Consider the following 52678-nt stretch of genomic DNA (forward strand, 5'->3'; position numbering starts at 1 on the left):
GTGGAGTGAAACGGGGACGATTGTTAATTTTTGTTTTGGCATAAGAAAAAGCACCTCCTTTAGTTGATACATGTATCGTACCAAGAGGAGCTGCGGGTTTATATGCGTTGTTTGATTGGGGGCTTACGAATTACCAAAGGGTTTAAGAATATAACTTAAATGTATCGATAGGGTAAACCCTAAAGGCACAATTTTACACAACGTAGCATCAAGGGTTTGGCGTGTGTCAAAAGTTTGTGCCATAATATTTTGTAATTTTGAGAGGGGATTTTGTGTAAGTGACAATATATGGGTATGGTCGCGTGTCTTCCAAACTTCAGTCGGAGATCAGGCAAATAAAATCATTAATTGAATATGGAGTACAAGAAGAAAATATTTTTATTGATAAATTGTCAGGTAAAAATTTCGATAGACCTGAATATCAAAAATTGAAATCTATATTAAAAGAATCAGATTGCGTCGTGTTCCACGAGCTTGATAGAATGGGCCGCAGCTATGATGCTGGTATGCAGGAACTATATTGGTTCCAAAAAAATAAAATCAAACTAATCTTTCTTGATTATCTTTGGATGAACCAAATGACAGAAAGTGACGATGTTATCGTAAGGGCAAATGGCTACAATATGCTTGCTATGTATTTAGCAATTGCGGAAACAGAGCGTTTAAAGCTGCTTAAACGCCAAAAAGAGGGAATTGCCATTTCCAAAGCAAATAACCCCCAAAAATACAATGGTAGAAAAAGAGCATATAACAAGGATCAAGTTCAGGATGCCATTGAGAAATATCACACAGGTAAATTTACGGTTAAACAAGCACTTGCTGCTTCTAAAATGAGTAGATCTACCTTTTATAGAAGGTTAAGGGAGTACCAAGCCAAGCAAGATGGGTTAGGTGCAGCTGAATGAAATGGTACACATTAAAACAGGTACAGCATTCAGGAAAGCCATATGCTACCGAAGAGTAATTTCCTAAGTTGAATAATTCTTATCATTTTTATGTTCCGGATTTTCTATGTTCTCAATTTGGATTGGAGGACCTAGAGCCGGCCGCCTTTATTTTTGAATACCATAATGGAAAAAAGAGATATTTCGCCCTTTATAATATGAAAGGGAAAATTCCCTACTTCGATTATAAAGAAGCCAAGAAGAATGGTTTTTGGACCAGAGAAGATGCTGAGTACATAGATGTTTATTGGGAATCAGTAGATTCTTTTCCGAAAATAGGACACTTTATTATTTCGATGAAGGAACAAATTAAGAATATTTTCAAATCCTCTATGATATTTCACAAACTCAGGAATACAAATCTTATATCTTACAAGAAGCTTTCTTTCTGAAAGAGGAAAGGCTATATGGAGGAGCTTTAAATGTCAAATTCTACTTTTTCAATTGGTAAGGGTGTATATATTTCACACGAAATACCTAAACCTAATCTTTCATACAAACAAATTTTTGATGATGTTGAAAAAACTATATATGCTTGGGAATTCCAAGTAACCGAACAACATATCTATGTACGTGCCGTGCTTGATCACGATAATGCAACAACCAAAGAAATGGAAAATAGTATTGGATGTTTCATTCAAATCGACAAGGCTTCTTTTCGAATTTTGAAATGTGCCTGGACTACAGATGTTTTTATAGAAGTCTTTAATCCTCAAAAAAGTGATTTAATTGTGGTAGAAGGAGTTGTAAATGAACTGCAAAAAAACGAATCATTACAGCTACAACTTCTATTTGGGAACACAAATGAAAAATTAAAGAAAGCATTTGAAATAGTGACAGTTTTTCCAGATGCTAATTTGTCATTTTTATGAGTAAACCCAGAGAATCAAATTTAGCTTTGCAAAGGTATCAAGCTACCCGGGGAAGACATTATATAAAAAACAACGAAAGCGATCAGCAGCAATGCTAATCGCTTTTCTCTAAAAAAATATAATGAATTTTTTCAAGGGAAAATCTTTTTATCGATAAAAATATAGAATGAAAAGTTGACTTTTCACTATTAAAAATTAGTATGTCAAAAAAGAGAGGTGAGTAATCAATTTGGAAGAGAAGAAAAAAATTGGCCGCCCCAAAAAAGACCAGATGCGTGGGCATCAAATTAGATTTGGACGTTTATCGGATGAGGTAACAGTGATTTTGAAACAATTTGAGAGCGAGAAAGACAAACAATTGGTTATTGTTTTGTTAGAATCTTTGAAGCCGAAAAAATAATGTAAATATTAAAAAAGAAGACGCAAAAAAATCACTAGCTGGGAGCCGGTGAGTAATTGCACGCTGAAGTGTATCCACACCCTTTTTCCCTGACAACGAAAAAGTGAGGTTTACTTATTAATTTTATTTTATATTAAATGTATTTAAGAATTAATTAAGCAACCCATTATAAAAAAAAGAAATTATATTTACGGAAATTCGAGAAACTGGATGATTTTTAGGATAAGACTTCACTCTTCTTCTATTAGCAACAACTTTTAAATAGAAATGAGTGAATTAAGTTGGAAAAACAAGAAAAAAGTTTATCAGACTGGAGAATGCTTAATGTAGTAACAGGAGAAACCAAAGAAATACGTGAAGGAGATAGGTTAGTCCGAGGAACCAGTGCGAAAGCTTACAAGGATTTGTTAGAAAAAGAGAAACAAAAGAAAAAAGACCGTAAAACAAGTCGTCTAACTCAAGGTACATTTGTGAGAGTTGTTCATAACAAATATAGGGAAATTGAAAGAGAATTAAGTTTACCTCAATGCAGTGTATTACTTGACCTTTTCTTTTGTGTCACACTAAAAAGCAAGAATTATCTTGTTCATACCAGTGGTGATAAAGAAGGAGAGAAGATGAACCTAAAAGACATATCATTGTATTTAAATAAAAGCGAAAGTAATACAAAAAAACTTTTGGGCGAATTAGTAAAATTAGAAGCTTTAATCCGGGAGAAAAATCCGAAAAATAAAAAAGAAAATTTTTATTTGTTGAACAGTGACTTTTTCACTGCTGCTAAAGGAAATGGCCAAAAAATAAAATTCACAAAAATGTTCCATAATAAATTAAACGAAGTTCGCTCTAAACTTAACGATAAACAATATGGTGCTTTATTAAAGTTTATAAGGAACTTTCACTATCAAACTTATTATTTAGTAGCTAATCCGGATCATAATGTCTTAATTGAACCAAATCTAAGTGTTGCTGATAATTTACTTTTAGAAGAAAATGAATTCGTTTTACACCATTTGAATCAAACTCAACTAGCTGAAATTATTGGGATAAAAGATGATACTACTATAAAAGGATATGTAGATGCATATGAAAAAGCCGGTGCATTTATGGTACATAAGCAACATAAAAGCTATCGTTTTATTGTTCATCCTGATTTGATGTTTAGAAAGGATGAGAATGGCGAAGACGAATACACCAAAGCAATAAGAGTTCAATTCAAGCAATTAGAATCAAAGAAAAAAAAAGCAAAGAAGCGTAAATAATCCTTCTTTATATACCAAAAATACCCCGGATTTTTAATACCTATTCGCAAAAATACCTCTGATTTTTAATACCTATTATGTTGATTTAAGCCCGTCATATCAACCTTTTTCAAATCCCCCTCTTAGAATTATCTTATAGTAATCTATTTAACGAAGTTAATTGATTTTTTACTAATGAATATAGATGAATTATTATTTGATTCCTATCCCTCACGCATTACCGTTTGTGTTTTGGTTTTCTAACAAAATCGCGAAATTAGAAACCATTTTTATTATATTAAAAGTTTTATTCTTTTGAACTTGAAAGTTCATTTTTAAACAAGAGGAGTTATCATCTCGTACAATAATTTTCTGTCGATGGAAGAATCAGCTCGAGAAAAATAAACTTACGTTCTGTGAAAACCATTCCTTTTTAAAAACAAAACCATTGGTGAGTTACGCTGCCGCATAACCCAAGGGCGGCTTCGCCTTCAAAAATCTTTTAGAACAGCATTTGTTGTTGTAGCAATACATAAAGGATTGCTTCAACCATAAGGAAGGCGTTTTTCAGCCTTCCTCACAGGAAAGAGCACCGTAGGGAGTCTTTCTAATTTATAAAAAGGAAATGTTTTTCACGGAACACTTGAATATGGTTTTACATTACATTTAGAGAAAAAACCTAATTAATGAATAAATAACTCCGTGGAATAAATTCTACCCACTTAAATAAATCAGCTGGCCGTAATGCCGGCTCTTTTGTTTTTTAGCAGTGAAACTGTCCTTTTAAAAATAAAAAACAGGCTAGCGGTTGAAAGGCCACCCCTAGCTAAATACATTCCACTGAAAGCTTTAATAATTATTTTATTTATTTAGAGGGTTATTTAATCATTCATCTAAACAAGATATTGAAAGTAAATTTGCTATCAATTTACTAGTAACTTTACTTTCAATTTTATTAGTAAAAGGGGAAAACCTATGGCAAAAGTTTATTCAGTTGTTTCAAATAAAGGCGGAATTTTGAAAACAACGTTGTGTGTCAACATTTCAGCGGAAATATCAAAAAAGAAACGAACATTAGTAATTGACACTGACGGACAATCAAACGTTGTAGTTTCTTTTCCAACCAGAAACTTAGATATTAAATATACCTTATTTGATTGCTTGGCAAATGGCATAGACATAAAGGAAACGATCATTAATATAAGTGAGAAGTTAGACATAATACCAGCAGGTAAAGGTATGAATAGTTTTATGAAAAAAGATGATAGGTCAGCTTTGGATTTAAAAGCTGCAATCGATTCAATAAAAGCGAATTATGAATATATTTTCATTGATACTGCACCATCATTAAACTTCGCTGCATTACAAGCATTGGTCGCCAGCGATCAAATTGTTATCCCTTATCAAGCGGAAGGATATGGAATGCTATCAATTTTAAATACAATTAAAGCAATTCAAGAAGTGAAAAATAGCGTGAACCCGGCACTAAAAATCAACAGTATTGTTGTTACAAAATACGATGCAAGATCTAAAGTTCATAAAAATTTTTTAAAAGATATACGAACTGTATCAGAACGTCTAGGAATTAGGTTAGCCTCTACTAAAATCCCTCAAACTTTTACAGGTGCAAACTCTATTTTTGAAGAACAAACACCTACTGTTCTGTCTAAGAAGTGGAATAAATTAAAAGGTATTTATTCGAATTTAACAAGGGAGATTTTAAATTAATGAATAAAGAAAATGGGCCTTGGGATGGTATTTTAAATGAAGAAATAGAATTCATAAGATCAACAATGGTAGATGAAGGAGATTGTAACATTAAAAAAGATAGTAAAAATGAAAATAAAGGTACTAGCATAAATCAAGGCGAAAATACTAGCAAAATTGAAAATAAAACAAATCAAAATAATGTTCTGGACGCAATGCCTGTAGGGAAAAAAGAGCATAAAAAATATTATAAAGGTGTATATTTGGAAGAAGATATTTATAAAGTCATAACCACGCTCGTTAAGAAAAAAGGTGGGGGAAGACAAAACTTACTATCTAAAATTGTTAACGATTGTGTGAGAGAATCATTTGAAAAAAGAGGTTTAGTATAATCAGCAATGCAAAGCATTGTTAGTTAATATAATTTAATACATTGTTATATTTAAGTATAAAGATTAATAGAAAGTTTAAACCATAAGAGAAAATAAATTGATAAAATCATTTAAGTTTCTAATTGAAAAGGACGAGTATTCAGTCATTTGAAGTCGCTATATGCGGCTTTTATTTTGTTCAATTTTTGCAGATGTTGACTAAACCTAATTCCTGTATAATGAAAATATATTTAAAAAAACACGGAAAAATAGAGGGGAATAAAGTGAGTCAAAAATTCATATTTAACCGTAAATATTTAGCAAACCAATTAAAAACTTTAAATGTTAAAGATATTTCTCACTTTGAAGAGAAATGGGAAGCAATTAAAAAGTGGAATTATAGCCTTCAATACAGTAATTTAGCAAGAACTAAGGAGGAAAGCATACAAGGTGATTTTCTAAGCAAAATTTTTACTACTGTATTGGATTATAAAGATCGTATAGGAAGAAATTTATGGCATATACAACAAGAGCAGAAAACCAAAATGGATGGGACCAAGGCGGATGGCAGTTTAGGTTTTTTTACTGAAACAATCCAAGACGTAAGGGTGGTCATTGAATTAAAAGATGCTCAAACTGATTTAGATAAGAAGCAAAAAAGAGAAAATAACCAAACTCCGGTTGAACAAGCATTTAGCTACCAATACAAAATGAAAAACTGTAGATGGGTTATTGTGTCAAACTTTAAAGAAATTCGTCTTTACCATTCTCAAACAATGACGGAATACGAAGAATTTTTAATGGAAGATTTAGCAACTGATGAGGAAGCATTTAAGAAATTTTATTTTTTGCTAAATAGAGACTTCTTGATTAATCGAGATGGACTAGCTCAAGTAGATGAATTGTATGTAAGAAATGAAGCAGAAGAGGAAAAGATTTCAGAAACTTTTTATGAGGATTATAAAAAGGTTAGAAAACAGCTTTATTCTCACCTTGTTGAAAATAATCCAATAATTGATGAAATTACCTTATTTGAAAAGACGCAAAAAATTCTAGACCGATTTATTTTTGTTTGCTTTTGTGAAGATACGAAATTGTTACCGGAGAATGTATTTCGTCAAGTTATTCAAGCAGCAAAGAGTTCTTTTGATATTAGTGAAACTAAAATCTGGAATCAATTAAAGGGATTGTTTAGGTCCATAGATAAAGGTAATCCTCCTATGAATATCAACCGATTTAATGGAGGTCTATTTAAGGAAGATGAAATATTAGACACCTTAATTATTAAAGACGATATATTTCCTTTATTTGAGAGAATTACGGAATATGATTTCCATTCGGAACTTGACGTTAATTTATTAGGACATATTTTTGAACAATCTATTTCTGATATTGAAGAATTTAAATCAGAAATACGCGGAGAAGAATTTGATAAAAATAAGAGTAAGAGAAAAAAAGATGGAATCTTTTACACGCCAACATTTGTTACTCAATTTATTGTTGAAAATACAATAGGGGAATGGATAGAGGAAAAAAGAAGAAAATTAGGCGAAAAAGATTTACCTGAATTAACTGAAGATGATTTTATAGAGTATCGTAAGAAAAAAAATAGCAAAAGGATAAAAAAAATAACAAAAGTTGAAGTTCATATTGATTTCTATACAAAACTTCAACAAGTAATTAGAGATATTAAGATACTTGATCCCGCTTGTGGTTCGGGAGCATTTCTAAATGCTGCTTTTGATTATCTATTTAAAATAGGAACAGAAATTAATAATCATCTTTCAGAATTAGAACAAGGACAGGTACGATTATTTGATCTTGATAAACATATTTTAAAAAATAATCTTTATGGAGTGGATCTAAATAAAGAAAGCGTTGAAATTACCAAACTTTCTTTATGGCTTAAAACGGCGAATAAAAGAGACCCATTAACTTCATTAGATGAAAATATTAGATGGGGAAATTCGCTTGTAAGCGATGAAGATATTACAAACAATGTTCCTTTTAATTGGAAAAAAGAGTTTGCTCATATTATTGCAGCAGGAGGATTCGACATTATTGTAGGTAATCCGCCTTATGTCAGAGTTCAAAATTTAGAAAGTAAAATTGTTGATTATTTTTTTAAGAAGTATAGAACTCCAATTGGTAAATTGGATATTTCAATCTTATTTTTTGAGAAAGGATTACAGCTCCTTAAGTCAGATGGAAACCTTTGTTATATTTCTTCTTCCCAATGGATGCAAACGGATTACGGTAAAAAACTAAGGGGAATCTTATCAGAAGGGTATATACAAAAAATTATAGATTTTGGATCATTACCTGTTTTTGGTGATGCTGACACTTATCCTGCAATATTCTTAATTAGAAAAAACAAGGCTGAAGAATTACTTTATAAAAAAATAAATGAATTAAGTCCAACTTCAATACAAGAAACCGAATTTAGAACTATTGAAATAAACTCATTGAACGAAAGTGCCTGGAATTTTAACTCATTTGACCTTGTTAAGCATTTAAAGAAAAATAAAATTACTTTCAAAGATATGGAGTATTATGCAAAAGCCCTCTATGGTTGTACTACTGGAATGGATAAAGTTTTTGTTGTGGCGGAAGAAACCATTAATAAATACAAATTAGAGAAGGAACTACTGTATCCTTATGCATACCGTGGAGAAGAAATAGAACAATTTGGATACGTAAATCCAAAGACTTATATTATTTATCCATATAAAGAAACAGATGAAAAGAGTTCTATTTTTATTGAAGAAGAAGAATTAAGAGAAAAATACGTTAATATATATAATTATTTACTTAACTTTAAAGAAGAATTACAACAGAGAAAAGACAGTCGTAAATTATATGCGAAAGATAAATGGTATGTTCTTGTAAGACCAAGTTCAATGGAATATATCAAAGTTGAGAAAATTCTTTTTAAAGGGATTGATACGATAGCAAAAGCAGGACTCTTGGAAAAAGACTCTATCTTTAATGGTGCTAACGTTCCAGGTATTATTCCTATAAACAATGAAGTACCTTTACTTTATTTATTAGGAATATTGAATTCAATATTAATTACAGAGCATCTAAATTCAATTTGTCCTAAAAAATTAGGGGGTTATTACCGTTACAATACTTCAAATCTAAATAAAATCCCTATTGTAAAAGGAAATGAAGAAGAAATTAAAGAATTAGTATATATAGTTGAACAATTGATAACTTTTACAAATGAAAATACGAAATTAATTGGAAAATTCCATAAGAGAATTAATGAAAATTTAGGGATAAAGAAAGTGACTAAGAAACTCGAGAGCTTTTCTTTAATGACATTCATAGAATTTTTACAGGAACTGAAAAAACAAAATGTAAAATTATCATTAGCTGATCAAGATGAATGGGAAGATTACTTCTATAACTATGTTTCAAAAATTCAAGAAAAGAATACGACTATTGAAATATTGAAACAGAGATTAAATTATATTGTAAATCAAATTTATAATGTCCAGCTGAGCTATACGCTCTAATTTTAATTCAAAAGGCCGTTAAAATGGCCTTTTTTTTGTTAGATAACTTTACCTCACTTTCCAACCTTTTATGAACTTCTATAAGTATATATCCTGATAAAATACTCAAGAGGTGAAATAGATGTTTGTTCAAAAGTCCATATTTTTATAAGAAAACCACAATTAGAACCTTATTAAAAAAATAAAGCAATTAGTCTTTATGCCCAAATTAATTCTAAAGTTGATATTTTCTTATCTATTGAACCCCTTCGTCCTTGATTTATCACTTCTAAACTAAATCTACCCCGATAAAAAACCGAAGATGTGGTGTTTTCAATGGGTTTATGCCATTGAATTAATAGAGATTCAACATCTGATAACTTTTTATCAGTAAACCTTTCTTAAATTGGAAATGTTAGAATTTCAATTCTAATCCTAATTTGTCCTCTTACAGCAAAAAGCCAATCATTATAATGTTCATTGATCCTCTGTAAGAAACTTCTCGTAGTTTTGCCAATATAAATAAAAGTTTCTTTGCTACCATAAATTCTATAAATTGCATAAATACCATTGTTTTGAGAGATATCTACAAGATAAAAACTTTTAGGTTATATGGACCAAACCACTTTATATAAACAGTAGTCATTTTTTCACCAATCTTTTTTAGGATAATTATACCATTAACGCTTTCCCTATAATTTAGTGAGAATTAATAAAACTAGGTTTTTTACCTGTATAATCTAAAAAATGCCAAGGAGGAAAAAAAATATGCTGGTAAAAAATGACTTTGTGGGAATTAATAAAATTTCACGAAAAATGGTGGGAGTTTATGTTTTATGGGGAAAAAATGATGAATGCCTCTATGTAGGTAGGGGACAGATAATTAATCGTTTTTCTTTCCATTTAGGTTCGAGTGAATTTTGGAATCGCATATTTTCAATTACTGTTTACCTTGGGAATAGTAAAAGGGAGAACAGTTTATTAGAATATGCTTTAATTCAGAGATATAAACCAATTTTCAATAAAGAACGCAGGTGGAATAATATAGTAGGGCTAAAATATAAAGATTGGGGAGAACGTTTTTATTTAAAAAAGAAGTAAGTTTAATAAATACAAAAAAAAGGCTAACTAACTTAGCCTTTTAATACCGATTTTTTTATTGCTTTCCGATTATTGGAGTCAATTGTAATCTTAACTGTTTTTCAAATAATGTAACTACCCAATAGGTATTATCGTCCTCGTATCCGGCTAATTCACTATAAGTTACCCTGAATTACTTGTTCCAAAAATATGTTCTAATACTCTTCCATTAATTCCTCTTGGAACATCCTCGTTGGCATCGCTATTATTTATTTTTCCTATATACAGCGGAACCCAACCATTTTTAAATGAATTAAGATTTCTCCTCAGATTGAAGAAGTTCTTTGCTTTTTTTATTGAAAATGAAGGAGTATTACCTTTTTTATATTTTTGCCATATATCCTCTAGTCCTGATAGAAAATTATCTCTTATCTTAGAATCTATTTTCGTCATACTGTCAATTCTAGAGTCATAAAACTTGCTCATATCTGCCTCAAAAAAATATATTCCTGCGGAACTGCTTATCCTTGATAAATTTTGTTTTAAATCTGGATCATCCAAATTAAACTCAATCATATTTAATTTAAAATCAGATTGGATTTGTTTACATTTTAGAGAAACCAGCTCCTCAACATTTGAAATTATTTTTTTCTTAAGTTCTATCTCTAAGTTCATATCTCTCACCTTTTTTGAGTACCTTTTAACGTTCTTATAATCAGTATACATTTAAAAAAGATTAAGGGAATATTTGTCCACTTTTCCATTTCTTTTTTGGAATGAAGTATTTGCTTACCAAGTCAAAAAAGGGTACGAATAAAAAAAGGCTAAACATTAGCCTTTTAAAATCTAAATTAAAAACTATAGAAGATTTTGGATTTTTATTAGTCTTTAAGTACAAAAGAACAAAATATAGGGACTTAATGTATTTGGTGCCATTTCAGGTGCCGTGCTTGGTGCCCAAATTTTAAAAATTAGAAAACACAAGAAAATACAAGAAGGCAGAAAAGCTTGATTTAAAGGCATTTTTGGTAACTGAAAGATACCAGAAAAACAGGTGACAGCAAACTTCAAAACTGCCGTGGGTTGCGTGCCAACCCAGCTGGGTTCGATTCCCAGGCAGTCCCGCCAAAAACGTTGATTTAACAAGGTTTTTGTAGATTTACTCTGAATAAAGTAAATGGATAGGATGAATTACTCGGAGACCCAGTAAGTTTGAACCAAATTACAACTTGACATAATTTTTCATTAATAGTAAAATTCATTTCATAAATAAATTGATTAAATGTTTCCCTAACTAAATAGATTACTTTAGCATAAGGTTAATAACTATCTATTGATTCAATGAAAAAGTAAATCTATAACAAAAGGGTAATCTGTAAATATACCTCTTTAGGTATGAATACTATATTACATAATTAGGTAGACTATTAAAAGGCCTGAATGGCCAGTTAAAAGTAAACCGACAATTTTCAAAGTCTAATGGTTTTGACCATTATGCTTAAAAATTGTCGGTTTTTTTGTTTTTTATAAAACAGAAAGGAATGCAGCGTAATGAAGGAAATCGGTCAAAGTCATATTTTCATAATGTTGGTTTATTCTATCCACCGATGGAGGGAAGTAAAATGTTAAATTCCCTGCCAGAAATATTTTTTGTATTACTTGCGATATCGGTGCTTAGTGCACTGTTCCTGTTATATCCAAGGGTTCCACTGTCTTTTGTTCGGCTTCACATCGGTATCACATTGTTGCCTCCACTGGCTGCCCTAATGGTCCTTGTTACTACCAAGGAGACCATAATTTATGGGCCCTGGTGGCTTGATTCCTTATCATGGATGCTGGTATTGTTTGTCCTTACCATCGGTTTTATCGTGCAGTGCTATTCTGTTCGTTACTTCCTTGGTGATCGTTCCTATCGAAAATATTTTGCCTTGCTGACTATTACTACTACTGCTGATTCAGTTGTTTGGCTAAGTAATGATCTTCGCCTGTTGCTGATTTGCTGGGGGGTTACACTCCTGGGGCTAACACTACTGATAAGATTAAAAAAGGAGTGGAGTGTTGCTAGAAACGCAGCTAAACAATCAGGACGACTATTTGCAATAAGCTGGCTTATACTGTTTGGAGTTGTCATCTGGGTTACCCAATCCACTGGGCATTGGCAGTTGTCGTTTGTCCTCACAAAAAACAGTCTTACACAGCTTGATTTATGGGAAAGGACTTGTATTAGTCTGATGCTAATCTTGGCTGTCGTAATTCCGGCAGCACAGTGGCCTTTCCAACGCTGGCTATTGAATTCAGTAGTAGCTCCCACTCCTGTATCCGCGGTAATGCATGCGGGATTAGTGAATGCTGGCGGAATTATCTTGACTCGGTTCTCTCCGCTTTTTAGTGGAGATATTCCCCAAATCGTTTTACTTTTAGTGTCTAGTGTTTCAGTCATGACAGGTACCGGAATTATGCTGGTCCAGGTTGATTATAAACGACAGCTTGTTGGGTCTACGATTGCACAGATGGGGTTTATGTTAATCCAATGTGCATTAGGTGCTTTTTTGGCTGCGATTATCCACGCTGTCTTACATGGTCTATTTAAGTCAACTCTTTTCTTACAGGCTGGCTCTACGCTTCAACATCACAAGAAGCCAACATCAGGGTCAAACCAGCCATTGTCATTATTATGGACAATCACAGGAGGGATTTTAGGCCTCCTGGTGGCAATTGGTCTTTGGCTATCTTCATCTGGAGAGAATTATCAAATCATAAGCGCTCTTACCTTAGGGTGGTCAGTTTCATTAGCCTGGACCCAGCTCGTGGCTTCTGGTTCTGGACATATCGCGCGGATTGCAGGATTTTCTTTATTTGCAGTAGCGGCAATTGTATATCATTTCGTACATGATGCTTTTTATGGTGTATTACAAAATTCAATCCCGAAGGGAATGCAACCACCGGAACCGGCGGCAATTTTCCTTCTGATTATTTTATTGGCCGGAAGTGCTGTAGGTGTATGGCTTGCTCGTAATCGTTCATCAGCTGCCTATTTTGTTATTTATCTTTGGCTTGTACGATTGGGTGAGCCTCAAAATAATTTGATAGAAAGTCATCCTAAGTATTTGACACAATCATTCTTTAGAGGAGGTCATTTACGATGAATACAACATTAGCAAAAACATTACATTGGGAAAAGCTGCCTGGTAGTCTTGATATTAATCTTATTGACTTAGTGAAATCCGCCAGCAGGGTTATTGTACCGCTCGGGCCAATTAACACATTTGCAGCACGTAACCCCTGGGTAGGCTTGGAGGGACAAACGTTTGAAAAAACGGCTTACTGGCTCAAAGATACTTGTGATATAGATATCTATCCCAATGACTCCGTATTTCAATCTGCTTGGGAACGAGGCGAGATTCATCAGGATTTTTTAGAAAATGGACTTCAACATTGGCTAAACACACAATCTTTGGAGTTGCCGTATGAGGTCGCAGAGCGGTTCTGCCGAGCTGCACTAATGCAAAAGCAACTACCTTCCAGCACTATGGAAGAACCTAAGTTAAAAAGTATGGCAAGAAAACTAAACCGTTTTACATCCCAAATGACCGAAAAACATTCGGTCAAAACCTATAGTCAACGCTTGGAACAGCTGGGAAGGGTAAATGCAGCTCACGATCTTAACTGCAATATTATCAAGTGGTGTAAATTGTTTCTTGATGAGTCTCAAGCTGTCTGGTCGATGCCAAATCGTGAAGAAGGTTTCTATCGTGCGTGGCGGAAATTAGTCCAGCACGACCCGGCACTTAGCCGTAAGGTCCGTAAACAATTAAGTGATTTGCCGGAAGAAGCTGATGCTGCATTAATGGAAGTTTTGTTCGCACTAGAAATTCGATTTTCAGAAATTCAAGAATATTTTGAAGGCCATTTCCTTGCATTACCGGGCTGGAGTGGCATGATGCTTTGGCGTTCGCAGCAATCGACCGAAGAAAGTTCGCTACTACTTGAGTATCTAGCCGTCCGAATATCGATGGAATGGGCTTTAGTTAAACCCTTTCTTCCCTTGCCTGAAAAAAGAAATAATAAAGTACATTTAGAACCATTGATTACGGCCTGGGCCGAATGGGGGAACCTGTCAATCAATGCTTGGTCTCAGTTATCGTCTACAGAAATAAAGGCATGTTTGACCTTTGCATATCGTTTTGATAAGATTCAACGCAATCGACTATGGCTTGAAGCATGGGAAAAAACATATGAGGACCAATTAAAGAAGATGCTTATATCCCAACAGACGGCAGAAGAGGGTGAAAACATAAAGCCAGCACTGGCTCAGTTTGTATTTTGTATTGATGTTCGTTCAGAGCCTTTTCGCCGCAAACTTGAAAAAGGAGGAGAATTTAAGACTTTTGGAACAGCAGGCTTTTTCGGATTACCGATAGAAACCTACGAGCTTGGCAGTAACCATACGCATAACTCTTTGCCTGTAATGTTTAAACCACAATACAAAATACAAGAGTTTTCACCGGAGTCTGAATCCTATCAACAACGGCATCATGCAGTCAATTCAATAGGTTATACATTTAATGCGATGAAACATAATCTGATTTCCAGTATGGTATTGCCGGAAATTAGCGGTCCTTGGCTCAGCTTGCAATCTCTCGCTCGCAGCTTTGTACCTAGGAGTGCAGGCCGGACATTAAGGAAATTGCACGAAAGATGGCTACATAAACCATCTACGGAACTCTTGCTTGACCATACGCAAACATTTGAAAAAGCTATGCCAACTGGCTTTTCGGTGAAAGAAAAAGTACACTACGTAAGGCAGGCACTAATAATGATGGGGCTCACCGATCATTTTGCACCACTAGTGGTTATTTGCGGCCATGGAAGTCACAGCACGAACAATCCATATAGTTCCGCACTCGACTGCGGTGCATGTGGAGGAGCCTCAAGCGGATTCAATGCAAGAGTGCTGGCAGCATTGTGCAATCTGCCAAACGTAAGGAAGAGCCTCGAAACAGAGGGAATAATTATTCCTAAAGATACTGTTTTTGCAGCTGCTGAGCATATTACCACACTTGATGAATTGCGTTGGATTTACATTCCAGAACTATCAGATGAAGCTAAGAAAGCATTTAATCGTGTCCAGGCCGAGTTGCCAAAGGTGAGTGAGGAAGCCAATTCTGAGAGGATTCCGCAATTGCCAAATATCGGACCCCATCTTAAAAGTCCAACGGCTGAGGCTCAACGACTTTCAGAAGATTGGAGTGAGGTGCGTCCGGAATGGGGTTTAGCGCGCAACGCTGCGTTTATCATCGGGGAACGTTGGCTGACCCAAGGTTGCAATCTGGGTGGAAGAGTTTTCCTCAATAATTATAACTGGAAGAAGGATAAAAACGGTCATATTCTAGCAAACATTATTTCCGGACCTGCAACGGTAGCTCAATGGATTAACCTGCAATATTATGCATCTACTGTTGCCCCTCATTATTATGGAAGCGGGAATAAAACAACCCAAACCTTGACAGCTGGGCTCGGGGTCATGCAAGGGAACGCTAGTGACTTACTATCCGGACTTCCCTGGCAATCTGTGATGAAATCAGATGAAGAGGCATATCATGAGCCACTACGTTTGCTGGTGGTCATCCAAGCGCCAAAGGAATATGTAAAAAGGATGCTCGATCACGATCATGCCTTTCAGCAAAAAGTGAAAAACGGATGGATTCGGCTTGCATCCATTGACCCGGAAGGACACTGGGAGAGTTGGTCTTAACAATTCCTGGTTTTTATATAATGTGCTTGATTGGGCTGCTTTTCTTTTCAGTTCTTAAAGCAATGGTAAATAGCTTTCTAAAAGATAGTGTTACGTTGATAAAATAGATTGTTTTTTGAATATTATAGGCAATGTTTGGCCATCTATGAATGTAACTTTGAATAAAGGAAAAGGAATCGGTATGGAAAAATCAAAAGGAATTCTTGAAGCTGAAATAAGCAAAGCTTTAACACATTGGGAGAAAAATTATCTTGGACGAGGCTCCGTATCAGTTAAATCAGATATATTACGGGATATGGTGATTGTGATTCTTGGAGCTATTTTAACTCCTGCAGAATATGAAGTATGTCGGGATAAAGAAGGATTGTTATCAGTAAAAGAATATCGCAACAGTTTAGTGGAATCCGGTCTGGCTGATTTAAAGGAAATTATCTTAACGATAACAGGCGAAGAAGTAATTAGTTTTCACACCGATATTAGTACGCATACTGGAGAACGATCAATGGTCTTTAAGCTTTCCAGCAATCTGCAAAGCAAATTATGTTAGAAATAAAAGGATATATTCAAGGCTTAAATATCTTTTTCTAAAGGAAAGCATCAGAATCTTATTTAGAGTACAATACAAATTAATAATGAGGTGAATTTGATGTCTAGAGATGAAAAGAAAAAAGTACTATATGTGATTGGTATGGATCATAAATTAGAACGTTTTATTAAAGAAGAAACCAACAATCAGGAAAATATGATTATCTTGCAAAGAAATCAACTGGTCATTTCACACCCCTTCGACGAATTAGTGAGGGACATAATCATTACGGTCTTTCAGGAAAATGTTGAAGAAATCGTTGTTGCCTTCACAGATGATTATCAAAAGAACACTGAGGATATACTGATCAAAATTAATAAAAACAAAAAATTAAAGGATAAGATTCAAACACTGGATTATCTTTTTAGTAATACCAAGCCGGAATTTCCTAGGGGTACGGTAAGTGAATGGTTACAGGGAGGAAAAACTTTAATGGATGGTGTCCAAAAAACAGTCCACATCATTCGCCATCATCCGCTGCTTCCGTCGCATGTAAAGGTCAATGAATTATTTATTAAAATGGAGAATGAAAAGCTATCTGGAATTGTCTAAGAAACTATTTACCTAAATATTAATGAAATCAGAGTCTTAATTCCTCAAATTAAAAGAAAATGGACATTTTATTTTTTATTTTAATATCTAAAGAGGCATTCAATGATAGATTTTTTATACATATCTTACTTGCCAAAAAAGTTGATAAATTAAGTGTTCGCTCATTAAGCAGTCACCTTAAACGGTGGCTGTATTCCTTTTTTTATGTTATTTTTATTTAATATTGCTTACAAAAAAAAAGACTTCCCGAAGGAAGCCCTATGTACAAGTTTATTTCCCTTTTCTACGAGAAGATACAACAATAAATTGTTTAATATTGTAAAAGACTACTTATATTCAGGATATTTACTAACTATTTCTTCATAAGTTCTTTTACCTTTAATAAATTAGGGTTTGTACATACGCAAGACCTCGAAGGAATTGTTCTAAAACGCAAAGATTCACGTTACGAAGTCGGCAAGAGATCGCACTCCTGGCTGAAGGTTATCAATTACCAGTACGCTGATATAATCGTTGTTGGCTACCGTAAGCAACCGAAGGATTTCGGCTGGCAATTAGCTGACACTGATTGAAAATACATGGGCGTGATGGAACTCGGTGTGCTAACGCGTGAAAAAGCGAAAGTGTATCGCGCTCCAATCATAAAGGAAACAGATGATTTTGCGTATATTGCTCCGATTGGTTTACGTGTGAAATACCGAAATCTAACTAAAGCTGGCTTATTACGGCTGCCTAGTTTTGTAGAGTGGGTTTAACGACCTACTCTTTTTTAAAGATCTGTTATACAATAACCTTGATAATTTACCAAAAGAAAAAGGAATTTTTTGATGACATCTTATTTAACAAAGCACTCGTTAGCTGAATAAGAAAACTCGAGAAAATTATTGGTATCAAAGGAGAAAACCTCCTTTATGTCGAAAATTATAGATAAAGGGGATGACCCAATGAATAAAGTTGGTTTATTAAAAAATCTACACAAAGCAAGTCGAGGTAATTTCTTTTCAACAGAGATTCCTAAGGCTACAAAAGAAGATGAAAAAAAGATTGAAGAATGGGTTGGAGAATTAGAAAGTGAAGGAAAAATCAAGTTAAGAGAGTGTATACAGCGAGAATACTCGGTTTATTTACATGGAATAATTAAGTACGCATCCGAATAATCGGGTGTTTTTTATTGGGGTGAAACGAAATAGGATATTTCAAACCAAGAAAACCGAGAGTAACTATTTCAGCTAAAAAAGCCACGGCAGGTACGCCAATACGATTCATTTTTCCGTTCTTTCGCGTCGTATGTGTAGTCGGTGAATTTCTTTTCGACTGCTCGAGGCAGCGACCGACATTAGACCGGTTGGCATTGTGACTGCGAGGACTAGGGAAGCGTATAGCCAGCGATAAGGGTGCGGTGATTGATAGTCAATTGCGTTTATGTCGATTACCTTTAACGAAGTAATAAGGTAAATGGCGATGATGATTCCGGTAATAATGGCGAAATAGCCCGCCCATTTTAATGCGTTTGACATGCGAATCCCCTCCAACACTCTTTTGGTTAATTTTACAATTTTATACTTTTTGTGTAAATGCAAACTAGCGAATTCAAAATTTTTATATTTGCGGACATCGTTGGCGTACGGTTTTCGAATCTTGACATTTTCGCTACCTTTCAACTATTATAAGACCGTAAAGGACGAACGAAAACTGTAACGGTGATTGACCGAAAACTGTGTAAAGCGTTGATTGAACGTTGAGGTTAACGCTGATTGAACGGAATGATTAAGCGGATTGTATTACGTGGTCTTCAAAACTGCTTGAGACCTGCGTGCCAGGTCTGGTGGGTTCGATTCCCACGCAGTCCCGCCAACTAAACCCAGATATATCAAGGGTTTCGACTGTTTTTCATCTTTGTTTTACCGACTGTTTGAAAAATGAGTTAAAGTTAAAAAGTCACCAGTATTTTTTCTAAAAATTACATAGTACAAGTGCGACTGATTTTGTGTGTACCAGTGTGTCAAATCCACCAAATTCTTGTAAGAAGGGTGGATTTTTTTATGCAACCCGTAAGGAAAACTCAGCGAAAAGGTTCAAGAAGTAATCAGAATATTAAACGGTTCAAACAAACTGAGCAAAAGATGACTCTGTTTGAAATGTTTGAGCGATTTATGGCCTTCAAACAAACTGAGGGTTTGGCAAAACCTACAATTCAAGGATAATTTAAAGGTCACAGCAAAATAATTATAGGAACCAACTTGGTTATGAAACTGGGAATGTAATGCTTTTTGATGAGGTGAGTTTAGTTGAGTAATGTAGAGCAGAGTATAAAGTTCGGTTTAGAAAGAATTGTTTTTATTGGGAGAACATTCGAAGAGTATTTTGATATGTTTTCTCTTTCAGAGGAAGAACTAAAAGGAAAGAAAATATTTGATTGTCCAGCAGGAGCTTGTTCATATACTGCTGTTGGTAACAAATCAGATTTAGATGTAACAGCGTGCGATATTGCTTATTATCACTCAGGTGAAGACCTAAAAAATAAAGGTCTTCAGGATATTGAACACGCGATGGAGCATATGGAAAAAGCCCATAACAATTATAAATGGGATTATTTCAAGGATATAGAAGGACTTAGAAATAATCGTTTAAGTGCCTTACAAGATTGTACCAACCATATGATAGAATCCAGAGAAAGATACATTCCCGTTCCTCTACCTATTTTACCGTTTAAGGATGAACAATTTGATATTCTTCTATCTGCACATTTTCTATTTATGTATGCGGATCGTTTAGATTATCAATTCACATCGAACCGTTAACTGAGTTCTTAAGGATAACGAAAGAGGAAGTTCGAATTTTTCCTTTAGTTGATTTACAGGGAAACAGATACGAGAAATTAGATGAAATAATAGGTTATTTGACTGACAATGGCTGTATGGTTGAAGAAGTCAAAGTACCATATGAATTTCAGAAAAATGCTAACTCGATGTTAAAAATAAAAAAAGCTTAGAAAAGAAAGGGGTAACGTGTAAGCGTTGCCCATTTTTAAAAACACATCTTACTAAAAATATGGGAGTTAAAGTCAAGATCGCTACGGCGGTCTTTTACTTATTTGGGGCAGTATTACTTGTATAACCACAAGACCTTGGGAAATAGGAAATACAATCTTTTATGGAATGACTGTTTTACAGAAGAGCGTATTATGCATTAAAGCATTTCATTCATCAAGTGTATGTATTTGAACCCCAAGAAACCTAAGTTTATTCAAAGCCTTCAAATTACATAGTTTGGAGGCTTTTTCTTATGTAAAATTTTATGTTTTTTACAATTCCTACTAGAAACGAATAAAAAAAGGAGTTTTTTATCTCTATTAAATTTAATAAAAAACACTAAATCCTTTTTATGGGAAAACGAGGTAGAGATGTTCGTAATATAAGACACCTTCTCTATGATGGAAACGGTTTCCTGAATGGGGTTTTAGAATCATAATTAACTTATAAATACATAGTAAGGGGGAACCGAATGATAAAGTTAAATCCATTACATTTGTACTAGTGTTATTTTTATGAAGCTTTGTAAGCGGTACATTATTGGACTAAGTTGAATACCGCAAATTTTTTCTATTAGATTTAAGGGAAGATTCTCTAAAAAGCTAGCAGTTTAGTTAACTGATTTGAAACAATGAGTTGGAGGAAACAATCATGAAAAAAGTTTTTTCAATTGCTGCAGTAACCATGATGTCATTTGGAATTTTGGCAGGATGCTCGGTTGGCTCAAGTTCTTCTAGAGATACAGATACAAAACCAATAGCCACCAAAGAAGAATTAAAACCATTCGGGAAATATAAAGAAACAGTCAATTATACGGTAGGGAAGTCCACACCTGGTATTGCAAAATTACCTCCAGGACAAACATACGAAGACAATGCTTATACAAAATACTTAAAGGAAACGCTTAATATTCAAAGTAAAAATAAGTTTGAGGCACAAGATGGAGATGCCTACAAACAGAAAGTTTCCATGGCTGTTGCATCAGGTGATATACCTGACATTATGGCTGTTGATGCTGCAACATTACGTCAGTTGGTCGATAATGAATTAATTGCCGATCTAACAGATGTGTATGAATCAAGTACTTCTGACTTAGTAAAAGATATGTATGATTCATACGATGGTCGTGCATTGGAAGCTGCTACATTCGATGGTAAACTAATGGCCCTGCCATCAACACAAAATGCAAACATCCCAACTATGCTTTGGCTCCGCCAAGATTGGTTGGATAAGCTTGGCTTAAAAGGACCAAAGACGTTGGATGACGTAGAGAAAATCTTAACTGAATTTACCCAAAAAGATCCAGGTGGTAATGGGAAAGGAATTACAGTAGGTTTAGCGCTATCCCCAAGTATTGGTGGAATGTACGGATCACTGTTCCAAGCGGACAATATCCTTCAAACTTATGATTCATTCCCGCGTCAATGGATTGAACAAGATGGCAAGGTAGTTTATGGATCAATTACAGAAGAAACAAAACAAGGGTTAGGCAAACTGGCTGATTGGTACAAAAAAGGTCTAATCGATCCTCAAATAGCAGTACGTAAAAGTATTGAAGATTTGATCATTGGAGGTCAGACAGGTGCGTACTTTGGACCATGGTGGACCCCAGATTATCCTTTGAATTCTGCCAAACAGAAAAATCCAAATGCTGAATGGGCACCATTTATCATTTCAAAAGATGGTAGTGGCACCATCACAGCTTATACACAAAACCCGGCATCTGAATTCTATGTTGTAAGAAAAGGTTTTAAACATCCAGAAGTACTTCCTAAATTAGTTAGTGCATTAGATGATAAGCTGCGTCAAGAAGACCGTAATTACCAGCCTGTAGTAGATTTCATTAAATTTGGCGGAGACCGTGGGGCACCAGTAAATATCATGGTTAACTTTAATGATGCAACAGCACAAATGTATGAAAATATTAATGCTGCCATTGAAGGTAAAAAAGATCCTAAAACATTATCACTAGATGATCTATCATCCTATCAAAAGATCACAGATTATTTAAAAGACCCAGCGAAGGCAGACGCTAATCAATGGAGTGCTTATAATTCCAGAGTGGTAGCGGGTAAGTTAATGGCTGAAACAAAAATAAATGAGGTAAATCCAGTTTTCTTTGGCCAGACCAAAAGCATGAAGTTAAAATGGGCTAATTTAACAAAGTTAGAAGATGAGGCGTTCTTAAAGATTGTAACAGGTGAGAAAGACTTAGATTACTTTGATAAGTTTGTTGAAAACTGGAAGAAAACAGGCGGTACTGAAATTACGAAAGAAGTTTCGGAAGCCATTAAAGAAAAGTAATCTACAAATGGGTACAAATCTTGATTTGTACCCATTTAAAATCATTATTCTAAGAAGAGGGTGCGATGGACATGAAAAAACGTGGTGGGCAGCTGGAGTATCATCTAATGTTGGCACCAGGCATGATTTTTTTGATTATTTTTAGTTTTATACCAATGTTTGGAATCATTATGGCATTTGAAGATTATGTTCCTGCTAAAGGTGTTTTTGGATCCGAATGGGTCGGTTTTGAAAACTTTAAATATATGCTTGAAATTCCAGATAGTATGAAGATACTAAGGAATACTCTTGTGATAGCAGTTGGTAAGATTATTCTAGGAACGCTGGTACCCATTATATTTGCCTTACTATTAAACGAAATTAGATTGAAATGGGCAAAGAAATCGATTCAAACGATTGTTTATTTACCAAACTTTTTATCGTGGGCCGTTTTAGCAGCCGTTTTTATAAACATTTTTGACTATCATGGACCAGTAAATAATTTCTTACAGGCGTTTGGACATAAGCCAATTTTATTCCTAGGGAGCAACGAGTGGTTTAGAAGTATCATTGTTTCAACCGATGTATGGAAAGGTTTTGGCTATGGTGCCATTGTTTATTTGGCCGCGTTAACGGGGATTGACCCAGGGCTTTATGAGGCATCTTCAATGGATGGTGCGAATCGTTTTAAGCAATTATTACATGTTACCTTACCAGGTATTTTACCAACCATTATGTTGATTACTGCACTCAACTTGGGGAACATCTTAAACGCTGGTTTTGACCAGATTTTTGCCTTGTATAATCCGATTGTCTATGAAACTGGGGATGTCATTGATACTTATGTTTACCGAATTGGTCTCATAGGTCAACAATATAGTTTTGCAACAGCCATTGGCTTATTAAAATCAGTGGTAAGCTGCGTCCTTATTTTATCAGCTAACGAATTATCTAAAAAACTTGCAAACATGAGGATTTTTTAAAAGGAGGGACAGATCCAATGAAACCAAAAACAGTCTCCAGTCAGATGGCTATTACATGGGGGAGAGGGTTGAAAATATCTAAACGCTCTAAACCACTTGGAAGCCGGATTGCTGATATATGTATCTGGGTTACTCTTTTATTAGTGACAGCCCTATGTGTATTACCTTTACTTAACATGGTATCTATCTCTTTTAGCGACCGAGTTGCGGCCCAAGCAAATGAAGTGGGGTTACTGCCTGTCAATTTTAATGTCGGTGCTTATAAAGTTCTCTTAGGAGATACACAGTTTTGGAGATCGTTTATGATATCGGTAGAAAGAGTGGTCCTAGGGACGGCCCTTAATATGTTGTTAACAATTTTGATGGCTTATCCATTATCAAAAAGTAAGCAGCAATTTAGATCACGTAATATTTATATGAATTTATTAATTTTTGCAATGCTTTTTTCCGGTGGGATGATCCCAACGTTCTTAGTTGTAAAGAGCTTAGGATTGCTTGATACCATTTGGTCGCTTGTATTGCCAGGTGCAGTACCAATCTTTAACATTATCCTACTTATGAACTTTTTTAAGAGTATTCCAAGTTCATTGGAAGAAGCGGCAATTATGGATGGGGCGACAAAATTAAAAGTCTTATTCAAAGTTTATTTACCTATTTCACTGCCAGCGTTGGCCACTATTTCACTTTTTGCAATTGTAGGTCATTGGAATGACTACTTTAGTGGTTTGCTTTATATTAACAAAGCGGCTAATTATCCATTGCAAACATATATTCAACAACTAAACATCGACGTAACAAAAATTACAGATGTGTCTCAATTAAAAGCTGTAGCTGAAATTTCAAATCAAACATTAAATGCCGCGAAGATTGTGGTTTCTACAATTCCTGTACTATTAATCTATCCGTTTTTACAGAAATATTTTACAAGCGGATTAGTAATCGGTTCTGTTAAGGAATAGCCTTTTTTAAGGGGACATGCAAATGAACTTATTTCAACACAGTAACCATTTGATGAATTCGCTCTATACGATTCTAAAACTGACGGGGATTTGGTGGCTCTTAAATGTCCCATATATATTAATAGGAGCGTATCTCTGGGGGGCACCTGATGTAGCTACCGTTCATATGATGGGCATCACAGGCCTAATCCTTTTTCCATTTGTGGCAATCCCAGCGACTGTGACAACCTTGGCACTGGCAAGAAAATATATAAAAGGTTACGATGAGCTTCCGTTTTTTAAGTTTTTCTGGAAGTATTACACAAGGGAATACGTAAAAAGTATGATCTTTGGGATTATTAATACCGCAGTATTAACTGTATTTTACTTATCCATAAGGTATTATGCAGGGCTTTCTCCTATATTGGCGACCTTCTTTTATGCTCTGGCCATTGTGACCCCATTTTTCTTCCTGTACGTTTATAGTTTTCTTGTCGACCAGGAATTACCTTTGAAGGCATACTTAAGCAATAGCATGATGTTATTGCTCAAATATCCTTTCAATGGGCTTCTTATGATTTTTGAGATATTCGCAGCTGCTTATATCATGTGGATGGTCTTTCCACCTTTATTACTCTTTATTTTGCCTGGGTTGGTCGCTCTTCTATCGACTTATTTTTATGAGAAAAGTATGAGAGCTGAATTGAAAAAGAGGCAAACTAGTCAAGAATTATTTACCAATTAATGATAGATAACTATTTTAGTTAAATCGCGGTTGAACCATATTGATTGAAGCGGTAACATGGAATACAGATGAATGGAAGAAAAGAAGGGATCATATGAACAAGAAGCCACTAATTAAAAAGTTTTCTACGAAGGTTATCCTTGCTATTTGTATTGGGATATTGATTCCTACTTCGTTCATAAGTGTATTCTATTTTATCTCTTCCTCTAACATTGTGAAAGAAAATGTCAGGGAATCTTCTCTTCAGACATCTACCCAGGCGGCTGAATCCCTATCATTCGCTTTGTCGGTAGGAAGTGATATGTCGGATCTTCTGTATAGTAACAAGCGGCTTCAGGAAATGGTCAAAATGGACCGGGAACCCCAACTTTCTCGGATTGATAAAGAACAGAATTATGATGAAATAAAAACTTTTTTAAATTCACAAATTTTTTCAAGCTCCTTTGTTCGAATTCTCTATATATTAAAAGAAGAGGGAACGAGCTGGGGGAGCGGAACTTTTTCACCTGTTAAATTGAGCAAATATCATCTCGTAGATTTCGATTGGATTCAGGAATCCAAGAAGAAAGATGGGGCCCTCGTTTGGCGGGGGCTCCAATATGATTTATTTAGCGGGGCTGGTGAGAATACGGAGCTTGTTCTGCCAGTCACTAGGGTTATGAAAGACTTTACTAACATGGGGAATATCGCTTATATACAGGTGAATCTGGACGGTAAATCAATCCTGAATAAAATAGAACAATTAAAGCTTGGAAAAACAGGCCATTTTTTTGTTGTTAACGACAAGGGTCAAATCATGATTGATTCCAATATGGATAAAATCAACAAGACTGTTGAAAATCCTGATTTGTTCAAGCATATTCAAAATAAAAATACTGATGAATTTGAATTTAAGAACAATGATGAACTATTTTATGGAGTGAAACAACCATTGTCGAATGGCTGGTCATTGGTGGGGATTGTGCCTATTAAGGAAATTACGGGTGAGTTGACAAAGCTCCAGCAAATTACCATATTAATTTCGATCTTATTTACTCTATTTGCTGTTGTTTTTGGTTTAATTGCAACCAATAAGGTCACAAAACCGATAAAAAAACTGACGGAGCAAATGAGGCAGGTCGGAAAAGGGAATTTTAAAGTTCGCTCCGAAGTTAATTCAAATGATGAGATTGGGTTGATGAGTGACCAATTTAACCAGATGACGAAACAAGTTGATCAATTACTGGAGCAAGTAAAAGAGGAGCAAAGTCTTAAAACAGAAGCTGAACTAAGGGCAATTAAACATCGGATCAATCCACATTTTCTATTTAATACCCTTACTACCATCCGATGGCTTGTACAATTTAAGCAAACAGATAAAGCAAATACCGCTTTATCTGCATTAAGTCGTTTGCTTGAAGCGAGCATGGGGAAGAATGGTAACTTTGTCACGCTCCATCAAGAGTTAGAAATTATTGAACGATTCCTTGTTATTCTACAAATCCGCTATGATCAGACTTTTGATTTACAGCTGAATATCGAAGCAGGAACCGAAGTATTTGTTATTCCTAGGATGCTTATTCAACCTATTGTAGAAAATGCAGCCTTCCATGGCCTGGTTCCTACTGGGAAATCTGGAAACATATCGATTAAAGCAAGTACCTTAAACAATGGTATAAAAATTGAAGTACATGATAATGGAATCGGAATTCAAAAAGATAGATTAGACCAAATCAGGCGAAAAGGGGAAACCCAAAATTCATTTTTAGGTATCGGGTTGAATCATGTGTACGATTCGGTTCGGCTTTATTTTTCACCAGTATCAACTGTAACGATTAAAAGTGGAGAACATGGGACTTTGGTTACTTTAGAATTATTCCCTAAAGATGGGGGTGGAAAGCATGTATAACGTCATGGTAGTAGATGATGAACCAGTAATACGATATGGTTTAAAGGCCTCTGTTGATTGGACAAGGGAGGGCCTTCATTATGTAGGAGATTACCCAAACGGAGAGGAAGCCCTTAAAGCAGTAGAGGGCATAACCCTTGATTTATTAATTACAGATATTAAAATGCCTGTTATGGATGGCCTTATATTAATGAAGGAAATGCTCCAACTTTTTCCCCGGTTAAAAGTGATTCTCGTTAGCAGTTATACCGACTTTGATTACGTTCGGGAAGGCTTACAGTTAGGTGCTGTAGATTATGTATTAAAACCTACCTTAGAACCAGAGGATTTCACCAAGCTAATTCAGAAGTGTGTGGATATGATCAAAATGGATCGGATGGTCGAAGAAAAACTGGCACTTGTGAATCAAACCACTTTTATAAGGGAACGAAAAAGTTTAGAGCAGGCTATTAAAAAAGTTATTCTTGAGGACGCTTCTTCTGAGGAACTCCATCAGAAAGTGAGCTGGCTAAAGGAACCATTCCTTTTGTCAACCATGACACTTAATCATAATGATATGTTAGAAGAACAGTATGGTTTTTTATATAAAACAATGATTTTAGAAGATGTTCAGAATTATTTTTATAACAATATGGATGAGGGAATTTGTTTTCCAGTAAATGAGAATCAAATGTTTTTTCTATTAAACACAAAAGTAGATCCGTATGTGGTTATCGGAAAATTAAAAGAGGAACTCGAACAGGAAACAAACTCTAGCTTTACGGTTGGCTTCGAAATGATTCAAGATCTATTATCTGTAAAAAAGGGTTTTGAAAGAAGTCGATTAGCTTCTGAACAAAGGTTTTTTCATTCAAATGAATCTATATTCCGCTATGAATCATTTAAAGCGGGAAAATTGACTTCACTGGATATTGAGTGGCTACATCCAATTCTATTGCCTTATGACAAACAAAGACTAATGGACTTTTTAACGAACCGATTTCAAGAATGGGAGTCGAAAATGGCTCTTCCAATGGAAATAAAAAATGATGCCTGTGAGATTTTCGGCCATCTGTTCATGAAACAGTTGGATTTTGATACATTAATGGAAAAATATGAGCAGATAAAGAAGATAGAAACGTTAGATGAAATCAAGAGTACACTGCTGCTGCAGATAGAAGAATATGTCGAGTTGGGCCAGCAAAAGCGTCATCATCCGCATGCTGACAATGCTATCATGCAAAAAGCTCTTGATTTTATTCATGGTCATTATACAGGAGAACTGACATTGCAGTTGGTCTCCAGTCATGTCCATATCAGCCGCAATTATTTTAGTGTCTTGTTTAAACAGTTAATCGGTGAAAATTTTATCGATTATGTGATGAATCTACGGATACAGAAGGCAAAAGAACTATTAGAAAATACCTCATTAAAGGTGTATGAAGTGGCAGAACAATCCGGGTTTAACGATGTAAAGTATTTTAGCAAGCTATTTAAGAAGTTAATAGGATCAACACCAATTGATTTCCGTTCAAAAAATCAGAGTCCATTTTAAGTTTGAAACTTCGACATATCTGATACGGAAGGAGGATGCTGGTTTTGAATTGGAGGCTTTTAGGAATCGTATTAGCAGGATTGTTGTTTATCTCAGGCTGTAATAACCAATCGATTATGTATGGAAGCCATTCTCTTTCAAAAGCGGACAAAAAGAAGGAAGAAATTATTGTATGGCATACTTATAGTGAAGAGGAAACAAAAGTATTTGAAAACGAGGTCATTCCTCTATTTGAAAAACAGCATCCCGATATTGATGTCAAGCCTGTCCGTCAGCCATATGGTGAACAATTAAAGTGGACACTTCTAGCAAGAGCATCAGCCAAGAGACCTCCTGATATCGTCCGTATGGATATTTCATGGGTTCCATTTTTTGCAAAGATGGGACAAATCTATTCTGTCAGTGATTTCAATGATTTTACTCAGGTAAAGGAAGGTTTTCTTGAGGCACCATTAAAATCAAACCTTCTTAACGGAAAATATTACGGCCTCCCCCTTAATACTAATACGAAGGTGGCCATTTTCAATCGCCAGCTCCTTAAAAATGTTGGATATACTAATCCTCCTGGTAATATGGATGAATTACTGGATTTGATTCTCAAGAACAACTACCGTATAGGTCTGACTGGATATACGGCTTGGGAAAGTCTGCCTTACTTTTATGGGTTTGGCGGGAAAATACTAAGTCCCGATTTAAAAAAGGCAGAAGGATATTTAAACAGTCCCAAAAGTATTCAAGCCGCAGAGAAATTACGCATCCTCTTTAACGCATCAGGGAATTCGGATACTTGGGAGGGCGTCATCGATGGAAAGTATTTAATGATTGATGAAGGTCCTTGGTTTTATAGTATTCAATCTCCTCAAAAGCTTGAAGAAATTATGAAAAATACTATCTCAGTTCCGTTTCCTGTTACAAACGGAAAAGGGTCTATTCTTGGTGGAGAGAATCTTGTCATCATGAAAGGAGCCACGAATCCGAAAGCTAGTTGGACATTTGTCAAATGGATGGCCACTTCGGTGCCACAAAAGCTTTTAATGAAAACAGGCCTTATGCCCACTGCAAAAGGGGTGAATATAAAAGAATCGATTAAAGAGGCTGGTTACATAGATAGTTATATTGCAGGTTTAGAGAATTCCTTTTCATTACCACCCTTGGCTAATTGGGCCGAGATTGAAGAAATTTATATAAAATATATTAGGATGATCATCCTTGACCAAATTGGCGCTAAAGAGGGAATGTCTCTTGCAGCCAAGGAAATAGATAACCAACTTCTGAAAGAGAAAGGAAGATAAAGATGGAAAAGCAATGGTGGAAAAATAGTGTCGTTTATCAAATTTATCCGCGAAGCTTCATGGATAGCAATGGAGACGGAATCGGAGATCTCCGTGGAATTATTTCTAAACTAGATTATCTAAAAGAATTAGGTGTGGATGTCATTTGGCTGTCACCAGTTTATCAGTCCCCAAATGATGACAATGGGTATGATATCAGTGATTATCAAAAAATCATGAATGAGTTTGGTACGATGGAAGATATGGACGAGCTATTGAAACAGCTACACGAACGTGATATGAAACTGATGATGGATCTGGTTGTGAACCATTCATCGGATGAGCATCACTGGTTTGTCGAGTCGCGTAAATCAAAGGATAACCCATATCGTGACTATTATATCTGGAGGCCGGGCAAGGACGAGACAGAACCGAATAATTGGACCTCTTTCTTTAGCGGCTCAGCATGGCAATATGATGAAGCAACGGAAGAATATTATCTACACCTGTTCAGCAAAAAGCAGCCTGATTTGAATTGGGAAAACCCTACGCTTAGAAAAGAAATTTATGACATGATGAAGTGGTGGCTGGATAAGGGGATTGATGGATTCCGAATGGATGTGATTAACCTGATTTCAAAAGTGGATGGACTTCCGAGTGCTCCTGGGGGAAAACCATACGACTGGGGCGGAGATTTCTTTATGAATGGTCCGCGTGTCCATGAGTATTTGCAAGAAATGAATCAGGAAGTTCTTTCAAAATATAACATTATAACCGTTGGTGAATGCCCTGGGGCCACTACCGCAGATGCCATAAAGTATGCAAACAATGAAGGAACAGAGTTGAACATGATTTTTACCTTTGAGCATATGGATTTGGATTCAGGTCCTGGAGGTAAATGGAATGTAAAGCCTTGGAAGTTATCTGACCTAAAAGAAGTTATGTCCAAATGGCAGAATGATTTGGAAGGTAAAGGATGGAACAGTCTTTATCTAAATAACCATGATCAACCAAGAATGGTTTCCCGCTTCGGAAATGATAAGGAATACAGGGTTGAATCTGCCAAAATGCTTGGGACCGTTCTTCATATGATGAAAGGGACTCCGTATATCTACCAAGGGGAAGAGCTTGGTATGACCAATGTCTGCTTTGAACAAATAGAAGATTACAACGATATTGAAATCCACAATATGTATATGGAGAAAGTGGTGGAAGGCGGGGAAGATCACAATCAAATCATGGAGGCCATTTATATAAAGGGCCGTGATAATGCCAGAACACCGATGCAGTGGGATAACAGTGAAAATGCTGGGTTTACGATAGGGAAACCATGGTTAAAGGTGAATCCTAATTACAAGGAAATCAATGCAGCTCAAGCAGTTGCCGATCAAGATTCGATTTTTCATTACTATCAAAAGTTGATTAAACTTCGTAAGGAATATGAGGTGATTGTCTATGGTAGATACGATTTAATCTTGGAAGCTGATGAAAAGATTTACGCGTATACGCGGACACTAGGAAATGAGAAATTAGTGGTTTTGTGTAATTTCTCTGGTGAAGATGCACCAATTGAATTTCCAGATGATATTAAATTTATTAAGCCTGAACTGTTAATTGGCAACTATGAGGTTAATGAAGAAGTCCCTGTTACCTCATTTAGCCTGAAGCCATATGAAGCACGAGTTTATTTAATAAAATAATCCTTATTTGTTAACCCTGTCTGATTGGCAGGGTTTTTTCGTGGAGTTCTTTTGGTGTTTTTTATTTCTCACCTATTAATATAAAACACTATCGAAATCAAGTTTACTTCTAAAGAACAAAATAAAAGACACCAAAAAAGTATTGTTAACGGTTACAAGTTACCTTTGTCTATAAGAAAATGAACCTATCATCTCATTTCGAAAGGAGTCTTTTGTTCACAATATCTCAAGAATTTAAGGAGGAAGCCATGAAAAAATCCAAAAAGAAACGAATATTACCAATTGCTAGTTTAGTTGCATTAAACTTGACTCTAACTTCTCTGCCGTTGATACCAATGACAAAAGCTCACGCCACAAGTCCCAATATTTATGAGGCTGCTAAAAAGCAGCTGCCAAGTGAACCAATTCAAGCCTTTTTAGTAGATAAAGCCCGTTATAATCCGGGGGAAAAAGTGACAATGTCACTACTTTTCGATTCATCTAAGGAATGGAAAGGTACACTTAACTTGGACGTCTATCATTTAAATGAGAAGGTAGCGGAAGGAAAGAAGAATATTCAGGTCAAGAGGGATGTAAAGGGATTAGAAATCGTCTGGACTCCACCTGCTGATAACTTCCGCGGTTATATGGTAAAAGCCTCAATCGAGGGGTCCAATCAAACGCTAACCGCTGCAATTGATGTCTCCAGTGATTGGACTCACTATCCACGTTACGGGTATACGACGGAGTTTCCTAAAGAGACAGCCGTTGAAAGCGATAAAAAGATGAAGCAGCTTACACAGGAATATTATTTAAATGGATTCCAATTTTATGATTGGATGTGGCGCCATGACGTATCGGTTTATTCCAAAACGGGCAGTAATGGGAAACCGATTTTGGATAAAGACGGAAATTTTATTACTGAAGAAATCGGTTCAAATACAGTTTACAAAGATTTATTAGGCCGAATGCTGTTTCCGCTTACCATAAAGCAACAGGTTCAAGCTGCGCAAAAATATAATGCAGCCGCCATGGCTTATCAAATGAACTACGCGGCAAGGGAAAATTATCAGGATTTCGGTGTAAAAAAAGAATGGGGACTGTATCGGAAGAATGCCCAGTTTCCCAATCCTTCTCAACAGGATCAGGAAGGTTTTATCTTTGACTGGGCAAATACAGGACTTTACCTTCAGGATCCAGGTAATCCATCTTGGCAAACTTATATTAACAAACAGTTTGCTAGAAGTGTAAACGATTTCGGCTTTGATGGAATGCATCTTGATCAATGGGGCGCAAATGATAATGATTACTTATATGACTACAATGGTGAGGAACGTTATTTTTCCAAGGACTATGATTCACTAATCAATTCAGTTAAAGATTCACTTGTGAAAAATAATAGTAAGAAGGATTTTGTTACCTTTAACATGGTTGGAGGTAATGAAGGCTACAAGGATGTCCCTAAGCCAACGACTAACACGGATTTTGATTACAGTGAAATTTGGCAGGACAAGGACAACTATCGTGATCTAGTTAAAGTAGTAGAAGATACTCGTAAGACAAACGGCGGAAAAGCTGTGGTTATTGCAGGATATATGAATTATAAGCAGGCAACCGGAATTCACTATGAGGCTGCAGATGTGAAAGGTATTCCGAAAGCAGAGCGATTTTCCTCTAGTATTCAAAAAGTCCCGGGCTGGGTAGGGGACTTCGGAAGACAAGACGAGGATCAAATTATTTGGACAGTGGATGTTCCGGAATCAGGAACCTACAATGTGGATCTCAAATATGGACATGATAATGAGGCTAGCCCAGAAGGGAAGTTATCTGTTAATAACCAACTTGTAGAGAATGCCATTACTTTTAATGAAAAAACAGGTTGGGGAAATCCAGTTGCCAATAAGAATTTATCTCTGCATTTAGAAAAAGGAACCAATAAAATTAAGCTTCAACTTAACACCAACAATCTGTGGCTAAACGTAGATAGTATGGTGGTTAAAAACGATTCGTTTGAAAAAGAATATGAAGCTGAAGATGCAGAATTAATCAGTTGTAAAGTTGATAAAATTGGACATGTGGAAAATTTTGAGATAGACGGAGATTATATCGAGTTTACGGTAAAGTCGGCCCAGGCTGGAACTTATCCAATTCAATTTGGCTATAGTGTAGGAACAACGGTGGTCAATCGTAATCTGTATGTGAATAATGAGCTCATATCTAATTCTATTAAATTAGAACCAACTGGAAGCTGGGAGATATTTAATGATTCCGAAGCTATTCAAGTGCCTTTAAAAGCAGGAGAAAATAAAGTGGTATTAAAGGTAGAAAAGGTAAATGATACAGGCGCTAAAGTAGATTATCTTAAGGTAGGGGATTCTCGCTATCAAGCGGAAAAATCAACTGTTGGCTGGGACCCTACTCAGAAGCCAATAATAGAAACAGCAAGTAATCAAATTAGTAACTTTAAACAGCAGGGAGATTATCTGTCTTTCAAAGTGGATTCAGATGAGTCTAAAGAGTTACCAATCTCCATTACATATAAAAATGCTGGAGCGGAAACAGAACGCAGTCTTCTTGTAAATGGAAAAAAAGCAGGAATCGTTCACTTTAATCAGACAAACGCTGGCTGGAACAAGGTTCATGTACCAATCTATCTTTATAAAGGAACAAATGAGATTCAACTGAAGATGGAAGATCAAACCACTGAAAAAGGTATTGAAGTGGATCAGTTGGAAGTAAACCATCAAGTAATTGAAGCAGAAAAAACCGATCTAGGCTGGAGTCCTGTTGAGGCTAGAACGAGCAGCATTTCTGTATCTCCTGGAAAAACCGATAATTTTGGTCAGGCAGGTCAACGGGCCATCTTTACCGTTAATAACGAAAAAGAAACAGATACTCTCCGGTTTAAATATCGTACCGGTAATAATCCAAGGGTAAATATTTATGTCGATGGAAAATTAATACCAGCAAATAACTCATATGTGGACGGGAAAACGGTTTCTGAGAATATTTTTGCCAGTACACCAGGTGGCTGGGACGGTGCAATGGTGGAAAAGTCTATTAAAGCAATTGTACCTGCCGGCCAGCATGAGGTGTTATTTGAATTGGCTTCAAATGGAGAGTATATCAATTTAGATAGTTTGCTGGTTGGAGATGAGGAATATCAAGTCGAAGAGGCAGCTTTTGCTCCGGAAGGTAATGGAATTACGACATCAGAAGGCTATATATACGACTTTAACGAGGATGGGGACTTCCTGACTTTTGATGTAAATACAGCAAATGCAGGGAAGTATGATTTGACATGGAGGTATAACAATGACTCTTCGTCAAAAAGAACGGCGAATCGTTCTGTTTATGTAAATAACGAGAAAATAGATGATGTTAATTTTGCTTACAGTAATAATTGGAAAGATCAAACTATGACAGGAATTCCTTTAAAAGAAGGAAAAAATAAGATTACCATAAGAGTCGAGAATCTAGATGATGATGGGGTGAAGCTAGATTATTTACAAATCGGAAGTAAAAAGTATCATGCCGAATCAACTAATTCTCTGCCTACAATGCAAATCTATAAAGATACGTTATTAAATTTCGGACATGCAGGGGATGAAGTTACTTTTGACGTAGATTTAAAGGAAAAAGGAGAAACTAGTTTTATATTTACTTATTCTAATGCAGGAGCCGACACAGTAAGAACAATCTATGTGGATGGAAAACCAGTGTTAGATGACAAAGGGAATCCGTATACGGTCGCATTTAATACTACAAAAAATATAGATACCTATAGTGAAGACGGATATGTGGTATTACCAGGTTTAGATTCAGGTAAACATACGATTACGTTGAAACAGGATGATAATCAAAAGGGTTCTATTAATTTACGTCGTATGACCGTTGGACTATTTGATGAACCATCGGTACGTTTAATGGATGCGGGACTCGCGGCAATGGGCGCGACACATATTGAAATGGGTACAGCTGAGAAATACGATGAAGGACCTAATATGTTGGCACATGAATATTATCCGAATCGCAGTAAAAAAATGAGTCAATCTCTTAAAGAATCTATGAAGGATTATTATAAGTTTTTTGCTGCCTACGAAAATCTGCTTTTTGATAGTAAAGGGACGGATCGGATGATAAAGGCCGAAGAGAAAGGCCAGCCACTAAAAGTCAGCAGAGATGGAGAGAAAAATACTATTTGGTCAATTGTTAGGGAAAACAAGAATAATGGTTTTGAGGACTATGACGTAGTTCATCTCATTAATCTATTAAATAATGATTCCAACTGGAGAAATGCAGCATCAAAACCAATTAAGCATCAAGAATTAACAGTACGATACCCAATAGGAATGAGCCAACAAGAACTGCCTGACTTAAAGGTTTATTCAGCTAGTCCGGATGCCGACCAGGGACAATTAAAAGAACTTCAGTATAAATGGGAGAAGGAAGAGTTAGTCATTACCCTTCCAAGCTTGGAATACTGGGAAATGATTGTCATCGACCGCGACGGAATTGAAAATAAAAAAACAGAGAAAATAAAATAGTATGATATTTATAGAGTGAGATTATCTGTAATGTATAAATCTCACTCTATTCTTCTATTTTTATAAAGCCAAGTCCCTTTTTTAGGTAGAAAATGTAATGATAGTTTTAAAGATCATATAAATAAAAAGGGAAAAAGAGTGATAGTTATGGAAGAAAAATGGCTTGTTGGTGTGGATATAGGTGGGACCACCATTAAAACATTTGTTAACTTGCATGGTGAGATTATAAAAAGTTCGGAAATAGAAACGGACAAAAGGGAAAGGGGTCAGCATATTCCCACAACTATCTCAAAATCGATTGATCAAAAGTTAAACGAATTATATGAAAAAAAAATAAGTTAATAGGTATCGGAATAGGAGCACCTGGTCCCGTTAATAAAGAAGACGGTTCCATTGAAGTGGCGGTAAATTTAGGGTGGGAGAAATTTCCTTTACGGGAAATTCTTGAAATGGAAACATCCTTACCGGTTATTGTTGAAAATGATGCTAATATTGCAGCAATAGGAGGAATGTGGAAAGGTGCAGGCAAAGGAGCTGTGAACTTAATCTGTGTCACCTTAGGAACAGGCGTAGGAGGCGGGATTATCGTCAACGGTGAGATTGTACATGGTACCAATGGAGCTGGCGGAGAAATTGATCATATTACCTCTGTTCCCAGAGATGGTTTACCTTGTAATTGTGGAAAAACGGGGTGTTTAGAAACCGTTGCATCTGCAACAGGAATTGTCCGATTAGCTCAAAAACGACTAGCTTTTGATGATTGTACTAGTAAATTAAGGGGAATTCATGAGGAAAATCAAGCAATAACAGCCAAGCAAGTTTTTGATGCTGCAAACGAAGGGGATGAATTTGCGAAGCAAATAATCCAACAAGTTGCATATCACTTGGGATTGGCTTTGGCCAATTTACCTAATGGCTTAAATCCTGAAAAAATTGTCATCGGAGGCGGAGTGTCAAAAGGAGGTAACGCACTTTTGAGTAATTTGAGAGAGGAGTTTTTTTCCTTTACTTTTCCAAGAGTAGCCCAAGGTGTAGAGATTGTTCCTGCAACACTAGGAAATAATGCAGGCGTAATTGGAGGAGCTTGGCTGGTAAAAAAACACTTGACTAAATTAATAAAAAACGTGTTGATCTAAAATATATGGAGGGTGGTTTTGTTGAAATCAAATGAAGAAACCCTTGAAGACCTAAAAAAAGAATTACTTCGGATTGGTTCTTCCAAGCAAAGGGATTATGATTTATTCAAGAGGAAGGGCCAAGTATTAAGTACAACTATTTGTCGAAGATTAAAATTAAGTTGGACTATGGCTGTCAAGAAAACAGGGTTAATATCTTTTAGAGATAATAGTTCTAGTGGTCCTTTCATTTGAACTATTGTGTTCTATTAAATTAAATGTTGTTTGTAGTATAAACACAGGATGGAATATTAGTAAAAAACCATATGTCCCAGGGGATTAGGGCGGTATCATGTTAGAAAGCTGCCTTAGTAGGGCACATAGGGTTTAAAATAGGGGGAAGCCTCGTGAGAGGTTTCCCTACTTTTTTATTGTGAATTTTAGGATGCTTTCTACGCAATTATTCCTTATATTTTTAAAAGATGTCCTTTATCGCTATTTAATACTAATAAAGAACACCTTATCCTTTTATAAGAAAAAAGAATGATAGAGATGCGTAATATAAGACACCTTTTTTGTGATGAAACGGTTTCTTATAAAGGGATTTAAAATCATAATTGTCTTAAAAGTGGATTAGAGAAAGGGGATTTAATATGGAACATTATTTATGTGAAATGTCAAAGAGATCCCTCAAGTCAACTTATAAATAAAGATTAATAGAAACTGTCGGTAACAATAAATAATTAGAAAGAATACAAGACTCGTCCTTGACAAGGTTGAGATCATTTACGATACCAAAGTTTAATGGTCAATTTAGTAATGGATTAAAAGTAAAAATTAAAAAATAAATAAAATAATCTGCAGACCACTTAAAAAGGATCTGCAGATGTTGTCGGTAACTTAGGGCGGGTTCCGAATAGAAATAAGTTTGTAACATTTTGGTCACGAACTAAAAATAACTTCCGATAATAATTAGTAACCAAATTTATAACAGTGCCTAAAAAAGCCTTTAAGAATAAGGATTACCAATAACTATTAAGTACTTAAAAAAACTTGAAATAACACTTTTCCTCTAACTTCAATACTGCTCGAGACCTGCGTGCCAGGTCTGGTGGGTTCGATTCCCACGCAGTCCCGCCAATTATGGATTTTCATCATTTACATAATTTCTCATGTTGAAAGTATTGTTTGATCTTTGTTCAACAATCTGGCCCAATTGTTGAACAAGGATTGTAGTTAATTATGGTTTTACATATTGATACATGGAAGAATAAGACTTTATCATTATCTTTACTAATCAACTGCCCCTGTTCGTTTTATTTCTATCGTTATATTTGGTTTGAACTTTAATCTGGAATACTTTTCTCTCAAATCTTCTTCATTAGTATTGGAATATTTTCGAATACTTTTTATTTTTCTTCCAATGCCAATTGGATCAATTTCTAATTTCCTAAACACCTCAAGAATATCCCCTAATTCTTTGTTTAGTTCTTCCTCAAGTATTTGCTCCAATTTTTTTATGGATTCCTTATTTTTAAAAGTCACAGCAGGCTGTAATTCTATAGTTGAAACTGAAATAGTGGCGTTTAGGTTTACCGCCTCTTCTTTAGAAAATTCAATTTTTCCACGGTACTTTATTGGGCGAATGGTAATATTAAATTTATCTCCTTTTATCTTTTCGACTAGTGTTACTCCCTTTTTTTCTAAAACCTCAACAGGAATGTTAAATGTTATATCTCCCAAAAAAGCATCTCTTTTAGTGAATAATTTTATGAACAAGGTTTTTTTCAAAGAGATAGAACCCACCATTTTATCACCCTTAAATAATGCAACACTATTGATATAGGGGGCTACACCCTTCTTATTCGCTATAATAGGTAAGGTAGGATCGATACCAATATCATATAGTGAGGAGAAAAAATCGTGCAAGTTGGAGTCTATTAACATTTCCTTCCTTTCGTGTTTATCTAATAATTGGTAAATATATGATCCCATGTCAGGGAATTCTTCATAGTTATTATTATTAATCGTATCCTCAGCATTGTTTGTAATTGCCAAAAATATTAAATACCCAATGCTGGTGTCACGTTGCATGGTATCTAAAAAAGAAGCAATTCCTAACATTTCAGTCATATCTTTATCAAATAATATTGTCCTTAGTTGTCCAGAAGTAATGTCGTGGCTTGTCTGTTGTTCTAACCTTTCTCTTATTTGTTTGCTTGTCGTTCCGACGGCAGAAATGGTTACACTTGTCTTTTCTTCTTTACGGTCGAATTGTAACAAGCTAATTGTACCTTTGTATGTATCCTCATCAAGTAAGTCATAACCAATAATTGTTGAAATCCCTTGCCTTTCTAATGTTTTATCAGGGGGCATACATGCAGTGCAGAGAAGGGAACACAATAGAATAAAACATTTTTTCATTTTTTCAACTCCGTTAAGAACGTGAAAAGATTTTAGATTTAATGATTGAAATGAAATATAAGAATATCGGATAGATAAACCATAGGTAAAAGCCAACCTGACTAACTTGATCAAAAAAAAGGTTATTGTCGACTCTTTTTGTGATAAAAAGACTGGTTATAAGAATGATGATAGAAATTATCCATATTCCGTGTTTTTGTTTTAAGTGAAATATTTGTTTAACTCCTTTTGAAGAAATAAATAGGTATGTACATAAATTCGGAAAAATGACTATTATCCATAATGAAACGGCTATAAATTCAAAACGCTCAATAAATGGAAAATGGACAGAACTTATCATACTGACAATAGGCCAGATATGCCTTTCTAATTCTTTTGGGCTGAAAAATAATATAGAAATAACAGTTGAAAATAAAATAAGGAGGGTGGTAAACCAAACTGCTAATTGACTGAAAAAAAGTATTTTATTTTTCTCCTTTATAAAGGGAAAAATAAAATATAAAGTCTCAAAACCCAACATGGTATAACTACTTTTAAAGACTCCTTTCATCAATTCTGAAGGGGAAGCAGACAGGATGGGTAAAATTCTAGTAAACTTTATGGAATCTAGTGGTTGATACATCACAAATACCAGCCATATAGTCATTATAAAGGATAAGAAGCATATCCCTGCAATTACTCTGAATCCACCTGATACTGCATAAATGGTTAGTAATAATAGTACTAAAGTGGCTCCCCATTCATAAAACCCTTCATAGCCCCATGTTAGGGACAATTCTATATAACCAATGATGATAGAGTAATTGGCTGCAATGAAGTAAATGACAATAAAGGTATTGATGATACTACCTAGAAAGCGACCAAACAAAATTTCGTGTATTTCATAAAGATTACAGTTTTCATATTTATTTAGTAAGCTAATCATAATCCAAGTGATAAGACTAATGTATAGACCAGATAGTAAAATGGACATCCATGCATCTTGCTTAGCTTCAAGATAAATTATTCTAGGAACACCAAGGATGCCCATCCCAATTTGCGAAGTGTGTATGATAAAGAAAGCAATATAGGCGTTTACAAAACTAATATTTGATTTCATTATCCACCTCAAAATTCATCCAAATCTTTTTCTGTTTTTTTAGATTTCCACCTGGTGCGGATTGCATTTAATGGACGATTGACAATAGGACGTTTCATATAAAAATGATGTGGGAGACGTATTAAGAAATATTTTAAATCCTCGATCCTAAACGGGTATAAAGGTGCAAGATAAGGTTTGTTTAATGATGTCAATTTTAACAAGTGGACCATCAGTACACAGACACCGATAATAATTCCATTTAATCCCCAAATACCAGCTAGAATGATGAAAGGAAATCTGGCAACTCTTATAGCAGTTCCCATTTCATAAATTGGAGCCATAAACGCCCCCAATGCACTAAATGCCACAATAATAATTAGAATATTACTAGTCAAGCCCGCCTCAACAGTTGCTTGGCCAATAACAATCCCTCCAACAATTCCCATTGTTTGACCTACTTTTGAAGGAAGGCGTGCCCCTGCTTCTCTAAGTAATTCAATTAAAAATTCCAATAAAAGTGCTTCTAGCAAAGGGGGGAAAGGAACTTGTGAACGGGATTGACCAATTATTATTAACAATTTAGATGGAATAAGTTCAAAGTGATAGGTAATGGTTGCAACATAGAATGCTGTAAAGAGGAGTGACCCAACCATAGCAAATAATCGTATAAATCTAATAAAAGTACTTAAGGACCATCTTAAATAAATATCTTCTGTTGATTCAAAAAATGATAAAAAATTAGCAGGTCCTATAATGGCAACGGGACTTCTATCTATTAGAACACCAATCCTTCCGTTTAAAATAGAATAGAGGAATCGATCGGGCAACTCTGTTAATATAAACTGTGGAAAAAACGAGTAATGATTATCTTCAAGACATTGTGCTAATACTGAACTGTCACTTATATCGTCAGTTTTTATTTTTTCAAACCTTTCCTTAAGTGTTTTAAGTATGTCATCATCCGCTATATCTTTAATATATATAATTCTTACTTGCTTTTTAGCACGTTCTCCTATTTCTAGTTCATCTGTACACAAATTAGAATCTTTTAGATTTTGTCTTATAATTTTTATATTTGAAGTTAATGATTCTGTAAATGATATTTTAGGACCGTATACCAATGATTCTGTTTCAGCTTTCTCGATAGACCTTTCAATAGGGTTAGTGCAATTTACCATAAATGCTTTACTTTCGACTGATAAGTAAATATAAACGAATCCCTTTAAGAGGGAAGAGATAACCTCTTGTTCATCAAAGTTTGTCTTTACTTCGTCCATTGGTATGTTTTTCAATAAGTAAGAGAAAGTTATGTATTCTTTTGGAAGTTGTTGAATGTATTTAATTACATACTCATTTAGAAACTCATGTTTAATTAAATTTTTCATAAAAATAACTTCGAGACAATCTCCACCAACTTCAAGTGTTCTACACATTAAGTCTGGTGATTCGTTTAGGATGTATTTAATTTTTTCATAGTTAGGGCAGTTATTTTTATTTAGATGGATTTTCAATTGAAACATATCCTTCAATAGATTTTTTTTAGTATTTGAAGTAGGCATTTATTTTATACTTGTTTTAACAAAGAAGTAAGGATTGACCTTTGAATGTTTATTTGTATTGAACAGAAAGTGATTTCTGGGACTAAAAACTGTGTGGAAACAGCATTAGTAGCTGTGTACTGTAAAGAGGGTGAATAAAAACCTCACTTAGATACAGTACGGAGAACCGTATCATGAATAACGGTAAACTAAAATCATTTTTGGTGATAAGGATTGTTTATGATTTTGTATAAAACTATATGGTGAGCGATAGTTTAAAGCATTACTTCAGTTGGAGTATTGCACTCTTTTGTTGAACGCACCCGTTGAAAAAGACACCATATGTTTTATTTGGCTGTGTTAACGTTCATGTGCTCTCACGGACCAATTTATGTTTTTATATTTTTAGTCAAATGTAAATTATTCTTCAACTAAACTGTCCCGTTAGAACAAAATGAAAAGATCGCCGCAGCGATCTCCGTACTTAAACACTTGCACCCGTTAGCCAGCCATGAAGCGCAAAAATCAGCGCTTCACTACAGAGAATGAAAATGGGTTGGAACCGTAAATACTGATTCTACGGCTGGGAGAGGAAGGTCAATGAACTATGGTGCGTTAGAGCCCATCCGTTAGTCTGACTCCACCGACCACGGTGCACCACTGACTGTCGCTCCCTTACGGGAAGCACACATGGTAAATTAATCCTATTCTGGTTGTTGCACCAGCCTCTAATTATAATGATCGCCGTAGAAAGGATGTTTTCAATGGATGTAGTCATTGAAAGAGCATGCGGTATGGATGTCCATAAGGACAATATTACTGCCTGTATTTTGACACCTGAAGGAAAGGAGAATCAAATGTTCTCTACTAAAACTGTATTTCTATTACAGTTGGTTGACTGGATTAAACAACATAATTGTACTCATGTCGCCATGGAGAGCACGAGTGTTTATTGGAAGCCTATTGTGAATTTACTAGAAGCCGAGGATATTGAGTTTTTAGTGGTGAATGCCCAACATATGAAGGCAGTTCCAGGGCGAAAGACAGATGTAAAGGATGCAGAATGGATCGCCAAACTTCTTCGCCATGGACTACTTAAAGCTAGTTATATCCCTGACCGAAATCAACGTGAATTGCGTGAACTCGTTCGCTATCGTCGAAGTATTATCGAGGAGCGTGCCGGACAACATAATCTAATCCAAAAGGTGTTAGAAGGCGCGAACATTAAGTTGGGATCTGTGGTTTTAGATGTGTTGGGTGTTTCAGCACGAGATATGCTTGATGCCATTGCCGATGGTGAAGAGGACCCTGAAAAACTAGCAAACTTCGTTCGACGCAGCATGAAGAAGAAAGAAGAACTGGAACTCGCCCTAAAAGGCTATATCAATTCACATCAACGCCTCATGTTAAAAACCATTTTAGGTCATATTGATTTTCTTACTGAGCAAATCGAGATGCTTGATACGGAAGTTGCGGACAGAGTCAGCTCTCATCAAGAAGATGTATCAAGATTGGATTCGATTCCTGGTATAGCGACCAGAATGGCTGAGCAAATTCTATCCGAAATTGGGACTGATGTGAAGAAACAATTCCCAACTGCAGCTCATATGTGTTCTTGGGCAGGATTAGTTCCTGGGCAAAATGAAAGTGCCGGAAAAAGAAAATCAGCCAAAACTAAAAAAGGAAATAAGTATTTAAGATCGGCGTTAACCGAAGCAGCTCATTCAGTAAGAGGATCCAAAAACTATCTCGGAGCACTGTATAGACGTACAGCATCCCGAAAGGGTAAGAAACGTGCTGGTATTGTAGTCGCTCACGCAATGTTACGTATCTCTTATTATTTCTTAACCCGAAAAGAAATGTATGTAGACCTAGGCGAAGACAACTTTGATAAGCAGAGACAACAATATATCGTTCGGCATTCACTGAGACGACTCGAAAGCTTAGGATACACCGTTACGTTGGAAGAACCTAAAGCATCTTAATCCAGTCACGATTCAAAATGAATGAGCTGCGTCTATTTTAGTATTGCCATTTTACGAATATTACAGAAGTTAATTTTCATGGTAGACACCCATGCCGCGTTGCGGCACCATCAAATGAATGAAAATGTTTTTTATACTAGTCTAGCTCCCCTGCCTCCTGTCAATCCTATTAATATGGCTGGCGAAGGAAGGTCGTTCAACTATGGTGCTTTTAAGCCCGCATGGTAGACTGATTCACTACGACCAGGTGCACCACAAATTGTTGCTCTCAAATGAGAAGCACGCAGGATAGATTAATCTTATATGGTTGTTGCACCAGCCTTAATTTATTTCAGCCTTGGAAGGGTTTTAACAATGGATGTTGTATTCAATCACTGTTGCGGACTTGATGTTCACAAAAAGAGTATTACCGCTTGCGCGATTACTCCAAAAGGAAAAGAAATCGAAACATTTGGTACTATGACAAATGACCTTTTCCAATTGGTAGATTGGATTAAAAATAAGCGATGTACTCATGTTGCCATGGAAAGTACAGGTGTTTATTGGAAACCAATTTACAATCTACTAGAACTAGAAGAAATACAACCGATGGTTGTAAATGCTGCTCATATTAAGGCTGTTCCCGGACGTAAAACTGATGTAAAAGATGCGGAATGGATTGCGAAATTGCTACGCCATGGTCTTCTTCAACACAGTTATATCCCTAATCGGGAACAAAGAGAACTACGTGAGTTAGTTCGATACCGTCGTAGTCTAATCGAAGAAAGGGCTAGGGAGATTAGTAGAATCCAAAAGGTTCTAGAAGGTGCTAATATTAAACTTTCTTCAGTTGCGACTGACATTATGGGTGTCTCAGGTCGAGCAATGATTGAAGCGATTATTAACGGTATAAATGATCCACAAACATTATCAAGCTTAGCTAAGAGGGGCTTGAAGAAAAAAAAGGGTGATTTAGAACGTGCTTTAGTAGGATCCGTTGGACCCCATCAAAAGATGATGTTAAAAACTCAACTTTCACACATTGACTTTATGGATCAACAGATTGAACTGTTAAGTGAAGAAGTCCAGCAACGCATGCAGCCTTATGAAGAAGATATTGAATTGCTTGATTCTATCCCTGGAATTGGCAGAAGTCACGCCGAACAACTTTTGGCTGAAATCGGAATTGGCATAGATATTTCAAACCAGTTTCCTTCGGCTCCTCATTTATGTTCATGGGCTGGAATGGTTCCGGGTAACAATGAAAGTGCTGGAAAAAAAAGTCCGGAAAAACCAGAAAAGGTAATAAAAAACTACGAGCAGCACTTGTTGAAGCAGCACATTCGGCAGCAAGAACAAAAAACACCTATCTTGCTTCCCAATACCAACGTTTAGCAGCACGAGTTGGTAAAAAACGCGCAGCAGTCGCGGTTGGACATACCATATTAACAATTGCATATCACATGTTAAACAGAAGAGTACCCTATATTGAGTTGGGTGCAGATTACTTCGACCGACGAAAGAAAGAAATCGTAATTAAGCAATCTATCAAACGATTAGAGACTCTTGGTTGTAAAGTAACTGTTGAAGCAATAGCGTAATTATGGTCAAAAAACTATATCTAAAATTCGAGACCCAGATCTTAAAAAAAAAAATGGATCTTATAGGGTTTAGTTTCGTATTGCCAAAATGCCCTTTCCCAATTACTATTTTTCAGGATAGTTTAAAAACCATTTCTCCCGCGGTATAGGAAAGTATTCACCAGCGACAAGTTCTGGAGGTACGGCTTTGTCAATTCGTAAAAGGTCGTCTGAACTTAAATTCAGGTCAAGTGAACCGAGTGAATCCTGAAGTTGTGATCTCTTTCTTGCTCCAACTAATGGGATAACATCTTTACCCCGAGATAGAACCCATGCGATAGCAAGCTGCGCAACAGTTACTTGCTTTTCTTTAGCAATTTCACGCAAGGACTCTACAAGGGCTAGGTTCTTTTCAAGGTTTTCATTGGTAAACCGCGGCGCATTAACGCGCTTATCATCTGAACCTAGCACTCTCTCTTTAGACCATGTACCACTCAGTAACCCTCTAGAGAGAACACCATAAGCCGAAAGCGAAATGCCTAATTCCCGTAAAGTAGGCAAAATAGTGGTCTCAATACCCCTATTAAATAGTGAGTATTCCATTTGCAGCCAACTAATAGAATGTACAGCGTGTGCGCGACGAATTGTTTCTACTCCTACTTCAGAAAGACCAATGTAACGCACATATCCCTTCTTTACCATATCGGCAATGGCACCAACCGTTTCTTCAATTGGTACGTTTGGATCGATGCAGGCTGTGCCTGGTTGATAAAGATCGATGTATTCAACACCTAGGCGCAGTAGGGTATCCTCAAGGAAATTCTTTACTGTATGAGGGTGGTTATCACTCTTTCGATGACTCTTGCCCTGAGAATGGAGCTTGCCATCGAATTTTCTGAAATGAACACATTTTCCCGTTGGATTCCTTGGAATGCTTCACGTAGAAGTAATTCATTGTGTCCATCGCCATAGAAATCCCCTGTATCAAAGAGTGTAATGCCTTCCTCAAGTGCTGAGTGGATTGTTGCAATGCTTTCGCTACGTTCAGCATTACCATATAGCCATGACATCCCCATACAACCGAGACCAATCTCAGAAACCAGTGGACCGTTATGACCAAGTGCTCGTTTTTTCATTGACACATTTCCCCCTCGGCAGTCTAAGTGATCCAATCTGTAACCAATTTCGTTCTGAAATCCCGCTCCTAACGGCATATCGAAAAATAAGAAATAGAACAACTAAACCAACAAAAGACATAAAATATTGAAAGAGGACAATCACTATTACATAGTAATTCTTCATAAATATTCACTACTTTAACATTACCATAAATCGGTAAAAAAGTGGGAGATATTTAAATGCTTCTTCTTAAGCTAACCTGCTTCGTTCGTATTATAAGGTTAGCCAGAATGCTAAATATTTCTGGTTGACCTTATTTTTTATGGTCTTATTATAACAGTAGCCAGGGTAGAACGTATCTGCTCGTGGGGCTTTAACCCCGTCAGCTAAACGGTTCGCCCCCTACTTGTAGAAACATGATTTAGGCTGGTTGGGACTTAGATCTCGTATAACAAGCGAAGCTGTGACACTGCATGGAGGAATTAGGGGTACTGGCAAATTACTAGTTTAGGAGGAGGATTTTGAATGAATCCAGTCGTTGGTCTGGATATTTCAAAAGGCGAAAGTCAAGTTCAAGCATTTTTAGATAAAGGCAAACCATTCAGAAAGAGTTTTAAGGTATCTCATACAGTTGAAGGGCTAAGTTATCTTGTATTGTTTCTGGAGGATGTGAAAAAAGAGTCTGGTAAGAAGCCTTCAATCATACTAGAAGCTACTGGGCACTATCAAACACCTGTCGTTCATTATTTGGAAGAACGAGGTTATTTATTAATTATTATCAACCCCTTGATTTCATACAAGGCAAGAGGATCAAGTTTAAGAAAAGTAAAGACAGATGCCGTAGATGCCTTTGCCACCAACTACTTCTGATTGAATCATATAATTGTAAAATATAAGCCTATTATACCAACGTTTTCAAATGATTCTGTGATAATCAGATTCACTTTACAACCTTGACAGAGTTGAGCTCACCTAATTATTTATTTTGATTTCTGATTATTCTGTTTTCTTTTAGTTTAATTTCAGGTCATAATGGTCAATGATGACCTAAATGACTAAAAGATAATTATAAAAAGGCGCCTTTTTTATATTTCAAAATAAATATGGTTTGGTGCTTTGGTGCCATGCTTGGTGCCCAAATTTTTAATATTAAAGACACATGAAAACACTAGGAAGTAAGAAACCTTGATTTATCAGCACTTGAAGATACATGGAGATACCAGAAAAACAGGTGTCAGCAAACTTCAAAACTGCTCGAGACCTGCGTGCCAGGTCTGGTGGGTTCGATTCCCACGCAGTCCCGCCATAAAAGTTGATTTATCAAGGGTCTTTGTAGATTTACTTTGAATAAAGTTTTTACATATTCCTTCACAGTCTCACCTCTATCTACTGACAAGACTGTAGAAGGGCTGTTGGCGAGACTGTAGAGAACGTTTCCTTTAACCTCCAAATAATTATTTTTTGGAGGTTGATTTTTATGCAGACCAAGATTCGCCCAAATAGGTTAAGCCGAAAGTAGGGAAGATTAGAGAGGGCAGCAAAATGAAATCCAAAACTGAATCAAATATCCTGACATTGGATGTATAATATATTTATGACTGCTAATAAAACAGAGGGGTTAGCATCTTTTGTATATTTACAGTATCTTTACAATTAAGCACTTGAAGTTAATTAAATTTAAAACTAATATATAAGCAAATAGTTATATATTGATTTGAAGGAGATTATGCAATTATTAGGGCAACTATGACATATGAACAATATCAAAATAAGGGGAAATGTCCTTCATGTTGAAATCAGTGGTTGAAATAGAGCGATCAGCAAACATATTAAAACTATTAGGGGATAAAACAAGATTATCCATTGTTGCGATGTTGAAACAACGTGAATGCTGTGTTTGTGAGTTTCTTGAAGTGTTCAAAATGAGTCAACCATCCATTAGTCAGCATCTTCGAAAATTAAAAGATGCTGGAATGGTAAAGGAAGAACGAAGAGGACAGTGGATTTACTATTCCCTTAATCAACAAATTGAGGTATATGGAATGATACAAGATATTTTGGAGCATGTACCTGATCAAACAGAAAAAATCAAAATGATTGAAAAAAACAATCCCACATTCCGATGTGGTTGTTAGTTTTATTTAATTAGGGAGTGAGAAAATGAGTAAGACAGAAAAGAAACGTCTATCGTTCCTGGACCGATACCTAACACTTTGGATTTTTCTTGCTATGGCAATCGGAATAGGATTAGGGTTTGTCTCTCCAGGTTTTGTCGATAGTATGAACAGCTTGCAGATAGGAACAACATCGATTCCACTTGCCATTGGTTTAATTTTAATGATATATCCTCCATTGGCGAAAGTTCGTTATGAGGAGATAGGGCGTGTATTTAAAGATGTAAAAGTATTAGTATTATCCCTTGTACAAAACTGGATCATTGGACCAGTTCTTATGTTTTTATTAGCCATTATTTTTCTTCCTGATAAACCAGAATATATGGTAGGTCTTATTATGATCGGTTTAGCTCGATGTATTGCAATGGTCATTGTATGGAATGATCTTGCAAAGGGTGATACGGAATATGCAGCAGGTTTAGTGGCATTCAACTCTATTTTCCAAATGTTGTTCTTCTCTGTTTATGCGTATGTGTTTGTAACCATCATCCCTGAATTGATAGGAATCCAGGGGGCAGTAGTAAACATTACGATGATTGAAGTGGCTAAATCTGTTTTCATCTATCTTGGAATTCCTTTTATAGCTGGAATGATTACACGTTTTACATTGGTAAAGGCTAAAGGTAGACAATGGTACGAGAAAGTGTTTATTCCTAAAATCAGTCCTATTACATTAATTGCTTTACTTTTTACGATTATCCTTATGTTCTCATTAAAAGGGGACGCTATTGTGAGCTTGCCATTAGACGTAGTTCGTATTGCAATTCCTTTATTAATTTACTTTGTAATCATGTTCTTTGTTTCCTTTTTCATGGGAAGGAAGATAGGAGCAAATTATCCTGTTACCACAACCCTTGCTTTTACAGCTGGAAGTAATAACTTTGAATTAGCAATTGCGGTTGCTGTTGGTGTATTTGGTATCCATTCTGGTGCAGCTTTTGCAGCAGTCATTGGACCACTTGTAGAAGTGCCAGTGATGATTGCTTTAGTAAACGTGGCTTTATGGTTCAAAAGAAAATACTTTAAAGAACATGCAGCCTAAAACTAATAATAAAGGTGGAAATCAACATGGAAAACAAAAAAACAATCTATTTCTTATGTACTGGTAACTCATGCCGTAGCCAAATGGCAGAAGGTTGGGCTATAAAGCATCTAAGTGAGGAGTGGGAAGTGAAAAGTGCTGGGCTTGAAGCACACGGATTAAACCCTAATGCCGTTAAAGCAATGAAAGAAGTGGGAATCGATATTTCAAACCAGACATCTGATGTTATCGACCCTGAAATTTTAAACAATGCTGATTTGGTTGTTACGCTATGCGGACATGCAGCAGAACACTGCCCAGTAACTCCTCCACATGTAAAACGAGAACACTGGGGATTTGATGACCCTGCTAAGGCAGAAGGAAGTGAAGAAGAAAAATGGGCATTCTTTCAACGTGTTCGAGATGAAATCGGAGATCGCATTAAGCGTTTTGCTGAAACTGGTGAGTAAGAGGATTGGATAGCCAGGAGATTTTATACTCTCCTGGCTTTAATTTTTAAGCAATTTTATTACTTTATTATAAAGAAGTGGATTAAAATAAATAGGTAAAACAAGCAGGAGGAAATGGACATGAAAATCACTGATGAAGCACGTGATGAATTTAAAAAAATGTTCAAAGAAGAGAATGCTAAAAACATTCGTATCTTTTTTGATGGCTTTGGCTGAGGACAGCCGAGGATTGGACTGGCTCTGGATGAGCCAGAAGCAGACGATATCATCGTCACTATAAATGATATAAAAGTAGCAATTGACCCAATTATTGAACCCAACACCGAAGACCTTATCCTTGATCGTAGTGGAAATGGTTATGGAATTTCGATGATCGGTAATACGGGAAGATGCTGTTAGAAAAGACCTTTACTGGTCTTTTTTTAATTTATCTGTTAGTTCATAAAATGCAGCTAAGAATTGTTGATAAGTTTGGGAGCCGTATTCCTCGATGTTGTAATGGAAAAATAGCTCCATGGCAATTTCTTTTGCTTGCTCAATCGTACAATTTCGTGAAAGTCTAATTAGGTTTAAATAAGATAAAAAATACTCTTTCTTTAATGCACCTGCATGATTCACGGTCATACAATTATCCCCCTATAAAAAGGGTCTCTACTTAAAATGAGACCCTTCATTTGATCATTAAAGTATTTCAAGAACAGCATTTAGTTGTATTTTTGCTTTGAGTAGTCGTTGAGCAACACTGCTCCACTTTTTCAACTGTCGGTTCAGGAGTACAACAAGAAGAAGCATTTTCACTGTTAACTTCAACATCTGCTTTTGTATAGAAAAACTCCCACTCGTTTCCATCAGGGTCAAGAACCCAAAATTTATCTTGGAGAGCATAGCAACATGTGGTGTTTATTTCTTCGTATTGTGTACGAATACCGTTTGCTTCGAGTCTATTCTTGTGAGCACTAACCTCATCTGTGCTTTCAACCTGAATACCAAAATGTCCTACTTGATTTCCACTTACTTTATCTCGAAGATTAAGGGTAAAGTTTAATCCTGGTGGTTCAAGAAGAAACTTTGCATAATCAGGCTTTACTTTAACTGGTTCAACTCCAAAAACTTTACTGTAGAACTCGATGGATTTTTCTAGGTTAGTAACATTAAGACCAATATGTGTATATTTCATTTCAATTTCCTCCTAATAATTTAATTAATCATCAATAATATGATTGGGATTTATTTAATAAGCAACGGTTTAACAAGCGCAACTGCAGCAATTTGGTTGTACTCTTGATGAACTTCGACCTTCATTCCATTTCTTTATGACTTTTTCAAGAAATGTTTCCTTATGGAAATCTGCAAATTGCCAAGCATTTCGGGCTTTCATTTCCGCTTCCTCCTGACGTAATTTCATGATTTGATATACTCCATACTCGTTAAACATGATGAATCCCCTCCTATTAATCAAAGAAATAAAAAATTAAAACAGGTATGCTTGAAAGTTGGTAAAGTGGGATAGTAAGTTCAATCGGAAAATTTATCGACTTTGAAATAATCCCTCCTTACAAATATTTGCAATTTGCAAGTATTCATTTTATTAAAAGAGCAAGTGATTCTTGCTCAAATTAATGGTTTACAACAAACAGTGGATTTAGACATTGCTTCGTTAAGTAATTTGACTGATTTAATAACCATTTCACGTTCAAATTCGCTCATATGTGAAAATACTTCATTTAAATATTGATTCATTTCCGCATCAATTTTAGCAGCAACATAATTTCCTTGTGTAGTTAAAGTAAGTATTGAAACACGTCTATCATCAGGAAGAGGCGCTTTTTTAACTAGTTCCATCTTTACTAGTGTTTGGATTTGGCGACTAAAAGTGGTTATATCCATCCCCAGATTATCAGCAACCTGTTGCATGGAAGGTTTATCATGACGTAGAATTTCATAAAGGATGTGACTCTGTACAAGAGAAATTTCAGTTTCACCTATTTGACAACAGTTTTTATTTAAAAGACCAAATCGCCTTGTCATAACTTGGAACAATTCTCTAACGTTTTCCATTTTTTCACCTCTGATTTATTTATATACAAATTATTTGCAAAATGCAACCAATATTTGTTTGGAAATTAAAAATTTTTTATATAATGGTTGTAAGCAGATAAAAATGGTAGTGTCAAAACTTCTATGAAAAAGTGACCTGAAGTTTTTTTCTTCTCTCTTTTTTGTAGTGGAGGTACCCGCAATCGCTCTTGACAAACACACCAATGGTTTGAGGTTCCTTTAACAAGGG

The 52678-nt window shown here is 35.7% G+C and carries 43 protein-coding genes, 1 tRNA gene and 4 pseudogenes; 36 read left to right on the forward strand and 12 right to left on the reverse strand.

Annotated elements, in window-relative coordinates; translation table 11 throughout:
• Positions 1–278 precede the first annotated feature (278 nt).
• From ACE198_RS24625 to ACE198_RS24655, 7 genes are all read left to right on the forward strand, one after another.
• A complete protein-coding gene (locus ACE198_RS24625; RefSeq protein ID WP_375377394.1) occupies positions 279–905 on the forward strand; it encodes a recombinase family protein in 627 nt (208 codons plus the stop codon).
• Between the two features lie 461 nt (positions 906–1366).
• Positions 1367–1816, forward strand: coding sequence for a hypothetical protein (locus ACE198_RS24630; protein WP_375377395.1), 450 nt, complete (start codon positions 1367–1369; stop codon positions 1814–1816).
• A 229-nt stretch (positions 1817–2045) separates the two neighbouring features.
• Positions 2046–2216, forward strand: coding sequence for a hypothetical protein (locus ACE198_RS24635; RefSeq protein WP_375377396.1), 171 nt, complete (start codon positions 2046–2048; stop codon positions 2214–2216).
• A 281-nt stretch (positions 2217–2497) separates the two neighbouring features.
• Positions 2498–3475, forward strand: coding sequence for a hypothetical protein (locus ACE198_RS24640; protein ID WP_375377397.1), 978 nt, complete (start codon positions 2498–2500; stop codon positions 3473–3475).
• 954 nt (positions 3476–4429) lie between these two features.
• Entirely contained in the window at positions 4430–5182 is a 753-nt protein-coding gene (locus ACE198_RS24645; protein ID WP_375377398.1) for a ParA family protein, read from the forward strand.
• The gene (locus tag ACE198_RS24650; RefSeq protein WP_375377399.1) at positions 5182–5553 is read left to right on the forward strand and encodes a hypothetical protein; all 372 of its coding nucleotides are present in this window, start codon (positions 5182–5184) and stop codon (positions 5551–5553) included. Before ACE198_RS24645 ends, ACE198_RS24650 begins: the two co-directional genes overlap by 1 nt.
• 263 nt (positions 5554–5816) lie before the next feature.
• Positions 5817–9053 (forward strand): Eco57I restriction-modification methylase domain-containing protein, encoded by a 3237-nt coding sequence (locus ACE198_RS24655; protein WP_375377400.1) that lies wholly within the window; start codon positions 5817–5819, stop codon positions 9051–9053.
• 380 nt (positions 9054–9433) lie between these two features.
• Here ACE198_RS24655 and ACE198_RS24660 read toward each other — a convergent pair whose 3' ends face one another.
• The gene (locus ACE198_RS24660) at positions 9434–9616 is read right to left on the reverse strand and encodes a GIY-YIG nuclease family protein (protein WP_375377422.1); all 183 of its coding nucleotides are present in this window, start codon (positions 9614–9616) and stop codon (positions 9434–9436) included.
• 184 nt (positions 9617–9800) lie between these two features.
• On the opposite strand from ACE198_RS24660, the gene ACE198_RS24665 reads away from it, so the two are divergent.
• Positions 9801–10133, forward strand: a complete 333-nt coding sequence (locus ACE198_RS24665) for a GIY-YIG nuclease family protein (protein ID WP_375377401.1) — start codon at positions 9801–9803, stop codon at positions 10131–10133.
• Positions 10134–10295: 162 nt separating this feature from the next.
• On the opposite strand, the gene ACE198_RS24670 is transcribed toward ACE198_RS24665, so the two are convergent.
• Entirely contained in the window at positions 10296–10787 is a 492-nt protein-coding gene (locus ACE198_RS24670; RefSeq protein WP_375377402.1) for a hypothetical protein, read from the reverse strand.
• A 932-nt stretch (positions 10788–11719) separates the two neighbouring features.
• On the opposite strand from ACE198_RS24670, the gene ACE198_RS24675 reads away from it, so the two are divergent.
• The 7 genes from ACE198_RS24675 to ACE198_RS24705 all read left to right on the forward strand — a co-directional run bounded on the left by ACE198_RS24675 (position 11720) and on the right by ACE198_RS24705 (position 18162).
• Complete coding sequence (locus ACE198_RS24675) at positions 11720–13258, forward strand: NADH dehydrogenase subunit 5 (RefSeq protein WP_375377423.1); 1539 nt, start codon at positions 11720–11722, stop codon at positions 13256–13258.
• Entirely contained in the window at positions 13255–15867 is a 2613-nt protein-coding gene (locus ACE198_RS24680; RefSeq protein WP_375377403.1) for a DUF2309 domain-containing protein, read from the forward strand. Before ACE198_RS24675 ends, ACE198_RS24680 begins: the two co-directional genes overlap by 4 nt.
• Positions 15868–16048: 181 nt before the next feature.
• Positions 16049–16414 carry a Na-translocating system protein MpsC family protein gene (locus tag ACE198_RS24685; protein WP_098572272.1) on the forward strand — a complete coding sequence of 122 codons (366 nt, stop codon included), beginning with the start codon at positions 16049–16051 and terminating at the stop codon, positions 16412–16414.
• A 99-nt stretch (positions 16415–16513) separates the two neighbouring features.
• Entirely contained in the window at positions 16514–17005 is a 492-nt protein-coding gene (locus tag ACE198_RS24690) for a carbonic anhydrase (protein ID WP_375377404.1), read from the forward strand.
• Between the two features lie 362 nt (positions 17006–17367).
• Positions 17368–17577 (forward strand): ATP-dependent DNA ligase, encoded by a 210-nt coding sequence (locus tag ACE198_RS24695; RefSeq protein WP_375377424.1) that lies wholly within the window; start codon positions 17368–17370, stop codon positions 17575–17577.
• Positions 17578–17583: 6 nt separating this feature from the next.
• Positions 17584–17760 (forward strand): hypothetical protein, encoded by a 177-nt coding sequence (locus ACE198_RS24700; protein ID WP_251456045.1) that lies wholly within the window; start codon positions 17584–17586, stop codon positions 17758–17760.
• Between the two features lie 189 nt (positions 17761–17949).
• A complete protein-coding gene (locus ACE198_RS24705) occupies positions 17950–18162 on the forward strand; it encodes a hypothetical protein (RefSeq protein ID WP_180230010.1) in 213 nt (70 codons plus the stop codon).
• A gap of 105 nt (positions 18163–18267) precedes the next feature.
• Here ACE198_RS24705 and ACE198_RS24710 read toward each other — a convergent pair whose 3' ends face one another.
• Positions 18268–18522 (reverse strand): hypothetical protein, encoded by a 255-nt coding sequence (locus ACE198_RS24710; protein ID WP_375377405.1) that lies wholly within the window; start codon positions 18520–18522, stop codon positions 18268–18270.
• A 255-nt stretch (positions 18523–18777) separates the two neighbouring features.
• On the opposite strand from ACE198_RS24710, the gene ACE198_RS24715 reads away from it, so the two are divergent.
• The 14 genes and pseudogenes from ACE198_RS24715 (at position 18778) to ACE198_RS24780 (ending at position 37275) form a co-directional block, all read left to right on the forward strand.
• Positions 18778–18859: transfer RNA gene (locus tag ACE198_RS24715), tRNA-OTHER, on the forward strand.
• A gap of 188 nt (positions 18860–19047) precedes the next feature.
• Positions 19048–19209 (forward strand): hypothetical protein, encoded by a 162-nt coding sequence (locus ACE198_RS24720; protein WP_375377406.1) that lies wholly within the window; start codon positions 19048–19050, stop codon positions 19207–19209.
• An 84-nt stretch (positions 19210–19293) separates the two neighbouring features.
• Positions 19294–19997, forward strand: a pseudogene (locus ACE198_RS24725) (SAM-dependent methyltransferase).
• Between the two features lie 691 nt (positions 19998–20688).
• Positions 20689–22341, forward strand: coding sequence for a type 2 periplasmic-binding domain-containing protein (locus tag ACE198_RS24730; RefSeq protein WP_375377407.1), 1653 nt, complete (start codon positions 20689–20691; stop codon positions 22339–22341).
• Positions 22342–22412: 71 nt separating this feature from the next.
• Positions 22413–23303 carry an ABC transporter permease gene (locus ACE198_RS24735; RefSeq protein WP_098572273.1) on the forward strand — a complete coding sequence of 297 codons (891 nt, stop codon included), beginning with the start codon at positions 22413–22415 and terminating at the stop codon, positions 23301–23303.
• A 44-nt stretch (positions 23304–23347) separates the two neighbouring features.
• Positions 23348–24262 carry a carbohydrate ABC transporter permease gene (locus tag ACE198_RS24740; protein WP_098572274.1) on the forward strand — a complete coding sequence of 305 codons (915 nt, stop codon included), beginning with the start codon at positions 23348–23350 and terminating at the stop codon, positions 24260–24262.
• 22 nt (positions 24263–24284) lie between these two features.
• Positions 24285–24986 carry a YesL family protein gene (locus tag ACE198_RS24745; RefSeq protein ID WP_180230011.1) on the forward strand — a complete coding sequence of 234 codons (702 nt, stop codon included), beginning with the start codon at positions 24285–24287 and terminating at the stop codon, positions 24984–24986.
• Between the two features lie 94 nt (positions 24987–25080).
• The gene (locus tag ACE198_RS24750) at positions 25081–26874 is read left to right on the forward strand and encodes a cache domain-containing sensor histidine kinase (RefSeq protein ID WP_375377408.1); all 1794 of its coding nucleotides are present in this window, start codon (positions 25081–25083) and stop codon (positions 26872–26874) included.
• On the forward strand, positions 26867–28408 hold the full coding sequence (locus ACE198_RS24755; protein WP_180230012.1) for a response regulator transcription factor: 1542 nt from the start codon (positions 26867–26869) through the stop codon (positions 28406–28408). Before ACE198_RS24750 ends, ACE198_RS24755 begins: the two co-directional genes overlap by 8 nt.
• A gap of 44 nt (positions 28409–28452) precedes the next feature.
• Complete coding sequence (locus ACE198_RS24760; RefSeq protein WP_375377409.1) at positions 28453–29700, forward strand: extracellular solute-binding protein; 1248 nt, start codon at positions 28453–28455, stop codon at positions 29698–29700.
• A 2-nt stretch (positions 29701–29702) separates the two neighbouring features.
• Complete coding sequence (locus ACE198_RS24765) at positions 29703–31379, forward strand: glycoside hydrolase family 13 protein (RefSeq protein ID WP_375377410.1); 1677 nt, start codon at positions 29703–29705, stop codon at positions 31377–31379.
• A 248-nt stretch (positions 31380–31627) separates the two neighbouring features.
• On the forward strand, positions 31628–35905 hold the full coding sequence (locus tag ACE198_RS24770; RefSeq protein ID WP_375377411.1) for a glycoside hydrolase family 66 protein: 4278 nt from the start codon (positions 31628–31630) through the stop codon (positions 35903–35905).
• 147 nt (positions 35906–36052) lie between these two features.
• A pseudogene (locus ACE198_RS24775) lies at positions 36053–37041 on the forward strand (ROK family glucokinase).
• 21 nt (positions 37042–37062) lie between these two features.
• The gene (locus tag ACE198_RS24780) at positions 37063–37275 is read left to right on the forward strand and encodes a hypothetical protein (RefSeq protein WP_375377412.1); all 213 of its coding nucleotides are present in this window, start codon (positions 37063–37065) and stop codon (positions 37273–37275) included.
• A 1038-nt stretch (positions 37276–38313) separates the two neighbouring features.
• On the opposite strand, the gene ACE198_RS24785 is transcribed toward ACE198_RS24780, so the two are convergent.
• The 3 genes from ACE198_RS24785 to ACE198_RS24795 are packed head-to-tail and all read right to left on the reverse strand — an operon-like array spanning position 38314 to position 42045.
• Entirely contained in the window at positions 38314–39444 is a 1131-nt protein-coding gene (locus ACE198_RS24785; protein ID WP_375377413.1) for a Ger(x)C family spore germination protein, read from the reverse strand.
• Between the two features lie 13 nt (positions 39445–39457).
• A complete protein-coding gene (locus ACE198_RS24790) occupies positions 39458–40543 on the reverse strand; it encodes a GerAB/ArcD/ProY family transporter (RefSeq protein WP_251456041.1) in 1086 nt (361 codons plus the stop codon).
• 8 nt (positions 40544–40551) lie between these two features.
• Positions 40552–42045: a spore germination protein gene (locus tag ACE198_RS24795; protein ID WP_375377425.1), complete on the reverse strand. Its 1494-nt coding sequence runs from the start codon at positions 42043–42045 to the stop codon at positions 40552–40554.
• A 782-nt stretch (positions 42046–42827) separates the two neighbouring features.
• On the opposite strand from ACE198_RS24795, the gene ACE198_RS24800 reads away from it, so the two are divergent.
• From ACE198_RS24800 to ACE198_RS24810, 3 genes and pseudogenes are all read left to right on the forward strand, one after another.
• Positions 42828–44048 (forward strand): IS110 family RNA-guided transposase, encoded by a 1221-nt coding sequence (locus ACE198_RS24800; protein WP_375377414.1) that lies wholly within the window; start codon positions 42828–42830, stop codon positions 44046–44048.
• Between the two features lie 78 nt (positions 44049–44126).
• Positions 44127–44276, forward strand: a complete 150-nt coding sequence (locus ACE198_RS24805) for a hypothetical protein (protein ID WP_251462763.1) — start codon at positions 44127–44129, stop codon at positions 44274–44276.
• A 126-nt stretch (positions 44277–44402) separates the two neighbouring features.
• Positions 44403–45628, forward strand: a pseudogene (locus ACE198_RS24810) (IS110 family RNA-guided transposase).
• A gap of 105 nt (positions 45629–45733) precedes the next feature.
• On the opposite strand, the gene ACE198_RS24815 reads toward ACE198_RS24810, so the two are convergent.
• Together ACE198_RS24815 and ACE198_RS24820 are read right to left on the reverse strand one after the other, a co-directional pair.
• A complete protein-coding gene (locus ACE198_RS24815) occupies positions 45734–46540 on the reverse strand; it encodes an aldo/keto reductase (protein WP_375377426.1) in 807 nt (268 codons plus the stop codon).
• Positions 46432–46743: an aldo/keto reductase gene (locus ACE198_RS24820; protein ID WP_375377415.1), complete on the reverse strand. Its 312-nt coding sequence runs from the start codon at positions 46741–46743 to the stop codon at positions 46432–46434. The genes ACE198_RS24815 and ACE198_RS24820 overlap by 109 nt, the downstream gene beginning before the upstream one ends.
• A 508-nt stretch (positions 46744–47251) precedes the next feature.
• On the opposite strand from ACE198_RS24820, the pseudogene ACE198_RS24825 reads away from it, so the two are divergent.
• The 4 genes and pseudogenes from ACE198_RS24825 to arsC all read left to right on the forward strand — a co-directional run.
• A pseudogene (locus tag ACE198_RS24825) lies at positions 47252–47578 on the forward strand (IS110 family transposase); the annotation flags it as partial.
• A gap of 935 nt (positions 47579–48513) precedes the next feature.
• Positions 48514–48861 carry an ArsR/SmtB family transcription factor gene (locus ACE198_RS24830; RefSeq protein ID WP_251456038.1) on the forward strand — a complete coding sequence of 116 codons (348 nt, stop codon included), beginning with the start codon at positions 48514–48516 and terminating at the stop codon, positions 48859–48861.
• A gap of 25 nt (positions 48862–48886) precedes the next feature.
• Complete coding sequence (arsB, locus tag ACE198_RS24835) at positions 48887–49942, forward strand: ACR3 family arsenite efflux transporter (RefSeq protein ID WP_375377416.1); 1056 nt, start codon at positions 48887–48889, stop codon at positions 49940–49942.
• Positions 49943–49968: 26 nt separating this feature from the next.
• On the forward strand, positions 49969–50391 hold the full coding sequence (gene arsC, locus ACE198_RS24840) for an arsenate reductase (thioredoxin) (protein WP_375377417.1): 423 nt from the start codon (positions 49969–49971) through the stop codon (positions 50389–50391).
• A 408-nt stretch (positions 50392–50799) separates the two neighbouring features.
• Here arsC and ACE198_RS24845 read toward each other — a convergent pair whose 3' ends face one another.
• The 4 genes from ACE198_RS24845 to ACE198_RS24860 form a co-directional block, all read right to left on the reverse strand.
• Positions 50800–51015: a hypothetical protein gene (locus tag ACE198_RS24845; RefSeq protein ID WP_375377418.1), complete on the reverse strand. Its 216-nt coding sequence runs from the start codon at positions 51013–51015 to the stop codon at positions 50800–50802.
• A 67-nt stretch (positions 51016–51082) separates the two neighbouring features.
• Positions 51083–51568, reverse strand: coding sequence for an ArsI/CadI family heavy metal resistance metalloenzyme (locus tag ACE198_RS24850; protein WP_375377419.1), 486 nt, complete (start codon positions 51566–51568; stop codon positions 51083–51085).
• Between the two features lie 69 nt (positions 51569–51637).
• On the reverse strand, positions 51638–51826 hold the full coding sequence (locus ACE198_RS24855) for a hypothetical protein (RefSeq protein WP_375377420.1): 189 nt from the start codon (positions 51824–51826) through the stop codon (positions 51638–51640).
• Positions 51827–52002: 176 nt separating this feature from the next.
• Positions 52003–52449 (reverse strand): MarR family winged helix-turn-helix transcriptional regulator, encoded by a 447-nt coding sequence (locus ACE198_RS24860; RefSeq protein ID WP_375377421.1) that lies wholly within the window; start codon positions 52447–52449, stop codon positions 52003–52005.
• Between the last annotated feature and the right edge of the window lie 229 nt (positions 52450–52678).

Origin of the sequence: Neobacillus sp. KR4-4 (assembly GCF_042136325.1) — a bacterium.
Classification (GTDB): Bacteria; Bacillota; Bacilli; order Bacillales; family Cytobacillaceae; genus Neobacillus.

Bases quoted from the DNA above. Each gene is read 5' to 3' on its own strand.
- ACE198_RS24680 (WP_375377403.1), top strand. From the start codon at position 13,255: ATGAATACAACATTAGCAAAAACATTACATTGGGAAAAGCTGCCTGGT.
- ACE198_RS24795 (WP_375377425.1), bottom strand. From the start codon at position 42,045: ATGTTTCAATTGAAAATCCATCTAAATAAAAATAACTGCCCTAACTAT.
- ACE198_RS24770 (WP_375377411.1), top strand. From the start codon at position 31,628: ATGAAAAAATCCAAAAAGAAACGAATATTACCAATTGCTAGTTTAGTT.
- ACE198_RS24690 (WP_375377404.1), top strand. From the start codon at position 16,514: ATGTCTAGAGATGAAAAGAAAAAAGTACTATATGTGATTGGTATGGAT.
- ACE198_RS24750 (WP_375377408.1), top strand. From the start codon at position 25,081: ATGAACAAGAAGCCACTAATTAAAAAGTTTTCTACGAAGGTTATCCTT.
- arsC (WP_375377417.1), top strand. From the start codon at position 49,969: ATGGAAAACAAAAAAACAATCTATTTCTTATGTACTGGTAACTCATGC.
- ACE198_RS24735 (WP_098572273.1), top strand. From the start codon at position 22,413: ATGAAAAAACGTGGTGGGCAGCTGGAGTATCATCTAATGTTGGCACCA.
- ACE198_RS24740 (WP_098572274.1), top strand. From the start codon at position 23,348: ATGGCTATTACATGGGGGAGAGGGTTGAAAATATCTAAACGCTCTAAA.
- ACE198_RS24670 (WP_375377402.1), bottom strand. From the start codon at position 10,787: ATGAACTTAGAGATAGAACTTAAGAAAAAAATAATTTCAAATGTTGAG.
- ACE198_RS24645 (WP_375377398.1), top strand. From the start codon at position 4,430: ATGGCAAAAGTTTATTCAGTTGTTTCAAATAAAGGCGGAATTTTGAAA.
- ACE198_RS24820 (WP_375377415.1), bottom strand. From the start codon at position 46,743: ATGAAAAAACGAGCACTTGGTCATAACGGTCCACTGGTTTCTGAGATT.
- ACE198_RS24720 (WP_375377406.1), top strand. From the start codon at position 19,048: ATGCAACCCGTAAGGAAAACTCAGCGAAAAGGTTCAAGAAGTAATCAG.
- ACE198_RS24650 (WP_375377399.1), top strand. From the start codon at position 5,182: ATGAATAAAGAAAATGGGCCTTGGGATGGTATTTTAAATGAAGAAATA.
- ACE198_RS24710 (WP_375377405.1), bottom strand. From the start codon at position 18,522: ATGTCAAACGCATTAAAATGGGCGGGCTATTTCGCCATTATTACCGGA.
- ACE198_RS24705 (WP_180230010.1), top strand. From the start codon at position 17,950: ATGAATAAAGTTGGTTTATTAAAAAATCTACACAAAGCAAGTCGAGGT.
- ACE198_RS24800 (WP_375377414.1), top strand. From the start codon at position 42,828: ATGGATGTAGTCATTGAAAGAGCATGCGGTATGGATGTCCATAAGGAC.
- ACE198_RS24730 (WP_375377407.1), top strand. From the start codon at position 20,689: ATGAAAAAAGTTTTTTCAATTGCTGCAGTAACCATGATGTCATTTGGA.
- ACE198_RS24785 (WP_375377413.1), bottom strand. From the start codon at position 39,444: ATGAAAAAATGTTTTATTCTATTGTGTTCCCTTCTCTGCACTGCATGT.
- ACE198_RS24855 (WP_375377420.1), bottom strand. From the start codon at position 51,826: ATGTTTAACGAGTATGGAGTATATCAAATCATGAAATTACGTCAGGAG.
- ACE198_RS24630 (WP_375377395.1), top strand. From the start codon at position 1,367: ATGTCAAATTCTACTTTTTCAATTGGTAAGGGTGTATATATTTCACAC.
- arsB (WP_375377416.1), top strand. From the start codon at position 48,887: ATGAGTAAGACAGAAAAGAAACGTCTATCGTTCCTGGACCGATACCTA.
- ACE198_RS24830 (WP_251456038.1), top strand. From the start codon at position 48,514: ATGTTGAAATCAGTGGTTGAAATAGAGCGATCAGCAAACATATTAAAA.
- ACE198_RS24765 (WP_375377410.1), top strand. From the start codon at position 29,703: ATGGAAAAGCAATGGTGGAAAAATAGTGTCGTTTATCAAATTTATCCG.
- ACE198_RS24685 (WP_098572272.1), top strand. From the start codon at position 16,049: ATGGAAAAATCAAAAGGAATTCTTGAAGCTGAAATAAGCAAAGCTTTA.
- ACE198_RS24845 (WP_375377418.1), bottom strand. From the start codon at position 51,015: ATGACCGTGAATCATGCAGGTGCATTAAAGAAAGAGTATTTTTTATCT.
- ACE198_RS24700 (WP_251456045.1), top strand. From the start codon at position 17,584: ATGGGCGTGATGGAACTCGGTGTGCTAACGCGTGAAAAAGCGAAAGTG.
- ACE198_RS24675 (WP_375377423.1), top strand. From the start codon at position 11,720: ATGGAGGGAAGTAAAATGTTAAATTCCCTGCCAGAAATATTTTTTGTA.
- ACE198_RS24745 (WP_180230011.1), top strand. From the start codon at position 24,285: ATGAACTTATTTCAACACAGTAACCATTTGATGAATTCGCTCTATACG.
- ACE198_RS24805 (WP_251462763.1), top strand. From the start codon at position 44,127: ATGGTAGACACCCATGCCGCGTTGCGGCACCATCAAATGAATGAAAAT.
- ACE198_RS24860 (WP_375377421.1), bottom strand. From the start codon at position 52,449: ATGGAAAACGTTAGAGAATTGTTCCAAGTTATGACAAGGCGATTTGGT.
- ACE198_RS24790 (WP_251456041.1), bottom strand. From the start codon at position 40,543: ATGAAATCAAATATTAGTTTTGTAAACGCCTATATTGCTTTCTTTATC.
- ACE198_RS24755 (WP_180230012.1), top strand. From the start codon at position 26,867: ATGTATAACGTCATGGTAGTAGATGATGAACCAGTAATACGATATGGT.
- ACE198_RS24665 (WP_375377401.1), top strand. From the start codon at position 9,801: ATGCTGGTAAAAAATGACTTTGTGGGAATTAATAAAATTTCACGAAAA.
- ACE198_RS24850 (WP_375377419.1), bottom strand. From the start codon at position 51,568: ATGAAATATACACATATTGGTCTTAATGTTACTAACCTAGAAAAATCC.